The 50,226-nt window shown below is 31.3% G+C and carries 56 protein-coding genes, 1 pseudogene and 1 riboswitch; of the genes and pseudogenes, 47 read left to right on the top strand and 10 right to left on the bottom strand.

From position 1 onward, the window contains the following. Positions 1 to 248 precede the first annotated feature (248 nt). The gene (locus J418_RS0107935; RefSeq protein WP_017895314.1) at positions 249 to 1,283 is read left to right on the top strand and encodes a 3D domain-containing protein; all 1,035 of its coding nucleotides are present in this window, start codon (positions 249 to 251) and stop codon (positions 1,281 to 1,283) included. 131 nt (positions 1,284 to 1,414) lie between these two features. Here the strand turns inward: J418_RS0107935 and J418_RS0107940 are convergent, their stop codons facing one another. Further along, positions 1,415 to 3,424 (bottom strand): PAS domain S-box protein, encoded by a 2,010-nt coding sequence (locus J418_RS0107940; protein WP_412778459.1) that lies wholly within the window; start codon positions 3,422 to 3,424, stop codon positions 1,415 to 1,417. Beyond that, positions 3,417 to 5,111 (bottom strand): bifunctional diguanylate cyclase/phosphodiesterase, encoded by a 1,695-nt coding sequence (locus J418_RS0107945; RefSeq protein ID WP_017895315.1) that lies wholly within the window; start codon positions 5,109 to 5,111, stop codon positions 3,417 to 3,419. The genes J418_RS0107940 and J418_RS0107945 overlap by 8 nt, the downstream gene beginning before the upstream one ends. A 173-nt stretch (positions 5,112 to 5,284) precedes the next feature. On the opposite strand from J418_RS0107945, the gene J418_RS0107950 reads away from it, so the two are divergent. Then, complete coding sequence (locus J418_RS0107950; RefSeq protein WP_017750868.1) at positions 5,285 to 6,034, top strand: prepilin peptidase; 750 nt, start codon at positions 5,285 to 5,287, stop codon at positions 6,032 to 6,034. A gap of 74 nt (positions 6,035 to 6,108) precedes the next feature. Here J418_RS0107950 and J418_RS0107955 read toward each other — a convergent pair. Beyond that, positions 6,109 to 8,157 (bottom strand): annotated as a pseudogene (locus J418_RS0107955) (thioredoxin domain-containing protein). Between the two features lie 249 nt (positions 8,158 to 8,406). Here J418_RS0107955 and J418_RS16790 point away from each other — a divergent pair. The 5 genes from J418_RS16790 to J418_RS0107985 all read left to right on the top strand — a co-directional run bounded on the left by J418_RS16790 (position 8,407) and on the right by J418_RS0107985 (position 13,826). Beyond that, positions 8,407 to 8,592 carry a hypothetical protein gene (locus J418_RS16790; protein ID WP_017895318.1) on the top strand — a complete coding sequence of 62 codons (186 nt, stop codon included), beginning with the start codon at positions 8,407 to 8,409 and terminating at the stop codon, positions 8,590 to 8,592. 568 nt (positions 8,593 to 9,160) lie between these two features. Next, positions 9,161 to 9,988, top strand: coding sequence for a M28 family peptidase (locus tag J418_RS0107970; protein WP_017895319.1), 828 nt, complete (start codon positions 9,161 to 9,163; stop codon positions 9,986 to 9,988). Between the two features lie 143 nt (positions 9,989 to 10,131). Next, positions 10,132 to 10,956 carry a PRD domain-containing protein gene (locus J418_RS0107975; RefSeq protein WP_017750864.1) on the top strand — a complete coding sequence of 275 codons (825 nt, stop codon included), beginning with the start codon at positions 10,132 to 10,134 and terminating at the stop codon, positions 10,954 to 10,956. Between the two features lie 175 nt (positions 10,957 to 11,131). Continuing rightward, on the top strand, positions 11,132 to 13,135 hold the full coding sequence (locus tag J418_RS0107980; protein ID WP_017895320.1) for a glucose PTS transporter subunit IIA: 2,004 nt from the start codon (positions 11,132 to 11,134) through the stop codon (positions 13,133 to 13,135). A 115-nt stretch (positions 13,136 to 13,250) separates the two neighbouring features. Beyond that, a complete protein-coding gene (locus tag J418_RS0107985) occupies positions 13,251 to 13,826 on the top strand; it encodes a DUF3867 domain-containing protein (protein ID WP_017750862.1) in 576 nt (191 codons plus the stop codon). 58 nt (positions 13,827 to 13,884) lie between these two features. On the opposite strand, the gene J418_RS0107990 is transcribed toward J418_RS0107985, so the two are convergent. The 5 genes from J418_RS0107990 to J418_RS0108010 all read right to left on the bottom strand — a co-directional run bounded on the left by J418_RS0107990 (position 13,885) and on the right by J418_RS0108010 (position 18,829). Then, positions 13,885 to 14,580, bottom strand: a complete 696-nt coding sequence (locus J418_RS0107990) for a response regulator transcription factor (RefSeq protein WP_017895321.1) — start codon at positions 14,578 to 14,580, stop codon at positions 13,885 to 13,887. A gap of 11 nt (positions 14,581 to 14,591) precedes the next feature. Further along, positions 14,592 to 16,025 (bottom strand): sensor histidine kinase, encoded by a 1,434-nt coding sequence (locus tag J418_RS0107995; RefSeq protein ID WP_017750860.1) that lies wholly within the window; start codon positions 16,023 to 16,025, stop codon positions 14,592 to 14,594. An 18-nt stretch (positions 16,026 to 16,043) separates the two neighbouring features. Beyond that, positions 16,044 to 16,796: an ABC transporter permease gene (locus J418_RS0108000; RefSeq protein WP_017895322.1), complete on the bottom strand. Its 753-nt coding sequence runs from the start codon at positions 16,794 to 16,796 to the stop codon at positions 16,044 to 16,046. Continuing rightward, a complete protein-coding gene (locus J418_RS0108005) occupies positions 16,783 to 17,508 on the bottom strand; it encodes an ABC transporter ATP-binding protein (RefSeq protein WP_017895323.1) in 726 nt (241 codons plus the stop codon). The genes J418_RS0108000 and J418_RS0108005 overlap by 14 nt, the downstream gene beginning before the upstream one ends. A gap of 67 nt (positions 17,509 to 17,575) precedes the next feature. After that, positions 17,576 to 18,829, bottom strand: coding sequence for a hypothetical protein (locus J418_RS0108010; protein WP_017895324.1), 1,254 nt, complete (start codon positions 18,827 to 18,829; stop codon positions 17,576 to 17,578). A 134-nt stretch (positions 18,830 to 18,963) separates the two neighbouring features. On the opposite strand from J418_RS0108010, the gene J418_RS16945 reads away from it, so the two are divergent. The 4 genes from J418_RS16945 to J418_RS0108030 are packed head-to-tail and all read left to right on the top strand — an operon-like array spanning position 18,964 to position 19,902. Continuing rightward, on the top strand, positions 18,964 to 19,101 hold the full coding sequence (locus tag J418_RS16945) for an HMA2 domain-containing protein (protein ID WP_257725563.1): 138 nt from the start codon (positions 18,964 to 18,966) through the stop codon (positions 19,099 to 19,101). Between the two features lie 10 nt (positions 19,102 to 19,111). Beyond that, on the top strand, positions 19,112 to 19,273 hold the full coding sequence (locus tag J418_RS17070; RefSeq protein ID WP_257779780.1) for an HMA2 domain-containing protein: 162 nt from the start codon (positions 19,112 to 19,114) through the stop codon (positions 19,271 to 19,273). 35 nt (positions 19,274 to 19,308) lie between these two features. Next, positions 19,309 to 19,689, top strand: coding sequence for an HMA2 domain-containing protein (locus J418_RS0108025; protein WP_017750855.1), 381 nt, complete (start codon positions 19,309 to 19,311; stop codon positions 19,687 to 19,689). A gap of 27 nt (positions 19,690 to 19,716) precedes the next feature. After that, entirely contained in the window at positions 19,717 to 19,902 is a 186-nt protein-coding gene (locus tag J418_RS0108030; protein WP_017750854.1) for a hypothetical protein, read from the top strand. 27 nt (positions 19,903 to 19,929) lie between these two features. Here J418_RS0108030 and greA read toward each other — a convergent pair whose 3' ends face one another. Further along, positions 19,930 to 20,391 carry a transcription elongation factor GreA gene (greA, locus tag J418_RS0108035; protein WP_017750853.1) on the bottom strand — a complete coding sequence of 154 codons (462 nt, stop codon included), beginning with the start codon at positions 20,389 to 20,391 and terminating at the stop codon, positions 19,930 to 19,932. A 123-nt stretch (positions 20,392 to 20,514) separates the two neighbouring features. Here greA and J418_RS0108040 point away from each other — a divergent pair, with 123 nt between their 5' ends. From J418_RS0108040 to dut, 6 genes are all read left to right on the top strand, one after another. Next, positions 20,515 to 22,209 carry a methyl-accepting chemotaxis protein gene (locus tag J418_RS0108040; RefSeq protein ID WP_017895325.1) on the top strand — a complete coding sequence of 565 codons (1,695 nt, stop codon included), beginning with the start codon at positions 20,515 to 20,517 and terminating at the stop codon, positions 22,207 to 22,209. A gap of 118 nt (positions 22,210 to 22,327) precedes the next feature. Then, positions 22,328 to 22,468 (top strand): hypothetical protein, encoded by a 141-nt coding sequence (locus tag J418_RS16590; RefSeq protein ID WP_017750851.1) that lies wholly within the window; start codon positions 22,328 to 22,330, stop codon positions 22,466 to 22,468. Next, positions 22,465 to 23,187 carry a LytR/AlgR family response regulator transcription factor gene (locus J418_RS0108050; RefSeq protein WP_017750850.1) on the top strand — a complete coding sequence of 241 codons (723 nt, stop codon included), beginning with the start codon at positions 22,465 to 22,467 and terminating at the stop codon, positions 23,185 to 23,187. Before J418_RS16590 ends, J418_RS0108050 begins: the two co-directional genes overlap by 4 nt. A 103-nt stretch (positions 23,188 to 23,290) precedes the next feature. After that, positions 23,291 to 23,584 (top strand): hypothetical protein, encoded by a 294-nt coding sequence (locus J418_RS0108055; RefSeq protein WP_017895326.1) that lies wholly within the window; start codon positions 23,291 to 23,293, stop codon positions 23,582 to 23,584. Then, positions 23,575 to 24,144 carry an MFS transporter gene (locus tag J418_RS0108060; RefSeq protein ID WP_017895327.1) on the top strand — a complete coding sequence of 190 codons (570 nt, stop codon included), beginning with the start codon at positions 23,575 to 23,577 and terminating at the stop codon, positions 24,142 to 24,144. The genes J418_RS0108055 and J418_RS0108060 overlap by 10 nt, the downstream gene beginning before the upstream one ends. Positions 24,145 to 24,219: 75 nt before the next feature. After that, positions 24,220 to 24,648 (top strand): dUTP diphosphatase, encoded by a 429-nt coding sequence (gene dut / locus J418_RS0108065; RefSeq protein WP_017750847.1) that lies wholly within the window; start codon positions 24,220 to 24,222, stop codon positions 24,646 to 24,648. A gap of 24 nt (positions 24,649 to 24,672) precedes the next feature. Here dut and J418_RS0108070 read toward each other — a convergent pair whose 3' ends face one another. Further along, positions 24,673 to 25,422 (bottom strand): MBL fold metallo-hydrolase, encoded by a 750-nt coding sequence (locus J418_RS0108070; protein WP_017895328.1) that lies wholly within the window; start codon positions 25,420 to 25,422, stop codon positions 24,673 to 24,675. Positions 25,423 to 25,551: 129 nt separating this feature from the next. Here J418_RS0108070 and J418_RS0108075 point away from each other — a divergent pair, with 129 nt between their 5' ends. From J418_RS0108075 to J418_RS0108220, 30 genes are all read left to right on the top strand, one after another. Beyond that, positions 25,552 to 25,923, top strand: a complete 372-nt coding sequence (locus J418_RS0108075; protein ID WP_017750845.1) for a VOC family protein — start codon at positions 25,552 to 25,554, stop codon at positions 25,921 to 25,923. 64 nt (positions 25,924 to 25,987) lie between these two features. Then, positions 25,988 to 26,089, top strand: a riboswitch (TPP riboswitch). Between the two features lie 101 nt (positions 26,090 to 26,190). Beyond that, on the top strand, positions 26,191 to 27,492 hold the full coding sequence (gene thiC, locus J418_RS0108080; RefSeq protein WP_017750844.1) for a phosphomethylpyrimidine synthase ThiC: 1,302 nt from the start codon (positions 26,191 to 26,193) through the stop codon (positions 27,490 to 27,492). Between the two features lie 74 nt (positions 27,493 to 27,566). Further along, entirely contained in the window at positions 27,567 to 27,899 is a 333-nt protein-coding gene (locus J418_RS0108085) for a single-stranded DNA-binding protein (RefSeq protein WP_017895329.1), read from the top strand. Positions 27,900 to 28,047: 148 nt separating this feature from the next. Next, positions 28,048 to 28,386 (top strand): hypothetical protein, encoded by a 339-nt coding sequence (locus J418_RS0108090; protein WP_017895330.1) that lies wholly within the window; start codon positions 28,048 to 28,050, stop codon positions 28,384 to 28,386. 45 nt (positions 28,387 to 28,431) lie between these two features. Next, positions 28,432 to 29,277 (top strand): flagellin, encoded by an 846-nt coding sequence (locus J418_RS0108095; RefSeq protein WP_017895331.1) that lies wholly within the window; start codon positions 28,432 to 28,434, stop codon positions 29,275 to 29,277. Positions 29,278 to 29,564: 287 nt separating this feature from the next. Further along, positions 29,565 to 29,966 carry a flagellar basal body rod protein FlgB gene (flgB, locus tag J418_RS0108100; protein WP_017750840.1) on the top strand — a complete coding sequence of 134 codons (402 nt, stop codon included), beginning with the start codon at positions 29,565 to 29,567 and terminating at the stop codon, positions 29,964 to 29,966. A 12-nt stretch (positions 29,967 to 29,978) separates the two neighbouring features. Continuing rightward, the gene (gene flgC, locus J418_RS0108105; protein WP_017750839.1) at positions 29,979 to 30,410 is read left to right on the top strand and encodes a flagellar basal body rod protein FlgC; all 432 of its coding nucleotides are present in this window, start codon (positions 29,979 to 29,981) and stop codon (positions 30,408 to 30,410) included. Between the two features lie 14 nt (positions 30,411 to 30,424). Then, positions 30,425 to 30,757: a flagellar hook-basal body complex protein FliE gene (gene fliE / locus J418_RS0108110; RefSeq protein ID WP_017895332.1), complete on the top strand. Its 333-nt coding sequence runs from the start codon at positions 30,425 to 30,427 to the stop codon at positions 30,755 to 30,757. Between the two features lie 15 nt (positions 30,758 to 30,772). Continuing rightward, positions 30,773 to 32,386: a flagellar basal-body MS-ring/collar protein FliF gene (gene fliF, locus J418_RS0108115; RefSeq protein ID WP_017895333.1), complete on the top strand. Its 1,614-nt coding sequence runs from the start codon at positions 30,773 to 30,775 to the stop codon at positions 32,384 to 32,386. Positions 32,387 to 32,392: 6 nt separating this feature from the next. Further along, the gene (gene fliG / locus J418_RS0108120; protein WP_017750836.1) at positions 32,393 to 33,409 is read left to right on the top strand and encodes a flagellar motor switch protein FliG; all 1,017 of its coding nucleotides are present in this window, start codon (positions 32,393 to 32,395) and stop codon (positions 33,407 to 33,409) included. Then, complete coding sequence (locus tag J418_RS0108125) at positions 33,393 to 34,169, top strand: FliH/SctL family protein (RefSeq protein ID WP_017895334.1); 777 nt, start codon at positions 33,393 to 33,395, stop codon at positions 34,167 to 34,169. Before fliG ends, J418_RS0108125 begins: the two co-directional genes overlap by 17 nt. Before the next feature lie 23 nt (positions 34,170 to 34,192). Further along, entirely contained in the window at positions 34,193 to 35,500 is a 1,308-nt protein-coding gene (fliI, locus tag J418_RS0108130; RefSeq protein WP_017895335.1) for a flagellar protein export ATPase FliI, read from the top strand. 15 nt (positions 35,501 to 35,515) lie between these two features. Continuing rightward, a complete protein-coding gene (gene fliJ / locus J418_RS0108135) occupies positions 35,516 to 35,965 on the top strand; it encodes a flagellar export protein FliJ (RefSeq protein ID WP_017895336.1) in 450 nt (149 codons plus the stop codon). Between the two features lie 6 nt (positions 35,966 to 35,971). Continuing rightward, positions 35,972 to 37,423: a flagellar hook-length control protein FliK gene (locus J418_RS0108140; protein WP_017895337.1), complete on the top strand. Its 1,452-nt coding sequence runs from the start codon at positions 35,972 to 35,974 to the stop codon at positions 37,421 to 37,423. A 19-nt stretch (positions 37,424 to 37,442) separates the two neighbouring features. Next, a complete protein-coding gene (locus tag J418_RS0108145; RefSeq protein WP_017895338.1) occupies positions 37,443 to 38,189 on the top strand; it encodes a flagellar hook capping FlgD N-terminal domain-containing protein in 747 nt (248 codons plus the stop codon). Positions 38,190 to 38,226: 37 nt separating this feature from the next. After that, the gene (locus tag J418_RS0108150) at positions 38,227 to 39,102 is read left to right on the top strand and encodes a flagellar hook-basal body protein (protein WP_017895339.1); all 876 of its coding nucleotides are present in this window, start codon (positions 38,227 to 38,229) and stop codon (positions 39,100 to 39,102) included. Between the two features lie 130 nt (positions 39,103 to 39,232). After that, the gene (locus J418_RS0108155) at positions 39,233 to 39,427 is read left to right on the top strand and encodes a flagellar FlbD family protein (protein ID WP_017750829.1); all 195 of its coding nucleotides are present in this window, start codon (positions 39,233 to 39,235) and stop codon (positions 39,425 to 39,427) included. A gap of 29 nt (positions 39,428 to 39,456) precedes the next feature. Further along, the gene (locus J418_RS0108160; protein WP_017750828.1) at positions 39,457 to 39,993 is read left to right on the top strand and encodes a flagellar basal body-associated FliL family protein; all 537 of its coding nucleotides are present in this window, start codon (positions 39,457 to 39,459) and stop codon (positions 39,991 to 39,993) included. A gap of 10 nt (positions 39,994 to 40,003) precedes the next feature. Further along, complete coding sequence (locus J418_RS0108165; RefSeq protein WP_017750827.1) at positions 40,004 to 40,420, top strand: flagellar biosynthetic protein FliO; 417 nt, start codon at positions 40,004 to 40,006, stop codon at positions 40,418 to 40,420. Positions 40,421 to 40,442: 22 nt separating this feature from the next. Next, positions 40,443 to 41,219, top strand: coding sequence for a flagellar type III secretion system pore protein FliP (gene fliP / locus J418_RS0108170; RefSeq protein WP_235807018.1), 777 nt, complete (start codon positions 40,443 to 40,445; stop codon positions 41,217 to 41,219). A gap of 10 nt (positions 41,220 to 41,229) precedes the next feature. After that, complete coding sequence (gene fliQ / locus J418_RS0108175) at positions 41,230 to 41,499, top strand: flagellar biosynthesis protein FliQ (RefSeq protein ID WP_017895340.1); 270 nt, start codon at positions 41,230 to 41,232, stop codon at positions 41,497 to 41,499. 25 nt (positions 41,500 to 41,524) lie between these two features. Beyond that, positions 41,525 to 43,345 (top strand): fused FliR family export protein/FlhB family type III secretion system protein, encoded by a 1,821-nt coding sequence (locus J418_RS0108180; protein ID WP_017895341.1) that lies wholly within the window; start codon positions 41,525 to 41,527, stop codon positions 43,343 to 43,345. A 61-nt stretch (positions 43,346 to 43,406) separates the two neighbouring features. Then, the gene (gene flhA, locus J418_RS0108185; protein ID WP_051035647.1) at positions 43,407 to 45,425 is read left to right on the top strand and encodes a flagellar biosynthesis protein FlhA; all 2,019 of its coding nucleotides are present in this window, start codon (positions 43,407 to 43,409) and stop codon (positions 45,423 to 45,425) included. Continuing rightward, positions 45,422 to 46,519 (top strand): flagellar biosynthesis GTPase FlhF, encoded by a 1,098-nt coding sequence (flhF, locus tag J418_RS0108190; protein ID WP_017895342.1) that lies wholly within the window; start codon positions 45,422 to 45,424, stop codon positions 46,517 to 46,519. Before flhA ends, flhF begins: the two co-directional genes overlap by 4 nt. Next, positions 46,513 to 47,385 (top strand): MinD/ParA family protein, encoded by an 873-nt coding sequence (locus J418_RS0108195; RefSeq protein ID WP_017750821.1) that lies wholly within the window; start codon positions 46,513 to 46,515, stop codon positions 47,383 to 47,385. Before flhF ends, J418_RS0108195 begins: the two co-directional genes overlap by 7 nt. Positions 47,386 to 47,398: 13 nt before the next feature. Further along, positions 47,399 to 48,049: a flagellar brake protein gene (locus J418_RS0108200; RefSeq protein ID WP_017895343.1), complete on the top strand. Its 651-nt coding sequence runs from the start codon at positions 47,399 to 47,401 to the stop codon at positions 48,047 to 48,049. Positions 48,050 to 48,051: 2 nt separating this feature from the next. Further along, positions 48,052 to 48,780 carry a FliA/WhiG family RNA polymerase sigma factor gene (locus J418_RS0108205; protein WP_017750819.1) on the top strand — a complete coding sequence of 243 codons (729 nt, stop codon included), beginning with the start codon at positions 48,052 to 48,054 and terminating at the stop codon, positions 48,778 to 48,780. Between the two features lie 15 nt (positions 48,781 to 48,795). Beyond that, positions 48,796 to 49,200: a hypothetical protein gene (locus tag J418_RS0108210; protein WP_017750818.1), complete on the top strand. Its 405-nt coding sequence runs from the start codon at positions 48,796 to 48,798 to the stop codon at positions 49,198 to 49,200. A 23-nt stretch (positions 49,201 to 49,223) separates the two neighbouring features. Continuing rightward, complete coding sequence (locus tag J418_RS0108215) at positions 49,224 to 49,412, top strand: hypothetical protein (protein ID WP_017750817.1); 189 nt, start codon at positions 49,224 to 49,226, stop codon at positions 49,410 to 49,412. Then, positions 49,409 to 50,188, top strand: a complete 780-nt coding sequence (locus J418_RS0108220; RefSeq protein ID WP_017750816.1) for a flagellar hook-basal body complex protein — start codon at positions 49,409 to 49,411, stop codon at positions 50,186 to 50,188. The genes J418_RS0108215 and J418_RS0108220 overlap by 4 nt, the downstream gene beginning before the upstream one ends. Positions 50,189 to 50,226: the final 38 nt, after the last annotated feature.

The following is a 50,226-nucleotide window of genomic DNA, read 5'->3' on the forward strand; positions in this document are numbered from 1 at the left end:
TTAATATGTTCTCCCCCTTAACACGTTGATATTAAAAAACTTGCTTTGTATAGAAAATTTATTTTTTGAGGCTAAAATTTTCATGAAAAATCATAATAGTAACTTTTAATTAATATTAATTATCGGGATTTTGGGGTATATCGGCTTGAAATTTTTCGTAATCTAGTGTTATAATAAAAAACATGTTGACAAAACATAGTGTTTTTAACCAAAGTTTTATTTAACAAAAGGTTGGGGAGGAGAACAATTTGAGTAAAAAAATGTTATCTTCGATTATAACATCCGTTATAATCAGTGTCATGATAAGCGTCAATGTTTTCGCTGCATCAGACACTTTGAAACAAACTCAAGATAATAAAGCAAAATTGCAGGTAAAAGTTCAAAATTTAAATACGCAAATTAGCAGCGTTATAAGTAAAATTGATGAAAATAAAAAGCAGATGAATGCTATTGCTGAAAATATGAAAAATACTCAAGATAAATTAAATCGTATACAAAAGGAAACAGAGGAAAGCAGGCGGCTATTTAACAAGAGGGCAAGGGCCATGTATATGTCAGGTACAGATGGATATATCGGGGTACTGTTTGGTTCTAGTGATATAGGTGATTTTCTGTCTAGGGTGGATACAATATCTAAAATAATGAAATTTGATAATGGTGTTATTAATAAATTGAAGAATGACCAACAGGCCATATCAAATCAAAAACAGAAATTAGTAGCTGAAAATAACAGACTTCAAACTTTAAGGTTGAACAGTCAGAATACTTTGGCAAAATTAAGCTCAGATGTAAAAGAGCAAAAACAGCTTCTTGCTAATGCTTCTGCCAAGGAGAAAGAATTGATTGCAGCAGATATGAGGGCCAAGGAGGCAGCCAAAGCTAAGGCAGATGCAATTGCACAAACTTCAGCCAAGAAAACAGTTGCAAGCAAGGTATTGGTAGCCAGCAATTCTAGCAGCTCTAGAAACTCAGGAAATAGTATTTCTGTATCCCGTGGAACATCAACACCGTCTGTAGAGGCAAGTACAATTACAGTACAAGCTACTGCTTATACTGGAGGCGGATATACAGCTTCAGGTAGACAAGCAGCCGAAGGTGTTATAGCAGTTGATCCTACAGTTATACCATTGGGATCCAGGGTATATGTAGATGGTTATGGATATGCCGTTGCTGCAGATACAGGAGGAGCTATTCAAGGAAACATAATAGATCTGTATTTCTCTTCACAGTCAGCATGTGAAAACTGGGGCAGAAGAACCGTAACAGTTCATATACTTAAATAATATAGACGAGTTATATAAAATATCTTTTCTTAAAAAATGTTTTTTTCTTGAAAAGTCATAATATTATTATGTATATAAAAGCCAATAAATTCAAATGAATTTATTGGCTTTTTAATATATTGGCGAGATAGTTATTTCAGAAATTTGTCTGTTATATTCCTTATTGTACGAATTGAAAATGGTTTTGCAATATAATCATCCATTCCACTTTCAATGCATATTTCCCTGTCACCTGACATACTGTATGCAGTCATTGCTACTATAGGTATATGATTTCCGTTATGGATTTCATTTTTACGTATTATCTTTGTAGTATCAAGACCATTTAATTCAGGCATTTGTACATCCATTAGTATTAAATCTATATTATTGGTTTCCATGAGTTTTAGGGCCTGTTTGCCGTTATATGCACATATATAATTATATCCGAGTTTTTTTAACATATCACAAGTTATTCGCATATTTATATCATTGTCTTCCACTATTAAAATTGTCTTATCTGATTTACTTGGTGAAAATGTACTATTAATATTTAAATTATTAGAAGAGTTATAGCCCGATTCGCTGAAATCAAGTAGAAATTCTGATGTAAAGTAAAAAGTGCTTCCTTTATCTTCGGTACTTTCAAACCATATATCACCATTCATAATTTTTACGAGTTCTTTTGAGATTGAAAGCCCAAGGCCGGTACCGGCATAGTATTTGTTGTAGGATATATCCTGCTGAGTGAATTCTTTAAAAATATTCTTTTCGAATTTATCTTTAATTCCAATACCTGTATCTTTTATACAAAATTCAAGAATTATTTTTTCATTTAGTTGAGACTGTAATTTTACTTTCAACAGTATACTGCCTTTGTCAGTGAATTTAATAGCGTTGTTAAATAAATTTATAAGTACTTGTTTTAGTTTAAGTTCATCTCCAGCTATTTTATGAGGTATAAGAGGATCTATGAAATAAGTAAACTCCAATTGCTTGTTGCTACAGGCAAAAGAAACCTCTTTTATAAGCATATCCATCATATTTTTAAAATCAAATACCTTTATGGAAACATCAATATTTCCTGATTCTATTTTTGATATATCTAAAATATTATTTATTATATTCAATAGATGTTTTGATGAATTTTTTAATATCTTAATATAGGGCTGTTCATCCTTACTTAAATTCATTAAATCCAGAAGCTCTACTGCACCTATGATTCCGTTTAACGGAGTTCTTATTTCATGGCTCATATTTGCTAAAAACTGGCTTTTGGCGGTATTTGCATTTTCGGCCTCAGTTTTGGCTCTGCCAAGTTCTATATAGTTGGTTCTCAATTCTTCTTCTGTGGCTGTGAGTTCTTCATATATAGAGGTAAGTTCTTCGTATTTATTTCTTAGTTCTCGTTCACGAGTTACCTTGTCTGTGATATTCCTGGCTATTGTTGATGCAGCTATAACCTCTTTATTTCTATTATAAATTGGTGAGACACTTATGGATACGAATAGTTTTTTACCACTTTTATTTATTCGTAAAGTTTCATAATGTTTTATCTTTATATTATTTTTTATTTTATCGAGTATTAAAAAAATGTCTTCTTTGCTTTCTTCAGGTATAAGTGTAGATATGCTTTTGCCTATAATTTCCTCTTCAGAATATCCATATAGAAGTTCAGCACCTCTATTCCAGCTTGTAATTGTTCCATCTAAAGTTTTACTTAAAATAGCATCATCTGAATCTTCAACAATTGAAGCAAACCTTAGTAATTCTTCTTTTCTTTTAATTCTGTCAGTAATATCTTTTATTATACTTAGAATTAGTATTTCTGAATTATAATTTACTCTAATACAGCATATTTCAACAGGGAAACTTGAGCCATCTTTTTTATAGTGAAATGTTTGAAATTCTATTCTTTTATCCTCTGTATTTTTAATATGTTCATTTATATCCATGGAATTATTATGTATGCCTCTTAATTTACATATATTCATGGATAAAAACTCATCTTTTGAATATCCATAGTATTCTAAAGATTTTTTATTCACATATACGATTTTTCCATCTAAATTTAATAATATTATTATATCTTGTGAATTCTCCAGTGAACTTTTGTATACTTTAAAGTTGTCATCATTTGTTGAAATATCCAATTTAAGCACCTCCAAGGGTATTTCCTTTTATCAATAATTTTTCTACTTCGCATATAGGCAGTGGTTTACTGAAGTAATATCCCTGTATTATGGTGCATCCAATTTCTGAAAGTAAGTCCAGCTGTTTTTTTGTTTCCACGCCTTCGGCAATTACTTCATAGTTTAGTAATTTTGATAAATTAATTATGCAACTTACTACAGCTTTATTTTTTTTGCTGTAAATATTATCTATGAATGATTTATCTATCTTTATTGTGTTTATAGGAAGATTAGTCAGGTAATTTAATGAAGAATAACCAGTTCCGAAGTCATCTATTGAAACTCTTATTCCATTTTTTAAAAGTATATCTATTGTTTCAAGTTTGGATGTAGACAGGTTTATCAATGTACCTTCTGTTATTTCAACTTCAAGTATAGAAGGTGAAACAGCATATTTTTTATATGTATTGGTAAATTTGTATATAAAATCTGGTTTTCTAAGCTGGATAGGTGAAACATTGATTGACATTTTTTTTAGCTCGATTCCTTTAATATTCATAGCATGTATCACTTTACAGACACAATTTAAAGTCCAGTCACCTATTTCTACTATGAGTCCAGTTTTTTCAGCTATAGGTATAAATTCAGCTGGAGAAATACAACCTAATTTTTGGCTTTCCCATCTTAGTAAGGATTCAAATCCTATTATTTCATTATTTTTAGAGTTAATCTGGGGTTGATACAACATATGGAATTCATTATTTTTAATAGCAGATTTAAGTTCTTGTTCTATAGTGAGCCTCCTATTGTATAAATCAAATATGTTTTTTTGAAAAAAGGTAAAATTGTTTTTACCACTTATTTTTGATTTATATAAAGCAAGATCAGAATATTTGTACAATTCATTTATATCGTTACTGTCTTTAGGAAATATAGAGATTCCCATACTTATAGTTATGTATATTTGTTCATATTTAACTTCAAATGGCTTTTTTAAGTAATTGAGTATATTATCGCATAAATTTGTTACTTCCTTATAGGAATTGAATTTATCTACAATTATCATAAATTCATCTCCAGCCATACGGTAAATTTTCCCAGAATCTTTTATGGCTGAGATCATGAGTTGAGAAAATATTATAAGAAGTAAGTCTCCATAGTCATGTCCAAATGTATCATTAACCAATTTAAGCCCATCAATATCTAAAAATATTAAAGCACCTTTTTTAGAATTTTGCAGCATTATTCTAAGATTGTTTGTAAATAAAAATCTATTTGGAATTCCTGTTAGAGAATCATAATATGCTAAATATTTAATTTGTTCTTCCAATAATTTTTTCTCGGTAATATCCATTAAAGACCCGGATAGGAATTTTTTACCTTCCTTAGAGGTCTTTGTAGTTTTTCCTGTAATAAGAAAGTATTTGATTTTGCCATCTTTAGTTAAGATTCTGAAATCACTTCGATATGTAGTCGTATTTCCATTCATGAAAAAAGTCAAATCATTTTTGGCACTTGTTCTATCGTCACTTACAACAATTTTTTCTATAAAGTCCAATAAATTTATGAATGAATCTGAGTCATAACCTGTTATATCAACTAAATTATTTGAAAAGAATATTTTAGAATTTTCTGTACACCACTCCCAAAGTACTATGTTTGCCCCTCTTAAAGCTCTAATATATGTTTGTTCATTATATGTATAGTTTGTTTGCATATTCCACCTCCTTAAGATATATGCAATGCTAAATTAAAATTTAATTTAAAATGACACTATAAACCTGATTGTACTATTATAGTATAAATTAAAATTTAATTCTAGAGCATAGGAGTATTGTATTAAAAAAAAATTAATGATAAAATAAAAACATAAATTATGGAGAATTTAACATGTATATTTATTTTGGTATAATCGTATTTGTTTTTGGCATTGTAATAGGAAGTTTTCTAAATGTATGTATATATAGAATACCCAAACAACAATCTATAGCATATCCGCCTTCACATTGTACCAGCTGCAGCAGCAAACTCAAGTGGTATGATTTGGTTCCTATATTAAGTTATATTATTCTCAAAGGAAAGTGTAGATACTGTAAACATAACATATCAATAAGATATCCCATTTTAGAGCTTATAACAGGTTTATTGTATTTTTTTATATATGTAAAGTTTGGTATAGGTATAGTTTTTATGAAATATGCAGTATTTATAAGTATTATGATTGTTATAGGAATGATAGATTTTGATACTACTGACGTTTATTTTAAAACTATAATTGTAGGAATAGCTGCTTCAATAATATTTTTATTGCTACATTATTATAGTGGAGAATTTATAATAGATTATATTTATGGTGGAATATTTGGTGCAGGAATTTTATCATTTATAATTGTTATAACAAAAGGTGGTATGGGTTGGGGAGATATGGAAATATGTCTTGTGTGCGGGTTGTTTTTAGGACTTAAACTTACACTTGTAATGCTATTTTTATCCTTTATTATAGGAGCCGTTATAGGAATAATTCTTATTTTGTCAGGTGTGAAATCGAGAAAGGACTATATACCTTTTGGGCCATTTGTTGTAATGGCATCTGTTATTACAGTATTTGTTGGACAAAATATTTTAAATTGGTATTTATAAAATGTTAAAATGTAAGGTTTCTTAAGTAGAGGCTTACTATTAATATAATGAAAAGAGTCTTAAAATGACTCTTCTCAATTAAAAAGTTTTTTTAACTGTAAAGTATCTATAATTGGACTTTTGCATGAAAAATTCTCACATATATATACAGTAGGTTTTCCATTAATACTTTGATAATTTCCTATAAATGAACATATATTTTTTAAATCCTTATCTGAATTTGAATATAGGATGGAAACATTAAATGGACTAAATTGTTCATTTATTATATTCAGTACTTCTTCTGTTTCGACACTGTTATTTCCAGGTACAATTACAATTTGCCTTGTGGAAGTTTTTGAAAACAATAGTGCTATCATTGAAAAGCAATATGCCGTTGGATAACTTTCTATTTCTTTTGAAAAGTTTTTGAGCAATTTTTGTGCTCTGTCATCTAATTTGTAGTTTCCCGTTAAATGGGATAGTCTCATTAAATTTAGTGCACATACTGAGTTACCTGATGGAAGTGCTCCGTCATATATTTCCTTAGGTCTTGAGATAAGCTTTTCACTGTCATTGCCATATAAAAAGAATCCTCCATGTTTTTCATCCCAAAACAGTTTGAATGAGTCTTCAGTTAAGTCCACTGCTCTCTTTAAATATTTTGAACTATATGTTGTTTCATATAATTCTATTAATCCCCATGTCAAAAATGCGTAATCATCTATATATCCAGGAAAGGAAGCTTCACCATCACGATATCTTGCCAGCAGACGGCCGTCTTTTCCAATAAGATTTTTATAAATAAAGTCCAGAGCCCTTTCAGCTGCTTCAGTATATTTTCTGTTTTTCAATATTCTACCGGCCATTGCCATGGCGGTTATCATCAGGCCGTTCCATGAAGTCAAAATTTTATCATCCTTATGAGGAGGTACTCTTTTATTTCTGTAATTGAATAATTTTTTAATATAGTTTTTTATAATATCTCTATCTTCAGTAGAAATATCAGTTCCAATTAAATTAGGTATATTTTTACCATCAAAATTACCATGGGAAGTTATATTGAAGTAGAAACAGAATTTATTTCCATCTTCTTCTCCAAGTATATCTTTTATTTCATCTTTGGACCAAATGTAAAATTTACCTTCAATGCCTTCAGAATCCGCATCTTCAGCAGAATAAAAGCCACCATTGCTTGAAGTCATGTCTCTTAAAATATAAGTTAGTATTTGCTCCGCAATTTCAGAATATATTTTTTTACCTGAGACCTGAAAGGTTTCCAAATATGCAATTGCAATCAATGCATTGTCATATAACATTTTTTCAAAGTGAGGTACAAGCCATTTCTCATCTGTGGAGTAACGGCTGAAACCATAACCTATATGATCGTATATACCTCCACGATACATGGATTCAAGTGTTTTTTCTACAATCTTTAAAGCGTAGTCATCTTTAGTGTTTTTCCAGTATCTCAACAAAAAGAGAAGGTTTTGTGGCGTTGGAAATTTTGGTGAGATTCCAAAACCTCCATAGTGTGGGTCAAAGTTTTCCTCTAGCTTTATAAAAGTTCTATCTAATATATCATCAGAAAATTCAATACTGGAATTTCTATTTGAAGAATCTATTGTATTTAATATGCTTTGACTTGTTTTTAATATTTCATTTCTATTGTTTTTCCAGGAATTGTTTATATATTCTAGAATTTCAATTAATCCAATTCCATGAAGATTTTTATTTTTAGGAAAGTACGTACCTGCAAAAAATGGCTCTTGGTCTGGAGTTATAAAAATTGTAAGAGGCCATCCACCGCTTCCTGTAAGGGATTGACATACACTCATGTAAATACTGTCAATATCAGGTCTTTCCTCTCTATCTACCTTTATGGAAATAAAGTCATCATTTAATATTTTAGCTACTTCTATATCTTCAAAGCTTTCATGTTCCATTACATGGCACCAGTGGCAAGTAGATTTAGTGACCTACTAAGAATACCCAATAGATAAAAAGACAGGTTTATCTTCGAATTTTGCTTTTGCAAATGCTTCATCACACCAAGGAAACCAGTTGACTGGATTGTAGGCGTGTTGAAGTAAATATGGTGATTTTTCATTTATTAATCTATTGGGTGTATTAGTTAGGCTCATAAGACCACCTCCTTTTAAATATTTATAAATATAGTATATCCTAAGATGATTTTTTCAATCAATAGGAATAAAAATATTATAATTGAATTAATATTAAATATAGAATATACATTAATTTAGAAGAGAAGAAAAATTTACAGTGGAAAATATAAACAGTGGTTGAAATAAATTAAATATTCCACTATAATTAAATTACCCTAAGAGGTCGGAAAAATGTTAGATAAATAGGATGTTGAAGTTATAAAGGAATTGCTAAAAAGTGCTATACAGCCGATAAATGACAAACTAGACGAACATTCAGCAAAATTAAATGAATTACAAACAGGACAAAACAAACATTCAATAATACTTGAAGAATTAAAAAGTAATATGAATACAGTAATAGAAGGACAGCAGCACACACTGAACAAATTGACCGCCAGTTTACATCATTAAATAAGGACATAAAAGAGGATAGTACATTGATTAAATCGGCCTTAAAATCAGTGTCAAGTGATGTAAAAAACATAAAACAGAAACTGATACATTAGAAGAAAAATTTGAAGAAATAAAAGATGTCACCACTCAAAATAGCTATGATGTGCAAGGCTTGAGAAATAGTTATAAAAAGAAATTACAAGAGGGATAAAAGTTACAGAGTCTATATAAAGGCTCTTATTTTTTTATGTGAAAATAGATTGTTAAAAAGAGGATCAAAAGGGTAAAGAGTGAAGTCATGTTGCAAGGTATTTAAATGTATATTATTACATATAATAGAAAATAATAAAAGTAAAAGAAAAGAAATGTATATGTTTATATATCTTTAAAAATGTGAGGAGAGATTATTATTAATTCCATATTAAAATTAGGAACTATTGTTGCTATAACTCTAACCTTATCATCATGTTCTTTAACTACGAATACATCTAGTACAAGTAACACTAAAGCTACTCAAAGCAACAGGCAGTCAGTACAGGTTAAGGATTCTGTAAAGATTCTAACAACTAAAGAAATAGTTAATACTTTGGCTTCCAATGAGTTTGAAGGAAGATATGTTGGTTCAAAAGGAAATGAAAAAGCTGGACAGTATATCTCAAAAGTTTTTACAGATATAGGATTAAAACCTTTGCTGGGAAAAAATTATTATGTTGAATATTCACAATTAGTTTATAAACATTATGGTGAAATATATAAAAATGATACAGGTACAAATAAAATGCTTAATAATGTTGTTGGAGTTATAAAAGGAAAGGATAGCAAAAAAGCTGTCGTGGTATCTGCACATTTTGACCATTTAGGATATGTAAATGGAAAACTTATTAGAGGTGCTTTGGACAATGCTTCTGGTGTATCTGCCTTAATAAAAATAGCCAATGGACTACAAGCGAAATCCAAAGAAAAACCTTTTGATGAAGATATAATTTTTTGTGCCTTTAACGGGGAAGAAGAAGGATTAGCAGGAAGTCATGCATTTGTTGAACAGCTTAGATCAAAAAAGCTATATGACAGTATATACAATATAAATATAGACTCTATAGGAGCTAAAGCTGGAGGAAAGCTTGCTTTAAAGAATATGAGCAAGGTATCCAACAAACTGTATGATGCTGTGAAAACTACTTTAAAAAATGATAATGTTGAATTTGCAGATAATAGAGTTATGGGTGCAGGTGACCATCTTAGCTTTGAAAATGCAGGTATATCTAATGTCTTTTTTGTACAAGAGGGGATAGAAAAGTTAGTTCACAAGCCTACAGATACCCCAGACATTTTAGATTATAACCAGATAGATAAAATTGCAAATTCCATAACTGACTTTATACAAACAAATAATGGAGTAATATTTAAAGATTAAGTTGCAAATTGTATGTAATATTGATCTTAATTTATTAGTAAGTATAAAAGAGCAAAATTAAAAATATGAATGAAGAGAAGATATTAGTATGGTATAATTAAAAGTAATTATTACTTTTAATTGATGATGCTGTGGAGGATAATATGGAGAAATATACTGTACAAAAAGTGTTAAACAATAATGTTGTATTAGCACAGAAAAACCATGAAGATCTCATATTGGTTGGTAAAGGTATTGGATTCAATTCAAGAAAAGGACAGACTGTATCCAAAGATAGAATTGAAAGCATTTTCACAAAAAAGAGTTCAATTAGTAATAATTTTGATACTGTATTGAGAAATGTAGATCAACGAATAATAGGAATTTCTGAGGAAATTATTTCTTTGTGTGAGAGGAAACTTGATATAAAACTTAATGAAGTCATGCATATTTCTCTACCAGATCATATAAACTTTGCACTTCGTAGAGTTAAAGAAGGTATAAAAATCGAAAATCCATTTTTACAAGAATTAGTAGTATTGTACCCTAAAGAATACAAATTAGCTGAAAAATCTCTTGATATGATAAACAAAAATTTTGATATTAAACTTCCTGAAGATGAGATAGGATTTATATGTATGCATATTAACGCTGCTGTCAATAAGGAAAAAGTAGGGGATGTAATGAATCATACTAGAAAAATAACCCAGATAATGGACACTATTTCCAAACTGTTAAAAAAGAAATTTGACAAAAATTCATTAGAGTATATAAGAACTGTAACTCACATAAATTTTGTTTTAAATAGAGTGATAAATAAAAAGACTGTAAAGAATTACTTGCTTGACAACATAAAGAAAGAGTTATATAATGAATATGATTTGGCAATTAAGATTACTATAAAAATTGAAAATTTATTTTCTGTTAAAGTTCCTGAAGATGAGATTGGGTATATTGCACTTCATCTTAAAAGACTTGAGGAAATATAGGCAGTGTTACTATTATATTAGGCACGAGCTTTTTAGATAGTTGTTGCGTTGAATTTATTTGACGTATTCTATTTGGAAGTTCGTGTCTTATTTTTTGTTATATTTCATGTTTTTTTAATTGTATTTGGCAATACTAAAATTATTATATATTTATTATATTTAAGGAGGTTATTTTATGAAGAAGAAGATTTTTTCAGTACTTCAGAAGATAGGTAAATCATTGATGCTTCCTGTATCAGTTCTACCTGCAGCTGGAATTCTATTAAGACTTGGGCAGCCGGATTTACTCAATATGCCCTATATAGAAGCAGCTGGAAATGCTATTTTTACTAATCTACCTATGATATTTGCAGTTGGTGTTGCAATTGGGTTTTCAGGTGGAGAAGCAGTTGCTGCACTTGCAGCAGTGGTTGGAGAACTCATACTCGAAAATATTGAAAAATTGGCCAGTTCAAATGCGGCAACTGCACTGGCACAAACTACAGCTGCATCTCATCATATGACATTGAAGGCATTCATGGAAACGCAGGCTTATCAAAGTATTGTAACTAAAACTACCATTAATATGGGGGTATTTGGCGGTATTATAATAGGTATTGTAGCAGCATTATTGTATAATAGATTTCATAGTATAAAATTACCTCAGGTACTTGGATTCTTCGGAGGGAAGAGATTTGTTCCAATTGTAACTTCAGCAGCGGCTCTTATTATTGGAGCAATAGGAGTAAGTATATGGGTTCCAGTACAGGGATGGATAGATACTATGGCAAATCTTGCAAGCAACTCTGCACTTGGTCCTGCATTTTATGCAGCAGGTAAAAGACTTCTTATACCAGTTGGACTCCATCATATTTATTATCCTGTATTTCTTTATCAATTTGGACATTTTATTTCAAATGGCATTACATATATAGGAGATTCACCTAGATATTTTCACGGTGATCCTACTGCGGGTATATTTATGGCATCCGAATTCCCGATTCTTATGTTTGGACTTCCAGGAGCTGCACTTGCAATGATTGCTGCAGCAAAGAAAAGCAAGAGAAAACAGATGGCAGGTATGATGATTTCATCAGCATTTGTAGCTTTTGTAACAGGTATTACAGAGCCCATTGAATTTTCATTCATATTTGTAGCTCCTATATTGTTTGTTTTTCATGTGTTGGTTGCATTTTGTTCAGGACTTGTTACAAGTTTTCTTCACATTAGATTGGGGTATACTTTTTCTGCATCTTTTATTGACTATATATTGGGATTTAGATATGCAGAACATCCATGGCTAATATGGCCTGTAGGAGTTGCCTTTTTCCTACTTTATTTTGTAGTATTCTATTTCTTGATTAGGGCAATGAACTTAAAGACACCTGGGAGAGAAGATGAGGATGGTGAGGAAATAGTTCATATAAATGTAAAGGGAAGTGCAAAAGCAGCCAAAGTACTTGAGGCTATTGGTGGAAAAGACAATATAAAGGTACTTGATGCATGTATAACAAGACTTAGATTGACTTTGAATGATCCTGCTGTAGATGAGAAGACTTTAAGGGCACTTGGTGCAGCAGGGATAATGAAAGCTGGAAATAGTGTTCAGGTAGTGTTTGGAACTGAAGCAGAGAGAATAAAAGATGATATAAAGGCGATTATTGCCAATGGTGGAGTTGTAGAGGAATCTGAAACTCAACAAGGTGAGGATACTTCAGGAGGCAGTGAGAGTAAGGCTGTAAGCGGGGTTCATTTGCTGTTAAGTCCTGCAGATGGTGAAATAGTAACTCTTGAGGAAGTTCCGGATCCAACTTTTTCAGAGAAACTGCTTGGAGATGGTTTTGCGGTTATTCCTTCTGGAGACAATATTTATGCACCGGCAGATGGTGAAATAACTGTGTTATTTCCAACGAAACATGCTTTTGCAATTACTACGGCTCAGGGATTGGAACTTTTAATTCATATTGGAATAGATACTGTAGCTTTAAACGGTGAGGGATTTACAGCACATGTAAAGCAGGGAGATAAAGTTAAAAAAGGTGACTTGATTTTGAATTTGGATTCTAAATTTATCAAGAGCAAAGGTAAGAATATGATAACTCCAGTTATTGTTACAAACATGGATATAGTTGATAACATTGATATAAAAAAGGGCAAGGTAGATCATGCCAAAACTGCAGCAGAAATTTTAATAAAATAGTAAGTGTGAATACAGATAGCTTTGAAATTTTATTTATAGGATTTCAAGGCTATTTAATTGTGTATTTGATAGTGTATTTGGTATAATAAAATAAAGGAAAATAGAGGTGATTGGAATGAGTGATAAAAAAGATGAAAAAATTGTAAATTTTAGTGAACTTAAAAATAAAGCGAGAGAAAAAGATATCCAAAAAATAGAAGATTATGTTTATGGATTGTGCTATGATATGGCACAGGGAAAAATTAGCATGGCTGATTTTTCAAAAAATATCCAGGATTATATGGAAAAGAATAATATATCACAGGAAAAAATGTTTAATATTCAAAAGGAACTTATGAAGAAATATGGTATTGACATGGATGATATAGAAAATCAAATGAAAAGTATGGGATTAAACCTTCCTTCCATAAATAAGGACAATGACTATGAAACCGTTAGAAAAGCAATGAGTTTTCATGAAAAATATAAAAGTGGAATAGGAAATGTGATTTTTACTACATATAGTATAAGTAATTCTTTGAACAATATAAAAATATATATAAATGAAGAAACGGTAATGATAAGAAGCCGCGGCCAGATAGATCTGGAAGATCTAGAGTTAAATGATTTTTTATGTTCATACAAAAAAGTTATGAAGGATAAAAGCCTGAAAATAGTTTTGTGTGAAAAAGCAGGAACTTTTGAATACTAAATCAATGTACAAATTCACAGTTCACAATTCTAATTGTGAATTGTGAACTGATACTTGACTAAGTTCTGAGCCTGTAACCTGCTCCCCAAACAGTTTCTATATATTGAGGATCTGATGGGGAACTTTCTATTTTTTCTCTTATTCTCCTTATATGTACCGTAACTGTGGCATTGTCACCCATAGCATCCAATCCCCATATTTTTTCAAAGAGAAATTCTCTATTAAATACCCTGTTTGGATTTTCTGCCATATATAAAAGAAGCTCAAATTCTTTTTGAGCTAGATTAACTTCGTTTCTATTTATGAATACCTGCCTTGCATCTTTTAATATTTCAAGTCCCCTTATTAATATTTTATCTGTATCTGATTTTGCAGTAAACTTATTCTTTATTTTTTCATAATTTGTAATATGAGATTTTACTCTTGCCACTAGTTCGCTAGGGCTGAATGGTTTTGTCATGTAATCATCTGCACCCAGATTAAAACCTTTGATTTTATCAATTTCCTCTTTTTTTGCAGAAACTAAAAGTACGGGAATATCCTTTTTTTCATGTATGCTTTTTAAAATGCTGTATCCATCTATTTCAGGAAGCATTAAATCAAGAATCAATAAGTCAAATTTTTCTTCATTGAATTTATTTAATCCTTTTATACCATTTTCACATATAGTAACCGAAAACCCATTAATTTCCAGATAATCTTTTTGTAGTTCAGCTATACTTGAATCATCTTCAATTATTAAAATTTTTTTCATCGTACATCCCCCTATATCTTGGAAAGTGAGATTATTATACTTGTACCTTCATTTATGTTGGATACAGCCCATATCTTTCCTTTGTGACTTTCAACAATCTGTTTTGCTATAGCCAATCCAAGGCCACTTCCTTTAGCGTTGCTTCTTGCAGAATCTACCCTATAGAATCTGTTGAATATTTTATTTATATCACCTTTTTTGATCCCAATTCCATTGTCTTTGATTTCGATTATAATGCTTGTAGATGTTTCTCGTAAAATTATATATATTTTGCCGAATTCTTTATTCATGTATTTCCTTGCATTGTCTATTATATTTAATATAACTCTCATAAATCTATTTCTATCAATCATAAAATATTTGGTGTTGTTTAAATTGTTTTTCAAAGTTATTTCTATGTTTGATTTTGCAAGCTCAGGCCTGGTTTCTTCTACACAGCAGCTGAAATATTCCTGAATGTCTGTTTTTTTATAATTAAAAGGCAGCTGTCTTAAATCAAGTTTTGAGTATAGAAGCAAGTCATCAATCATCGCATCCATTTGTTTTGTCTTTGAATTTATGGTATTTAAATAGTGATTTAATTTTTCAGGAGTATTTGCTACTCCATCCAGTATACCCTGTATATAGCCTTCTATGGATGTTATGGGAGTTTTTAAATCATGGGATATACTTGATACCAGCATAGTTCTGTTCTGATCATATTTTATTCTTAGTCTTATAGAATCCTTCAATTGCAGTCTCATTTTTTCAAAGTCAGAGCACAGTTCGCGAATTTCTTCATCACCATCTTCCGCAACTTCAAAATCTAAATCACCATGACTTATTTCTTTTATAGCTTTTTTCAACAGAGTTATTGGATTTAATATTTTCATGGAAAATATATAAGAAGTAATTATACTCATAATTGCAAAGCATATAAAAAATGTAATTAATACAGTTATAATCAAATTCCTAAAAAAATTTGATTCTACTGCTGTTGGGACTAAAAATATTGCTTTACCAGGGGAACCATCTTTAAATATTATAGGAAAAACATCTACTGAGTAGTAGATATTTTGTATTTGTATAGAATTCCACATATTCTCATATGATTGTTCCAAAGTTTTTTCCATATCAATTTTGCCTAAATCCTGGGATGAAAATTCAATATTACTGTTTTTTGTTATTATGATTTTCCCATCTATAGTTACCAGTTTTTCATTAAGATATTTTTGAAATTCCACATTATTTTTAATACTGTCAATGCTTGTCTTAGCTATATCCTTGGATGTGCTTAACAATTCAGATTTCACAAAGGAAGCTTTTTTAAAATCATTATAAGTCATGCTTGCGTTAAAAAACTTTGAGGAAATGAATATAAATATCAAGGCAACTATTATTGTAATTATAAATGGGATTATTATAATTAAATTATTGTATATAATCAAACGCTTTTTTATATCCATTTATACCTCCTGTATAATTTAAAAATCTCTTTTGTCAAATATATAATAACCGGCAGTGAATAATATTATATCATAACTTAATATCATCATAAAATCGCGAAATATTTTAAACAGTGGAATGCCATCCATAATCCACAGATTATACCATCCAAACATAGATGTAAATAAAATACCTGAATAAGAAGGAAAGAAAATTTCAAGTGCTTTAAAAGCAATAAATATGAGTATGGACAAGAAAAATACAGCTATTCCACTCTTGAGTATATTTGTCAGAATTACGATTATAAGGCATAGAATCATCACTGGAAGTATGGTAACTATATAGGAAAGTATTATTTTGGATACATCCAAAAAATTGAAAGAATTCAAGTTAAATATTATACCTGATATTATAGACAAAATCATGCATAAAATTAAAATTGAAAATGCAAATATGAATATGGACAAAATTTTGGACAAATAAAGTTTAAATCTGGATACTGGTCTTGTAAGGGTTATTTTCATTGTGTTCTGGGAAAATTCACCGGAAAAACTGTCTATAGTGATAAGGGCTATAAATAGTGGAAGAAGGGTATTTATAATTATAGACAATATAAGGAGTGGAAATTCACTGCTTGAAACTCCCTGTACACCAAAATTATTTCTTAATACAGATATAAATATTTGACCAAATACGATAAATATCAGAGAAAGTGCTACTGCGACCATAGCCTTTTTCTTTTTGTACAATTTTTCCAGTTCATTTATTAAAGATGTTTTAAAATTTGTCATTTCTTTCTACCTCACTTACAAAATAATTTTCAAGGGAAGCATAGTTATTTAATATATTTTTAGTATTATCTACATTAATAACTTTACCATTGTATAGAATGCCTACTTTATTACATGTCAACTCAATATCATGAATAAGATGACTTGAAATAAAAAATGTAGTTCCTTCATTTTCTGCTAGATTTTTTATGATATTTCTTACATTTATCATTCCTTCTACATCCATTCCATTTAATGGTTCATCAAGAATTACAACTTTGGGTTTGGATAATAGTACAGATGCAATTCCAAGTCTTTGCTTCATCCCCAGGGAAAATCTGGTTGGTTTCTCATCCTTGTATTTCAACAATCCCACAATTTCCAAAACTTCTTCAATTCTGCCAGCATTTATGCCTTCATAGTACCTGGAAAATTGTTTTAGGTTTTCAAATGCTGTTAAATAGGGATAGGTTTCTGCAGTTTCAATGATACATCCAACATCGTACATTGCCTTTTCAAATTCCGTTAAAATGCTGTATCCGAGTATTTTTACATTACCGCGATCAGGTTTTATAAGTCCTGTCATTATTTTCATTGCCGTAGTTTTTCCAGCTCCATTTGGTCCAAGAAAGCCAAAAATATCTCCTTTATATATGTCAAGATTTATATTGTCTATTCCTCTCCCGTTTTTGTATGTTTTACATAGATTGCTTATTTCAATAACTTTTTCCATCTGTGTACCTCCAATATCTATGGATAACTGCTGAAAAATACAGCAGTCATCTTGATAAATTAAATTTTTAGTTAAAAACTTTATTATATTGGGAATTAAAGTTAGAAGAATTAATTCCATCTATGTTAAAGTATATAATTGCCTGATCTGAGTTAATATATAAATCACCTTTTACTTTTGATTTTGAATTGTCAATTCCAGTAATGTCTGCATTAAAGTCATTTCCTCCGCTTTGCTTGTTAAAATTACCATTGAAATCGAATTTTTGATTTCTATCCTCATATCCATTTATATATTTTGATTCATAAGTTCCAGCTACGGAAGTATTGTCTATTTTTTTAATACTTACTATACTTTCACCAATTTTTATGAATTTACCTTTATCTTCAATTACTATATTGTTTGAGTATTTACCGATATATTTTTCAGGGTTTGAAAGTTTACCAGTATTAGAAGAAGTTTGTACTATTGTTTTTTTATCTGAAAGGTCAGGTTTTTTTACTACAGTTGAATTTATATCACCTATCTTTACTAGTACTTCAAAAGTCAAATTGTGATTTTGTCCATTTTTATCTGTACCTGAAAGAATTCCTGATCCAAGTGCACTTTTAATTAATCCATTTTTGTCTGTAGCAACGTTTCCTTTAATATTTTTTACGAATATGTTGCTTTTAAGTTCAGGAATTTGCTGTGTCGTAGTACTTCCATTATCAGAACGTACATTAAATGAATTTTTAAACTGGAAGGATACAAGTGCATTTACAAGTGATGGAATTTGTGTATTATTGAGGGAACCTGAAATTTCCTTTGATCCATCCTGAGTTACATTAACTGCAACAGAGTCCTTTAGATTTCCTACAATGGCATCTGATATTTTTTCAATATCAGAAGCTCTATCTTCATCAAAAGGATTTTTCATTCCCCACATATTATCTGTACCATTTGTAAAATTAGTTACATAATAAGAGGGGGAATCCTGAGATTTAGTTATCATACTGCTCTTGTCGATATAGTAATAACCTTCAGCTTTTTTTATACCATTATAGAGAATATCTTTACTTTCTTTTGATTTATTTGCCATATCATATTTATTTATATCATTTTGAGAGTAAACTATACTTGTACCATCTTTTATGACAAATGACATATCCATAGTATAACTTGAGAGATCCTTGGTGCAGCTTTTTGCCGTATATTTCAATGAATCCTTAAGTTGGTCATAGCCGCTTTTTGAATTTACTTCAGCAAAAGCTGTAGTTGCGAACATCATGATTCCAACAGTAAAACTTATAGCAACAGCAGTTTTTTTCTTTAATTTCATTTTCAATTCTCCTTGCATTCAAATTGGAAGTACTTCCTAATTATATTTTAAAGTATTTATCTCTATTTTATCTAAACTAATTCTAAACAAAAGCTAAACTTTGTCTTTAATAGTTATAATGTTATAGTATTGAAATAAAAAATATAAATACAACTACAGGTACAATACTTTTGAATTTTAAGGAAAAAGATATGAAACCGGTTCTTGTAATAGGAATAATTATAAAATTACTTGGCCTGGAAGAGAAGATAGGCAAAAAAATGAACCTTTAGTAAAAAAGAGATTGATACTCTAAAAGACAGTGTAAATTTGGCTGTATATGATAAAACTAATGGAATTTTTGACTTTAAATCTATATTAACCTTGGTATTAATTGCAGTTGGAATTACTACATATATAAAGAGACCTGAATCACTTCCAAATGGTATAAACTATTTGTGGTAGGCCTATTCCAATACTATATAAATGGGGGAGTTCAAATGATAGATTTAAAAAAGTATGTTTTAAAACATTTTACTAAAATAAAGGTTATAAGAAGTGCACCTGGAAGGATAAGATTAAAACTGGCAAGCTCTGCTAAATTTCCTAAACAGAGTTCTAAATATATGCACTATTTGGAAGAAGCAATAACCATGCTGGATGGTGTTGACAAAGTTACTTTCAATAATGTAATAGGTACTATACTTATAGAGTATAATATAAATATAGTTTATGAAGCTAAAATATTGAAATGGATGGATACTATAATAGAAACTGGGATAGATAATTTTGATCTTATAAAAAATTATGGAGCTAAAAATTTGAGTTATGTTGAAAAAAAATTGAAACAACAGCTTGGAGAGGCTGTTAAATACGTCTAGTATAAATCCCGGGAGGTTGTGATACAAATGATGTTTAAAAGAAGGTCTATACCACTTTTCAAATGCCGTGTAGTGCATAGTATACCAGGACGAATCAGGGTAGGTTGCAGGGCATTAAAGTATTTGAAGGAATTTAACTGCAGAATAGAGAGAAGCTTGATAAATTCAAGTGCTGTAAAAACAGCTCATATAAGTAAGTATAGGATAAAATAAAAATTTCCCGATAAACGTGGGAAATTTTTATTTTATATTTTCAATTTTTACAGAGTATTGACCTTCAGGAGATTTTATAGGCACCCTATCTCCTATAATATGCTTATATATAGCCGAACCAAGAGGAGATTCTATACTGATTTTATTATTCATGGGGTCAGCCTCTATTGTAGTTACTATTTTGAATTTTTCAATTTCATTTTTTTCAGAAAAACTTAAATATACTGTCTTACCAATTCCAACTTGATTTTTTGATGTAGAATCCTTTATTATTTTTGCAGTACGTATCATTCTCTCAAGATAACGTATTCTACTTTCATTGTGAGCCCTGTCTCTTTTGGCGGCAGTGTATTCGTAATTTTCACTTAAATCACCTTGGGCACGCGCCTCTTTAAGAGATGCATTTATCTTCCATCTTGTGACTACCTTGCGGTGTTCTATTTCAGTCCTAATCTTTTCTATAGCTTCTTTTGTAAGATAATTATACATTTGTATATCACATCCTTTTGGAATATTATACAAATATAATATCATTTATCAGAAGATATTTCCATAACGAAGATATTTTTGATATACTATATAATGAAAAATAAGTCGAAGGAGAGATTAATTGTGCGAAACAAGTTGAAATTTAGAGGAAAAATATATTCTGCATTTATAATAGTTTTAATCTTTACACTTGTATTTCTAACTATTATAGGAGTTAAAGTTAGAACATTAAAATATGCCTGGGATACGAGTATAGTTTTAAATAATGTCCAGGACATGAGAAATTCACTTAATTCATGTGGAATAAATGTTAGGGATTTAGAAGTGGTGAAAGGTGGAACCAATATAAGTGATAGAAAACAGTGGATAGACAATTCCATACAAGACTATGAATCGGCTAGAAAAAAGATGAATTCATTAATCAAGCTTGACAATGTCAAAGATTTAATGAAAACTATTGATAATAATTCAGAAGTTTACTTTTCTTATGTAAGCAAAGTTAAAAATTTAGATGATATGTCCAAGATATCCAATTCGGATATGAATAATTTGATTAGCAGTGAAAAGCAGCTTCTCAATAATTTGGACGAGCTAGTTCAAAGTGTAAGTAGTATGAGTAGTACAGCTATATCTCAAGGCGTGGCTATAATAAAATACATAATAACGATGTTTGTTATACTTATTATAGGTATTGTATTAATCACAATAGCCTGTGCGCAAATTCTTAATAAGGATGTTTCAAAGCCAATTGGAATAGTCAGTGCCAATTTAAAAAAATATTCTGAGGGGGATTTTACAGGTAAAATCCCAGAAAAACTGTTGAACCGAACTGATGAAATAGGAGAACTTTTCTTATCCTTGAATCTTATGAAGAAGAACCTATCTGATCTTTTTGAAAATATTGAACTATGTTCTCATGATTTGAATAGTACAAGTTCAAATCTTTCAAATACAGTTAATGATATTACGGATGAATTTAACAGCATAAGCAATTCTACAAATCATATATTGAATGTAGTTCAGGATACTGGAGCATCTTCCGAGGAAATAAGTGCATCTGTTGAAGAAGTTGATTCAAGTATAAATGAGCTTTCAAGCAAGGCGTTGGATGGAAGCAATAATTCTGGCGAGTCAAAGGAAAGAGCACTCAAAGTGCAGGCAAGGGGTAAAAAGGCTATAGATAAAATAGAGTCCATGTATAGACAAAATGAACAGAATATTTTACAAGCAATTGAGGATGGCAAGGTAGTTGAAGATATAAAATCAATGTCTGATACTGTAGCTTCTATTGCAGAACAGACTAATTTATTGGCACTTAATGCAGCCATAGAGGCAGCAAGGGCAGGAGAACAGGGAAAAGGCTTTGCAGTTGTTGCAGAAGAAGTTAGAAAGCTTGCAGAACAATCTAAAGAAGCTGTAGATGGAATACAGAGTACTATTTTAAAAGTTCAGAAGGCATTTAAAAATATGTCTGATACTGGTAATGAAATATTGGTATTTATGCAAAAAGAAGTAAATCCTGAATTCCAAAATTTTAAAAAGGTTGGAGATAGTTATTTAAGAGATTCCAACTTTGTAAATAAGATGTCAGAGGATATAGCAGCTATGTCAGAAGAATTAACGGCTACTGTGGATCAAGTAAGCCAAGCTGTTCAGGGTATGAGTGAAAGTTCGCAGAAGTCTTCTGAAAGTGCAGGTCTTATTGAGGAAAATATAGCCAAAACTTTAAAGAGGATGGAAAGAATTTCAGAATCTGCAGATAATCAACTTCAAATGGCTGAAAAATTAAATAACCTTATAAATAAATTCAAAATTTGAACAGGAGTTTGATGGTGTCCAGTAGAGAGTGCCTCCACTGGACTTTTGAATGGCAAAATTAATGTGTTATAATAATCTTCATAAAAGAATTACGGAATTTAAAGAGGAAAGATGAATTATGGGAGATACTTATGTAATATTGATTAAGCTTATGGAAAGGGCATCTCTCCTTGTAATATGTCTATTCATTATAACTAGAATACAGGGATTTAGAAATGTATTTCTCGAAGATAATTATAATCAGAAGGTGAAAATATGAAAGCTATAATAGCAGAAGATGAATTTTTGGCCCGGGAAGAGTTGAAACATCTTATAAAAAATTACAGCAGCATAGATATTATAGGAGAGTTTGAGGATGGATTGGATGTTCTAAAATTTATTCAGCATAATGAAGTGGACGTAATATTCATGGATATAAACATACCATCCATTGATGGTGTAATGCTTGCTGAAAATATAAGTAAATTCTCAAGAAAACCATACATAGTATTTATTACAGCTTACAGGGAATATGCAGTAGATGCTTTTGAATTGGAGGCATTTGACTATATATTGAAACCATATGACAAATCAAGAATTAAATCCATGCTAAAGAAACTTGAAATTGAATATATGGAAAAGATGCATGGATTACCTGAAAATACCATGATAAATAAAATAAATTTATGGAAAGATGATAAAATAATTGTAGTCAATATGGACAATATTTGTTATTGTGAGGCAAAGGAAAGAATAACAGAGGTATTTACCAAGGCTCAAAAATATATTGTAAATAAAAGTATATCAGAATTTTATAGTACACTTCCCAAAGATAAATTTTTTAAATGTCATAGATCCTACATAGTAAATATAAGCAAAATACAGGAGATAATACCATGGTTTAACAGTACCTATAACCTGAAATTGGATGGTATGGAATTTGAAGTTCCCGTAAGCAGAAGCAATGTGAAAAAATTCAAGCGTATTATGAATATATAAGTGTATTTCATGCAGCCTTTTCAGCAGTTCATTCATAAACTAAAAGGTTTGTTTTCTAACATTATATAATAATGATAAAGAAACAAGCCAAGGGGTGAATTACATGAAAAGCATATCAAAAAATAATCATTGGTTAATAGTAATCGGTTCAGTAATTGCACAGTTAGGATTAGGGACAATCTATACATGGAGTTTATTCAATCAGCCCATTGTAAATAAATTTGGCTGGGATTTGAATAAAGTTGCATTAACATTTTCTACACTTGCTTCGGGAAAGTTGCAAGAAAAGTTTGGAATCAAAAAGCTTATTTCTATATGCGGAATGGTACTGGGAATGGGATTAATTTTACTGTTAAACAAATGCTTAAGACAAAAGAGGCATATTTGTTGTTTATAGCTGTATTTACAGCTTGTATGAGTGGACTATATCTTATAGGAATTGTGAAAGATATAGGGGTAAGATTGGTAGGGCTTGATGTTGGGATAGCTGCAAATGCAGTTGCTTTGGTTGCCATATTCAATACGGCAGGAAGGATAGTTCTTGGAACTATTTCCGATAGATTTGGCAGGACCAAATTACTTTCACTTTCGCTCATAACAACAACGGCAGATACTTTTGTACTGAGTTTTGCTCACCTGAATTTTGCAATTTTCTTCATATGTGTAAGTGTAATAGCATTTTGTTTTGGAGGCAATATTACAATTTTTCCACCTGTTGTAGGAGAATTCTTTGGGCTTCGCAATCAGACTAAAAATTATGGGGTAATATATCAGGGGTTCGGAATAGGAGCCCTGTCAGGATCCATTGTTGCAGGTGCCATGGGAAGTTTTAGAATCACTTTCATAGTAATAGGTGTTATGTGTATCATATCATCTTTAATTTTGGCATTTATAAAACCACCAAGAGTTACTAATAGTGAATCTGTTGAACTTAAATTAAATAAGCATATAGCTTAAAATAGCTGGAGATTTAATCTCTGGCTATTTTTTATTTTTATAGTATAATACATTTGGAAAGGATGGATATAAATTATGAAATTGCTTGTAAAAAAAGTTAATGAAAAGGCAGTTATACCTTTTTATGCACATGTTGGGGATGCGGGACTTGATCTTTTTTCAGTTGAGAAGTCCATATTAAAGCCAATGGAGAGAAAACTCATAGCAACAGGTATAAAGATTGAACTCCCTAAAAATACAGAAGCACAGATTAGGCCGCGAAGTGGTTTGGCCTTAAAATATGGAATAACACTTTTAAATTCACCTGGAACAATAGATGAAGGGTATAGAGGTGAAATAAAAGTGCTCGTAATAAATTTAGGCCAGGAACCTTTTTTAGTGGAAGAAAATATGAAAATCGCCCAAATGGTTATAAAACCTGTAGAACAGGTTTTGGTGAAAGAAGTTTATGAATTGAGTGATACTGAAAGAGGCGAAGGGGGTTTTGGCTCTACGGGAGTTTAGACAATTACAATTGACGGTTCACAATTATAATTGTGAACTGTCAATTAAAAAAGTTTCTCCATTTTTGTGAATGGTCATGATTTTTGTACTGTAATCTTTCATTGCATCTTTAAAGTTATCCGTAGTAGACATTTTATCCCACAGATGCATGGGAAAGAATATTGAAGGATTTATCTCTTTTATAAAATATTTCCCGCCTTTAAGATAGTATTCTTCAAGTCTTGGATCTACAGGAAAAAAGGCTATATCAATTTTTTCACCCTTTAATTTAGATATTTCATATTTAAAATTTGCTTCTGCGTCTTTTTGGTCCTGCAAAGAATCTTCCTTCCAATGCCACCAGTTTAAATCCCCTGCATGAAATAATGTGATATCATCTACTTTTACCAAAAATGAAATTCCTATATCAGTGGAACCAAAAGCTTTTATATATACACTACCTAAATTTATATTTTCATATTTGGAGAGCTTATAATAATTTTGTACTGGACGTTTTAATTTTATATCACTACTCAGTATATATTTTATATTTTTATTGTAAGTACTCCATTTTAGTATTATTGGATTAAAGTGATCTGCATGGCTGTGAGACGAAAATACGAATACATTTTTTTTATTCTTTATAAGATCTTTTGAAATAACTCCATTTTCCAGAGTTCGTTCCTTTCCTTGAAAATTGTCCTTATAGTAATCGAATATTAAAAAATGTTCTTTTGTTTCAACGGCAAATCCGCTGTGATATAAATAATGAACTTTTATTTTATAATTATTCAATGAAATCACCTCGTACTTTTTTATAGTTGATAAATTTTCTAAATATAACCTTATTTTATAATAACTATAGATAAAAAGTAAATATAAATGCTATAATATACTTAATATAAGTATGTAATGGAGGTATGCATGTTGAAATTTAAATTTGACCATAATAATATAAATGTATTAAATTTAGAGAAAACAGTAAAATTTTATGAAGAGGCTTTAGGATTCAGGGAAATAGGAAGAAAAATTCCAGATGACAATAGTTTTATACTTGTGTTTATGGGAGATGGGCAGAGTAACTATAAAATTGAGCTTACATGGCTTAGAGATAGAAAGAAACCTTACAACCTAGGAGACAATGAGATACATATGGCAGTTACAGTAGATGATTTTGATGCTGCATATAAACATCATAAGGAAATGGGATGTATATGTTATGAAAATAAAAAGATGGGACTTTATTTTATAGCTGATCCTGATGGATATTGGACTGAAATATTACCTGCGAGATAATTGTAAATTGCATCAAGTTGTGTTAAACTGATATTGTATTGTTTTATGGATAAAATTAAATAGGATTTGTTACTGGGTGTGCCATATGGCTGAGAGGGATTTATATCTCAAACCTTAGAACCTGATGTAGTTAATTCTACCGTAGGGAAGGTAATATATAATTAAATTCATTGTTATATATTCAGCTTTCCTTTTGGCAAGCTGATTTTTATTTATAGGTCTATACATCATATCCAGTAGCACTAAATAAATGGAGGTGCAAATAATATGAATTATTCAACTCAAATGGATGCTGCTAAAAAGGGAATAGTTACTAGAGAAATGAAGAGAGTAGCTGAAAAAGAAAATATGGAAGTAAAAAAACTTATGGAACTAGTTGCCAAAGGACAGGTCGCAATTCCAGCAAATAAAAATCATAAATCACTTGATCCTGAAGGTGTAGGAAGTGGCCTTAAGACTAAAATAAATGTAAATTTGGGAATATCAAAAGACTGTTATGACATTGATTTAGAGCTTGAAAAAGTAAAAAAAGCCATTGATATGAAAGCGGAAGCTATAATGGATTTGAGTTCTTTTGGAAAAACAGCAGAATTTAGACAAAAGGTTATAAATATAAGCAGTGCAATGATAGGCACTGTTCCAATGTACGATGTAGTTGGCCTTTATGATAAAGAACTCAAGGATCTTACAGAAAAAGAGATTCTTCAAGTCATTGAAAACCAGGCCAAAGAGGGTGTGGACTTTATGACTATCCACGCTGGTATAAACAGGGCTACGGCGGAAGTATTCAAGAGAAATAAAAGGCGTATGAACATAGTTTCAAGAGGAGGATCACTTATATATGCATGGATGCAGTTGAATAACAAGGAAAATCCTTTTTATGAATACTTTGATGAAGTACTTGATATATGCGCCAAATATGATGTTACTATAAGTCTTGGAGATGCCTGCAGACCAGGATGTGTTTCAGATGCCACAGATGCAGTTCAAATAACAGAACTTATAGCTCTCGGAGAACTTACTAAAAGAGCATGGGAAAAAAATGTACAAGTTATGATAGAAGGACCTGGCCATATGGCATTAAATGAAATAAAGGCAAACATGGTATTTGAAAAGAAGTTATGCCATAATGCACCTTTCTATGTACTTGGACCATTGGTTACGGATATTGCACCGGGATATGATCATATTACAAGTGCCATAGGCGGAGCTATTGCAGCCTCATATGGAGCAGATTTTCTATGTTATGTAACTCCAGCTGAACATTTGAGACTTCCTACACTTGATGATATGAAAGAGGGGATTATAGCCGCTAGAATAGCTGCTCATGCGGCAGATATAGCAAAAGGTGTAAAAGGTGCTGTTGAATGGGATAATAAGATGGCAGATGCAAGACAAAAGCTTGATTGGGAAGAAACTTTTAAACTGTCTATTGATCCCGAAAAGGCTATGAGATATAGAAAAGAGTCTACTCCGGAATGTGATGATACTTGTACCATGTGCGGAAAAATGTGTGCCGTTAGAAATATGAACAAGGTTATGGGCGGAGAAGATGTAAATATACTTTAAATTACTCTATTTGTTACGTTTAAAATCCTCCAAGCTGGATATAATTATAAAAAAACAGTTGGGAGGTAAATAAGTTGAATAATGTAACTCTTATAGGTAGATTGACTGGAGATGCAGATCTCATAAAAATAGAAAATAGCAAGAGAAGTATTCTGAGATTTGTATTGGCAGTGGATAAAGGATTTGTGAATAAAGAAGGACAAAGGAGGGCTGATTTTATTTCTGTATCTTATTTTAGTGGAGGAGCAGAAAAACTTCAGCAGTATCTGACAAAGGGAAGACTTTTAGGTGTTACAGGAAAGATAACCACTAAAAGTTATGTAAAGGACAGTGTAAAAAAGTACTACACCAATGTAGAAGCTGATACTATTCAATTTTTGGAATATAAAAAGGAAACTCTGGCTTAAATCAATTTTTAAGTATAAAAAGTCGAACTCTATATGTTCGGCTTTTTTATATACTGTAATTGACAGTGATATATAATTGCTGATAATATTAAGTATATAATAATATATGTTATTAAAGTTTCAAAGTAAGTCGAGGGTGGGGAGAAGTTTGGACCAAAATGAAAAAGTATTAATTAGTAGAGAATGTATAGAAAAGATAAGAACGGAGTTAAAAATTATAAAGGTAAATACCAATAATAGAAATTTTAAAAAAGATGTATCTAAATTATTGGATATGCTTGAAAGTGAATTAAATTATGATAATATATCTCTTAAAGAAAAGATATTTAGTAAGATGAAGGAAACTAAAAATTCGGATCCAAGTATGAATGCAAATTTGTATATATTGTATCGCAATCTGGTAAATGGTCGTATAACTGAAGAAGAAGCACTTGAATTATATAATATGTATATAAAGATAGAACCTTATGATAAAACAATAGAATAAACAATTTATTTATATTTTAAATTATATAAAGAGGAAGTGAATTTTATGAGAATAAGTTATAACATGCCGGCGCTTACAATGCATTTACTCCAAAATCAAGCTCTAAATAGGCAGAGCGGAAATTCACTTAGAATATCAAGTGGATATAAAGTAATAACTGCTAAAGATAATCCTACAGCTCTTGTACAAAGTGAAAATATAAGAATGCAAATTTCAGGACTTCAAGTTGCATCAAGAAATGTTCAAGATGGCGTAAGTATGCTTCAGACTGCAGAAGGTGGACTTCAGGAAATAACAAGTATGGCTCAGAGAATAAGGCAGCTTAGTGTCCAGGCAGGCAGTGGCTCAGTTACAGATAGTGATAAACAGAAAATACAAGGTGAGATAGATCAGATGATAGATGGTATAGATTCCATTGCAAAAGGCACAGAATTCAATGGACTAAAATTACTTAGCCAAAAAAATACATTAACTATGCCAGTAGGTGCCAATGCTGGGGAAAGTGTTGATATACCTCAGATAGATTTGAGTAATAGTGGAGATAGTTCAATTTCAAGTTTATATACTATAAAGTCAGGGGGAGATAATGATATATTAAGCGGAGATATTCAAGATTCCTTAGATACTATAGATGAAACTATAAATACAATAATTTCTACTAGAAGCCAGTATGGTGCATTGGAAAATAGATTTGAAAGCAATTATAATAATATACAGGATTTAAATGAACAGATGACAAGTGCTGATAGTAGTATAAGAGATTCTGATATGGGTGAAGAAATAATGAACTATTCCAAGGAGGACATAATTGTTCAGGCATCCAATGCTATGATTGCACAGGCGAATAAATTGCCGCAAGATATACTGAGTATACTAAATAATATAAAATAGTCATGTTTATGACAATTAAAGATACTTGTCTTATGGTCAGGTATCTTTTTATTTATGAAAAATAACATTTATCTTAAAAATAATAGTATTTTATCAATATTTTAACAAAAAACATGAAATAAACATTTGAAAAATGTCAATAAATTTAAAACATAATAATTTTAGCCATAGAATTTAATTAGTAATTATGATAAAATTAAATATATTTATAACAGATTTGACATAATTTTAATATAAAATTAAATTTGATTTAAGGTTTTTTTTAACTCGAAAGAAGGCGTAATGAATTGAACATATCAAATATTTCAAATGATCAATTAACAGACAATTTACTCGGTGGGGGATTAGATGCGGCATCAGCTAGAAGCAGCGCTATATCAAATAATATAGCCAATATCAATACTAAAGGGTATAAAAGGCAATATGTAACCTTTGAGGAAAACCTTAAGCAAAGTATGGATAATATCCAGTTGAAAAAAGACGATACAAGGCATATCGGTTTGGGTAATGATCAGGGTTCTATAACTACACATACTGATAATTCTACAAGCATGAGAGATGATGGCAACAATGTGGATATTAATGTGGAGACGGTAAATCAGGCTGCAAATGAGCTTATGTATAATTCACTTATTACTTTGGAGAATAACAGATTGAATATGAGAAAATCTGTAATAATGGGAAATTAGGAGAGTGATTTTATGATTCAAGCTTTTAATACTATGAGAATAAGCGCAAGCGGACTTTCGGCAGAGAGTCTTAGAATGGATACAATATCATCCAATATGGCAAATGCTGAGACTACTCATGGAGCAAATGGACAACCATACAGGAGAAAGGTGGCAGTCTTTCAGGAAAATTTAAACAGAGAGTTAAGTAAAGACGGAAAATATGAGAATGTACCTATGGGGGTAAAGGCTGTTGGTGTAGAAAATGACAACTCATCTTTCAGAAGGGTTTATGAACCATCAAATCCTGATGCAGATGCTCAGGGATATGTTTTAATGCCCAATGTAAATATATTGAATGAAATGGCTGACATGATGACTGCAACCAGGTCATATGAAGCTAATGTAAGTGCTATTAATTCTGAAAAGTCTATGTTTTCAAAAGCTCTTGAAATAGGAAAATAGGAGGATATGTACATATGAAAATAAATGGATACACGCCAAATACAGATATATTTAAGAATGTAACTGGAAATACTTCCAGTTTGGATTTATACGATGATAATAATGGAGCAAATAATGTAAATGGAGTATCTGATTTTGGTAATCTGTTAAAGAATAAACTTGATGAAGTGAACAATGATCAGGTAAAGGCAGACAACAGTATACAATCATTTATAAGTGGAGATAAAACGGATATACATAATGTTATGCTTGATTCAGAACAGGCTAAAATGTCACTGGAACTTGCAGTTCAAATGAGAAACAAGCTTGTTGAGGCATATCAGGAGCTTAATAGAACACAGTTATGAAGGAGCGCTTAATGAATGGCTAAGCTATCACAATTCTTTAAAAATTTAAAAGATAAATGGAAACAGTCGAGTAACAATAAAAAGGCAGCTGTTATTATTGTATGTATAGCAATTATAGGAGCACTGGTATTTGCGGGAATATCCTTAGGAAAGACTAAATATGCTGTATTGTTTTCCAATTTGAATTCTACGGATTCAGCATCTATTTATAAACAATTGCAAAGTGACAAAGTAGATGTGAAAGTAGAAGGAAACTCAATACTTGTTCCTAAGGATCAAGTGGATAAGATAAGAATGCAGACTCTTTCTGAAGTCCAACTTACTAACGGAAGCCAAGGGTTTGAATTATTGGATAAAAGTAAATTTGGGGAAACAGATCAGCAGTTTAAAGTTGATTATCAGAGAGCTCTTCAGGGAGAGCTTGAGAGAACCATAAAATCAATGTCTCAAGTTAGTGATGCAAGGGTACATCTTGTACTTCCTGATGATACTGAATTTGTAAAGGATACTACACCGGGAAGTGCCTCGGTAACAATAAAATTAAAAGCTGGGCAGCAGTTAAGTCAGGATCAGGTTAAAGCATTGGTTGAATTGGTATCTGGAAGTGTAAAGAATGTACCCAAGCAAAATGTAGAAATAGTAGACAGCAATATGAACCTTTTATCAAGAAATTTATATCAAAGCAATAATGGAAATAGTAGTGATTCTGATAGTTCTTCCGATTCGGATACTTCAGTTGAAAAACAACAGAAATTGCAGCAGGATTATGAAAATGATCTTCAAAAAAAGCTTCTCTCCATGTTAGAATCTGTATATGGAAAAGATAAAGTTAAAGTTACAGTAAATGCAGATTTGGATTTTGATGCAGTTCAGCAGGATTCTACAACTTATGATAAAAATAACGTAGTAGTAAGTGAGCACACTATAAATTCCACGAATACAGATGGTGGCACAAATAATACTGGAACAAGCCCTGTGGACAATAATATGAGCAATACTACTGCTTCAAACACAAATAATGGCAATTCAACAAGCAATGAAGTTACAAGAAATTATGATGTGCCTAAAGTGGAACAAAAGACCATAAAGGCTCCAGGAAGTGTGAAAAGACTTACAACTTCAGTGGCATTGGATGGAAATGTAGATGATGCAACAAGGACTGCCATAAGAAATCTTGCAGTTTCATCAATAGGATACAATGCAACAAGAGGAGATACTATAAGTGTAGAATCAATTCCTTTTGATACTACAGCACAGGATAATGCTAAAAAGGATTTAAATGCAATGCAGCAGGCAGAGAGTACAGCCAAACGAAACAAGATAATAATGATAGGAGCAATAGCTGGGGCTATATTGATAGCAGCAATAGTAGGTTTTATATTGTGGAGAAGAAAACATGCTGAAGATGATGAAATTTTTGATGAAGATATAAGCCCTCAGGGGATAGATACTGTTATAGGAGATAATGACATGACACAGGAACAGCCTAAACCTAAATTCAAACCAGTGGAGTTTGAAGAAGAAAATGAGGATACTCACGTTGAAAATGAAATAAAGAAATATGCAAAAGAAAAGCCGGATCAGGTTGCTGATATAATCAAATCATGGTTAGCAGAAGATGAGAGGTGATGTAAAATGTCTAAAGATATTCAGCAATTAACTGGTGTACAAAAGGCGGCCATACTCTTTATAACGCTAGGTCCTGAGGCGGCTTCAGGAATAATCAAAAAATTGCCTGAACCAGAGATACAAAAAATAACTTATGAAATAGCAAATATATCTTCTGTAAAGTCAGATCAAAAAAAAGAAATACTTACGGAATTTATTCAGATAAACAAAGCCAAGGACTATCTCATAGAGGGCGGAATTGAATATGCCAAAAGTCTTCTATCAAAAGCACTTGGAAATCAGAGAGCTATGGAGATATTGGATAAGGTAACAGAAGCAACCCAGAAATTCAGACCTTTTGCTATAGCTAGAAAGGCAGATGCCCATCAGCTTTTAAATATAATATCAGATGAGCATCCACAAACTATAGCACTCATACTATGTTATCTTCAACCAGATAAGGCTGGGCAGATATTGTCCGCCCTACCTGAAAATATTCAGGCAGAGGTAGCATATAGAATAGCAACTATGAGAAATACATCGCATATGGTTGTGAAAGAAATAGAAAAAGTTCTGGATGGAAAATTGTCATCTGTAGTTAAATCTGATATGAAGATAATTGGTGGAGTTTCAACAATTGTAGATATACTCAATCAAGTTGATAGAAATACAGAAAAGAATATTACAGAAGGTCTTGAAAAAGAAGATGCAGAATTGGCCGAAAAAGTCAAGGATTCCATGTTTGTATTTGAAGATATCATTACGTTGGATGATGTATCAATACAGAGAGTTTTAAGAGAGGTAGATACAAAAGAACTTGCACTTGCACTTAAAGGTTGTTCAGAAGAAGTTGCAGATTGTATATTCAGGAACCAGTCAAAGAGAGCTTCTGCTGCACTGAAAGAAGATATAGAATTTTTGGGACCTGTTAGACTTATGGATGTAGAAAAGTCACAGCAGAAGATAGTCAATATAATAAGAAGACTGGATGAATCAGGAGAAATAGTATTATCAAGAGGTGGAGAAGATGCAATCGTCGTATAAAGTCATATTAAAAGGTGAAAGCATTGAGAGAACACATACAAAAAAGATACTTACTGACTATACAAGTAAAAAGAAACCTGAAGAAAATGCAGAAATGGAAATGCATCAAGGTGTAAATAGTTATGAAAATCTAGAAAAAACTATTTTAGAAGATGCAAACAGAAAAAAAGAAAGAATATTGAATGATGCTTATGAAAGAGCATCTCAGATAGAAAAACAGGCTAAAGATAATGGATATAATGAAGGTTACAATGTAGGAATGAAAAAGGGCAGGGAAGATGGATATAAGTCTGCTTATGAAGATGGATATAAGAAAAATTTTGATAAAGCTAAAAAACAGGGTGAAGAGATAAGGAAAAATGCTGAAAATGTATTAAATAGTGCAGTACAGGAAAAGGAAAACTATTTAAAAGAAAAAGAAATTCAAATAAAACAGACTATAGTAAATGCAGTGGAAAATATATTGAGGCATGAAATTATGGACAAGGATAGTTTAAATGATGCTGTATTTGATGCATTAAAGCAGATGAGAAATACAAATACCTTTATAGTGAAAAGCAGAAAAAAGTATTCTTCAGAGTTCAAGAAACATGTTGATATATGGAAACAACAGATGCCTTTTAAAGGAGATATATTTGTAATACCCGATGAATCCGTGGAGGAAGGCAGTGCCATTATAGAAAGAGATAATGGAAAAATAGTTTTAGGTATAGATATTGCATGTGATAAATTAAAGGAAATACTTGAAAATGAAGGATAAAGTTTAAAATTGAGGTGAAGTTTTTGATAACCATAAATTTTGATAAAATAAATAAAAAAATATCAGAAGTCAGCTATGATTACCAGGAGGGAATTGTAAAAAAGGTTATTGGGCTAACTGTAGAAGTAGAGGGAATCAAAGCTTCAGTAGGAGAAGTATGTACTATATATAATGAGGAAAACAGTAAAATCACCTGTGAAGTAGTTGGATTTAATGAAAATAATGTAATATTGATGCCGCTTGGAGAACTTAGTGGAATTGCACCGGGCTGCAGAGTAGTACCTGAAAGAACTCCACTAAGCGTAAGGTGCTGCGATGAGTTGCTTGGCAAAGTAGTTGATGGCCTCGGAAACACCATAGATGGAACTACTATATCAGGTGGAGTTCAGTATTCACTGGATTCAGAACCTCCAAACCCGTTAAAGAGAAAGAGGATTAAAGAAGTTATTCCAACTGGGATAAGAGCCATAGATGGATTTCTTACTTGTGGGGAAGGACAGAGAGTAGGAATATTTGCAGGAAGTGGAGTTGGTAAAAGCACTACCCTTGGAATGATTGCAAAATATGCTGAAGCAGATGTAAATGTAATAGCCCTTATAGGCGAAAGGGGCAGGGAAGTAAGGGACTTTATAGAAAAAGACCTTGGAGAAGAAGGTATGAAAAAGTCAATCATAGTATGTGCTACATCTGACAAACCTGCCCTGGTAAGATTGAAGGGGGCATTTACAGCTACAGCAATTGCAGAATACTTTAGAGATAAAGGAAAAAAAGTAATTTTGATGATGGATTCTGTTACAAGATTTGCCATGGCGCAGAGAGAAATAGGACTGGCAATAGGAGAACCTCCGGCAACCAAGGGATATACTCCTTCTGTATTTGCAAAACTTCCAAGACTTATGGAAAGAGCTGGAATGTCTGATGTTGGCTCTATCACGGCTTTTTATACTGTACTGGTAGATGGAGATGATCTAAATGAACCCATTGCAGATTCTGTAAGAAGTATATTGGATGGACATATAGTACTTTCCCGTGCTCTAGCTAATAAAAATCATTATCCTTCTATAGATGTACTTGCAAGTATAAGCAGACTTATGTCTGAAATAGTATCAAAGGAACACAAAGAAAAAGCTTCTCTAGCACGAGATATGCTTTCAACTTATAAAAATTCTGAGGATCTTATAAATATAGGAGCCTATGTCAAGGGAAGCAATAAGAAAATAGATATGGCAATGTTATATTATGATAAGATAATCTCCTATCTTAGGCAGAGAGTAGATGAGAGTTCATCTTTCGATGAAAGTGTGGACAAACTTCAGAAAATTTTTAGTTGAACAGAGGCGTAGTATATGAAGAAATATGAGTTTAAACTTCAAAAACTTTTAGACATAAGAGAAGATCAAGAAGATAAAAGTAAGATGGAATTTCAGAAAGCCAAAGAAGATAGTATGAAGGTAAAAGAAAAATTGGATTCTATGAAGTACAGTTATGACAAGTATAAGGATCTGTCACGTGTTAAAAATCCGATACAACAAAAGATAACGCATATATATTTAAAATCATTGACAGAAAGTATAGATGCTGCCGAAAGAGAATTTCAGAACAAACAAAAAATAGTTGAAGTTAAAAGAGAAGAAATGAAAAAGAGACAGATTGACAGAAAAACTGTAGATATTTTAAAGGAAAAAGATAAAACTGCTTTTATGAGGTTTGAAAATAGAATAGAACAAAATCAAAATGATGAATTTGCTCTATATGGATTTATAAGAAAAAATTTATTATTGAAAGAAGGTGAGTAGTATAATATGGATGTTAATACAGCAAATGTTAAAATTCAAAACTCATATTTAAATTCTTCTAAAAGTGATACTGGAAATACCAATTCAGTGCATGATGACAGTTTTAGTAAAATGGTAAAAAAATCAGTTGATGCTACTAAAGACAATAGTAATAGTAATATTGGTAAAACTAAAGTCGATACAATAAAACAAGATAATATTGATAAAGAAGTTCCAAAAAAAGAAGAATCAAGGCAAGAAGATTCAAAAATTGAAAGTTATCTAAAAAAAGCAGGATTTACAGATGAAGAGATAAAAAATATAAAAGAAAAAATTGACAATAATCAAATAAGTGAGGGCAGCATATATGATATGCTTAGTTTGTTATTTGGGAATAATGCAGACATCGATATTCAATCAAATGATTTTTTGAATATAATATCACAAGAATTAAGCAGTAAAATATTGAATAATTCATTTAGTGGAGATACATCAAGTATTAAAGATATTATAAATACAGTTGTAGATACAAAATTGAATTTTTTAAAAGATGTGTTGGATACTTCCAATCAGGGAAAACAGGTTTTAGAAAAGATATCTGAGAAGGTGTCTGCAAATATAATGGCACATTTGTCCCAATCTCAGGCAGCCGGTAATAAAAATATTATCGGTGAAACTGATTTAAAAACACAGATTTATATGGAATTAATAAATAAACTCAATTTAAAATTACAAAATACTTCTATTAATAATAGTGAAACGCAAAATAGCAATATAGTAGATAATAAATTACTTCAAGCTTCCAATTCAGACACCAGTATATTGAAAAGTGTTAATATGGATTCAAATACACAGGTGAATGATTCCGAAAATCAAAATAACAGTACTTCAAATAATAACAGCAATAAAGATGCAGATGTCCTTAATAAAATATTGAATTCAGGTGATAGTAATAATAAAATTGACAAAACAGTTAATTTTATGACTCAATTCAATAATATTAATAATAAAAATACTATATCAACTGAAAATCCATTGGAAAATTTAAATATCAATAAAAATTCTTTTACTGAAGATATAATAAAATCCATTAAATATATGGAGACCAATAATGTAAAAGATATGACTGTTAAAATTTCTCCTAAAGAATTGGGTAATATAACTATAAATTTGGTTATGGAAGAGGGAAAAATGAAAGCGGTAATTACAGCTTCAAACAAAGATGCTTATAATATTTTAAATTCAAATATTCAGGATTTGTCAAATAAATTTCAGAACAGTGAAATAAAAATACAAAATTTTTCATTGAATCTCTATCATGAAGATACTACATTTTTTAAAGGAGAAGGCAAAAATAGACAGGATCAGGGAAGCAGCAAGCAAAACAAGACATTAAATATAGATAGTATATCTGCTGATGAAGATACAATATTGCAGCATGATGAATACAGTGAAAATAATGTAGATATGCTTGCATAGTTTAGAGAGGAGAATGTAAATGCCTATACAGGTTTCAAATTCAAATAATTATAGTGTTCCAGCGTCTGCAGATAGTACATCAAGTAATGACCAGAAAAGTTATTCAGTAGACTCCACAAGTACAAATACTACTGATAGGGGAACCAGAATAGTAAAACAGGGTCAGGATATAGATGAAAACATGTTCTTGAAAATATTGTCAGCAGAGCTTGCCAATCAAGATCCTACAAATAGTGACAATCAAAGTGGTACTGAGTATGTAAGCCAGCTTGCACAATTTTCATCATTACAACAGATGCTTAATTTAAACACTACAAATAAATTAAATGCTGCCAACTCACTAATAAATAAATATGTTACTTTCAGTGATACTGACTCCAATGGAAATGCTGTCAGTGGTATAGTAACTGGTGTGATAAAAGATGGTGACAGTACATATTTAAATGTTATGGTAGGTCAGAGTACTGATGATAAAGGCAATGTGTCAAATCAATATCAGAAACTGGATATAAATGATGTACAGAGAATTGATGATTTGGGAGATGCTTATAATCAGACAAGCAATAATATGATACTTCTTACAGCAAGTTCACTTATTGGTAAAAAAGTTGATATAGATCAGAAAGATGAAAGTGGAAATAACTACAGTGGAATTGTTCAATCTGTATCCAGAGGTAATGGAACCATAGCTGTAAAAGTACAGCTTGAAGATGGGACAAGTAAAGAATTCAATTTTGATGATGTACTAAATGTAAAAAATTCATAAATCAATTGCAAAAATAAATTAATTTGGAGGGAAAAATATGTTACCATCATTATATTCAGGAATTAGCGGACTTAGAGCCAATCAGCAAAAATTAAATGTAGTTGCAAATAATATAGCAAATTCATCTACTACAGGTTTTAAAACTCAATCTATGAATTTTGAAGACATGATAAGCCAGAATCTTTCAGATCCCAGTGCACCAGTGAACAATGGTATTGGTGGAGTAAATGGAAAACAGAGCGGTCTTGGAGTCAAGGTCGGTGGTATAAGTACTGATTTTACAAATGGAAGTATGCAGAGTACAAATAGAAACCTTGACTTTGCACTGGATGGAACAGGCTATTTTGTGGTGAGTCCTGACGGAGGAACTGACGATTATTATACAAGAGATGGGGCATTTGTACTTGATAAAGATGGAAATCTTTTGACTCAGGAAGGAAATCATGTTATGGGTTATGCTTCAGGAGCTACTGGTACAGGTCAACCAACTACTGCTCTTTCAATTAAACAGTATTATACAAGTGCTACTAATGGAGTTGATACGGGTACTGATGCACAAAAAGTTAGTTCCTTTTCTGTCGGAAAAGATGGAAGTATAACTGTAAAACTTGGAGATGGAACTTCTTATGAAGTTGGACAGATAGGTCTGGCTTCTTTCCAGAATGAAGGCGGACTTGTAAAGATGGGAGGAAATCTCTATAAAACTTCTCCAAATTCAGGTGATGCAACTTATGGAACGTCCGGCAGTGGAAGCTTTGGAGATATAAATCAGGGAATGCTTGAAATGTCAAATGTTGATCTGGCACAGCAGTTCACAGACATGATAATAGCCCAAAGAGCTTTCCAGGCAAATGGAAAGATAATATCCACAGATGATGAAGTCCTACAGGATTTGGTAAATCTCAAAAGATAATATGTTTTAATATTTTATGCCTATCAGTAACTCTATTTAACTGATAGGCTGTAATATAATTTATAAGTCTCTGGTAAATATACATGGTTTGGATTTATAATATAATTATGATTATTTTAGGAGGCTTTTTATGATAAGATTAATGGGACTTGACAATAAGGAATTTATTTTAAATGCAGATAATATAGAGAGATTGGATGCTATACCTGAAAGTGTTATAACGCTTATTAACGGGAAAAAGTTTTTAGTCCAGGAATCCAATGATGAAATAGTAGAGAAAGTGATAATGTACAAGAGAAAAATATACGAAGGCAATTTTAAATAAATGCAAATGAACAAATGGAGGTATGCATCATGGAAAACAAAGTAGAAAAGGCGGGTTCTTCCAAGGGAAAGTTGGTTGTTATATTTATACTGATTCTTGCTGTAATAGGGGCTGGAGCCTATATTGGATACAGCAAATTTTTAAGTAGTTCCAACAAGACAGGACAGACTCAAAATCAAGTGCAAAATCAGGTGCCGCAAGTTCAGAATACTGGACAGACACAAACTGTGAATTCATCAGCATTATCACAGGTGGTATCATCCAAGACATTCCAGGTGTCATCTACTGATGGACTTACAGTTAATCTTGCAGATACAAATGCAAGCAGATATTTGAAAGTATCAGTTTATTTTGGATATGATGAAAAAAAATTAACGGCTGAATTAACTGAAAAACAGCCTATGTTGACAGATGCTGTTATTGGAATTTTGAGGACTAAAAAAGCAGCTGATATAGTTCCAAAGAATATGGATACTATAAAGATGGAAATAATCCAGAAAGTAAATCCTATGCTTAAAAAAGGCCAGATTAATAATGTATATTTTACAGATCTTATAGTGCAGTAGGAGAATATATATGGATTCACAATTTTTATGGATGTTTTTTAAAACTATTATGGCCCTTGCCTTTGTAATTTTTTTAATATATATTTCTCTCAAATATGGTGGTGGGAAATTCCAAAATGTTCAAAAGAATAAATTTGTAAAGATACTACAGAGATCACAAATATCAAAGGAGAATAGTTTACTTTTAGTGAAAATAGGGGAAAGAGCATATGTAATTTCTTCAACGACAGGTAGAATTGAGATATTATATGAACTGGACAAGGATGAAATTTCTACACTGCAAAAGGTCAATGAACTTCCACAGTATAAAAATCTAAAAGATTTCTATGAAAGATCTGGTATTGAAAAGGTAGTGAAAAATACATTAAACAATGAATGGGTAAAAAAACTTAGATATAAAAAGGAAGATAATAAGCATGAAAAATAAACACAGGAAAAATATTATAGCTATGTCTATATCTATTCTGATTTTTATTATAGCTATTATGGTTTCACAGCATGTATATGCAGCACCAGATGCATCACAGACTATGCCAATACCCAATATAAATGTTTCTATGAATAATGGAAGTTCATCTTCGTCTACTCCTCAGCAGTATGTGCAAAACATAAGGCTTCTTGTAATGCTTACAGTTATTACACTGCTTCCTTCATTTATAATGATGATGACAAGTTTTGTGAGGCTTATAGTGGTATTTGGATTTTTAAGAACTGCCATGGGTACACAGCAATCACCTCCTAATCAGGTATTGATAGGGCTTGCACTGTTCTTGACAGTTTTTATAATGTTTCCAGTGTATTCAAGGATAAATTCAAATGCAATTACTCCATATATGGAAAATAAAATAACCCAGGAGCAGGCTATAGATGCTGGAGCAAAGCCATTGAGGCAGTTTATGTTAAAGCAGACAAGGAAAAAGGATTTAAGGTTATTTGTAGATCAGGCAAAATTAAATTACAAGGTTACAGAAAATGGATCAAATGCTCCACTCTATGTTGTAATTCCTGCTTATATGATAAGTGAACTTAAAACTGCATTTGAAATAGGATTTTTGATTTATATACCATTTATGATAATAGATCTGGTAGTTGCAAGTGTTCTCATGTCTATGGGAATGTTCATGCTCCCTCCGGTTATGATATCCCTGCCATTTAAATTACTTCTATTTGTAATGGTTGATGGATGGTATTTAGTTGTAAAATCCTTGATTTCAAGTTTCTCGTGAGGTGAGTTGAATGAGTGAAAACATGGTAATTGGCATTATAAAAGATGCTGTACAGACAGGGCTTATAGTAGGTGCTCCAATTCTGGCAGTTTCAATAATTGTAGGGCTTATAATAAGTATATTTCAGGCTACTACCCAGATACAGGAACAGACTCTTACCTTTGTACCAAAGCTTATAGCTATAGCTGTAGTTGGACTTATAACAGGAAGCTGGATGCTTCATCAACTAGTAAATTTTACTCAAAGAATTTTTACATACATAGCACAGATAACGCAATGAACACATATAATTGGAGTTGGATAATTTGATAAATACATTGTACTTGACAGCTTTAGTGCTTGTATCAATAAGAATATTCTGCTTTTTTGTACTGGTTCCAGTATTTTTTCCGGAAGGGACTCCTAATATAGTTAAAGTTGGAATTACTATAGTTATGGCCTATATATTGATGCCGGGAATAAATTATTCTTCTGTAAGCAGTATAGATAATACCATGTATTTTATGTTTAACTGTTTAAATGAGGCAGCAGCAGGCCTTGCACTTGGATTCCTCACAAGCTTGTGTTTTTCTATGGTAAGGCTTGCAGGAAATCTCATGGATACTCAAGTTGGATTGTCGATGATGAGTATGTTTGATCCATCTTCGAACAGCAATACTACATTAATTGAGCGACTGCTTTATTGGTTTAGCCTGGTAATATTTCTTGTAGTAGATGGCCATCATATGCTTATAAAATCTTTAATTGAAAGTTTTAGCATAATAAAGCTTGGTAATCTATTTTTGAATCAGGCTTCTATTAATGTAATAATTAAAGCTTTTATAGAGTATTTTACTATATCAATCCAAATAGCACTGCCTATAATTTTAATAATATTATTTGCAGATTTGACCATGTCACTTATTGCAAGAACAGTTCCTCAGTTAAACGTAATGATACTTGGGCTTCCGATTAAAATATTGATAGGGCTTGCATCATTTTGTTTTGCTCTTCCTATATTTTTAAAACTAATAGAAGGTGCATTTACTGCCATACCGAATTCCTTTAGAGGATTCTATAATGCCTTGCCTGTACTCCTGGTATTCGCAAAAGATGATAAAACAGAAGAAGCTACTCCGAGAAAAAAGAGTGAGGCAAGGAAAAAGGGCCAGGTGGCAAAGAGTAAAGAAGTATCATTGGCTATGACACTTTTGGTATCTACATTGCTTATTGCAATTTTAGGAGGATATGTAGGTACACAACTTGGTTCAACTATGATAGCTTTTTTAAATAATTATTTGAATACTGCACTTAGCTATGACAGTTTAAATAAAATATTATTTGTAACTATATGGAGACTTGCCGTAGTAATTCTTCCAGTGGTGATTCCCATACTTGTTATTGGTGTTATGGCTAATTTTTTTCAGACCAGGGGTATTATAACCATGGAACCATTGAAAATGGATTTTAAGAAATTGAATCCTATAAATGGGCTAAAGCGTATGTTTTCGGTAAGATCTTTGATGGAGCTTTTAAAAGACACTGTTATAGTAGTTATAGTAGGGTATGTAGGCTACAGTTTTGTAAAGAAAAATTATACATATATAATGACACTGGGAGAATTGAATGTGCAGGCAGTAGCTAAGGCTGTAGGAAGCCTGGCTGTAGGAATATTTTTCAGGATAACACTGATCATGATTATAATTGCAGTTATTGATTATATGTTTCAACTCCGACAGTACAACAATGATCTTAAAATGTCAAAACAGGAAGTTAAAGAGGAATTCAAACAGGATGAAGGGGATCCCCAGATAAAGAATAAAATAAGGCAGAAGCAGAGAGAAATGGCTATGAGGAGAATGATGCAGGAGGTTCCAAAAGCAACTGTAGTAGTTACAAATCCTACACATGTAGCTGTGGCGCTGAAATACAAAGAAGGTGAGGATGCACCTGTTCTTGTAGCAAAAGGATTAGATAATACAGCTCTTAGAATAAAACAGGTAGCTAAGGATAATGATGTTCCAATATTTGAAAACAGATCGCTTGCTAGGCTTATATACAAAAAAGTAGATATAGATATGGAAATACCTGTTGAGATGTATCAAGCAGTAGCAGAAATATTGGCTTTGGTTTACAAGATGGGGTGATATTTTGGAAGATAGCAAAATTAAGGGAAAGTTTAGATTAAAAGCAAATAAAGATGTATTAATGCCATTAGTAGTAATAATGGTAGTTTTCATGATAATAATTCCACTGCCAGCAGCAGTACTGGATGTACTTATAGCATCCAATATAACACTATCCATAGTTATTATACTTTTAACTATGTTTACTACTGAAATACTTGAATTTTCCATATTTCCTACATTGCTTTTAATAACTACATTATTTAGATTGGCACTTAATATTTCATCTACGAGACTTATACTTAGAGATGGATACGCCGGAGAGGTTATAAATGCATTTGGAAGCTTTGTAGTAGGTGGAAATTATATGGTAGGTATAATTATATTTTTAATTATAGTTATTATACAGTTTATTGTAATAACAAATGGTGCAGGAAGAGTTGCCGAGGTTTCGGCAAGATTTACTCTAGATGCAATGCCAGGCAAGCAGATGAGTATAGATGCAGATTTGAACTCAGGATTGATAGATGAAAGGGGAGCTAAAAACAGGAGAGAGAAACTGCAGAGAGAGGCAGATTTTTATGGAGCCATGGATGGTGCCTCAAAATTTGTAAAGGGTGATGCAATAGCATCGCTTATAATTGTAGTTATAAATATAATTGCTGGAATTATAATGGGAATAGTTGTTTTGGGTATGGGTGCTTCAGATGCCGCCCAGACTTATACAAAACTTACTATAGGTGATGGACTTGTATCTCAAATACCGGCGCTTCTCATATCTACAGCTTCAGGTATACTTGTTACACGTTCCGGAGACAATGAAAATTTTGGTACTATAGCTATAAAACAATTAACCGGTTTTCCGAAAGTGATAGCTATTGCAGCTGCAGTTTTACTATTTTTGGCTATAATACCCGGACTTCCACATATAGCATTTATAATACTGTCTGCACTTTGCATGACAGCTGCATATCTTCTATATAAAGATGAAATGCAGCACAATATACAACAGAGTCAGGTAAAGCAGCAGGAAATGACTGAAATAGAGAATAAAGAACCTGAAAATGTAATGAATTTGATATCTGTAGAACCAATGGAAATTGAAATAGGTTACGGGCTTATTCCACTTGCAGATGAGAGCTCAGGAGGAGATTTGCTTCAAAGAATAACTTCAGTCAGAAGACAATGTGCTATAGAGATGGGTATAGTAGTACAACCTATAAGAATAAGGGATAATCTTCAGCTTAAGACCAATGAATATGTTATAAAGATAAGAGGAACTGTGGTTGCCAAGGGGGAACTAATGCCAAATATGTTATTGTGTATGGATCCTACAAATGGAGAAAATAGTATATCAGGGATAAGTACAGTAGAGCCATCTTTTGGATTGCCAGCTACATGGATAAACAAGGATCAGAGGGAAGAGGCTGAGATAAAGGGGCTTACAGTTGTAGATCCTACTACAGTTATGGTTACACACTTAACTGAAACTATTAAAAATCATTCTTATGAAATGATAGGTAGACAGGAAGTAAAAATGATTTTAGATTCTGTTAAAGAAAAGTATCCTACCGTTGTAGAGGAACTTATACCTGATCTTCTTACCATAGGAGAAGTTCAAAAGGTACTGCAAAACCTTTTAAGAGAAAGAGTTTCCATAAAGGATATGGTAACAATTCTAGAATCACTTGCAGATAATTCGAGAAATACAAAAGATATAGAACTTTTGACGGAGTATGTTAGATTTGCTCTTGGAAGGAGTATATGCAATTCTCTAATTGATGAAAACAACTCAATTACTGTAGTTACACTTTCACTTGATTTGGAAGAATTGGTTGCAAATAATATACAAAAGTCCATGCAAGGTTCATTTCCGGCCATAGATCCGGATACTACCAGCAAAATATTGAATTCACTAAAATCAACTTTGGATTCAGTTTATTTTAATGATAATCAACCTGTAATTTTAGTATCTCCTAAAATAAGAGCTGCATTTAGAAAGCTAATTGAAATGGTATTTCCTTCTGTAAATGTACTTTCATTAAACGAAATACCTAATGATGTGGAGATAAAAACCGAAGGGGTTGTTTCAATAAAATGATTGTGAGAAAATATAAAGCTAGAAATATGCATGAAGCCATTTTAAAAATAAGACGTGAACTTGGAAAGGATGCTGTTATAATAAGCCAGAGGAAGATAAGAAAGGGTGGACTTTTAGGACTTTTTTCACAGAAGATATTTGAGGTTACAGTAACAGCAGACAATTCAGATACAAGAGATATAAATGATTATGATACCACCGAAAGTATTGAAGCATTTAAAAAGGCAGTAAAGCATAAAACACATGATCTGGAACGTATAAATAATGAGGATATAATAAAAGAAGTAAAAGATATGAGAAATATGTTAAATAATGTAATGCAAAACTCAATAGGTATAGGAAAAAGCAAACTTCAACTAAAATTGGAAAACAGTGATTTAAATACATCTGTAATTAACAATATAATGCGGGAAATGAGTACAATAACAGGAGATTTGGAGGATAGGGAAAAGCTCAGACTTGTAGTACAAAATATGATTAGAGTAGATCATAGAAAGCTTGATAAAACAGTAGTTTTAGTCGGACCAACAGGTGTTGGAAAGACTACTACTATTGCAAAGCTTGCAGGGAAAATGGCACTTGTTGAAAATAAAAAAGTTGGACTTATAACTATTGATACTTATAGAATAGGTGCTGTTGAACAATTGAGAACTTATGCAGATATAATAAATATACCTTTTAAAGTAGTACTTAATGTTAAAGATATGGAGAAGGCCATTGAGAGCATGGAAGATTGCGATGTTATTTTAGTAGATACAACAGGGAGAAGTAGTAAAAATAAAATGCAGATATCAGAATTGAGAACATTTATTAATAAATTAAATACAGATAATATCCATCTTGTAATAAGTTGTACTACTAAGAACAGTGATATAGATGTAATAGTAAATGGATACAAGCAATTAAATTATAATAATGTAATAATAACTAAACTTGATGAAACCTGTACATATGGTTCCATACTAAATATTGAAAATTCGTCCAGCAAGCCTATTAGTTTTGTTACTACAGGACAAAACGTGCCAGAAGATATTAAGTGTATGGATTCAGATGAACTTACAAAGCTTGTACTAGGAGAGGATATAATATGCTAGATCAGGCTGAGCAATTAAGAAAACTTGTAAAAAAAAGTGAAAAAAATTATGAAACAAATAATCAGAAAAGACCTGTCATACTTACAATTACTTCTGGAAAAGGAGGTGTAGGTAAAAGTAATTTTGTAGTGAATACAGCTATATGCCTCCAGAAGATGAATAAAAAGGTTCTTATATTTGATGCAGATATAGGAATGGGAAATGATGATGTACTTATGGGATTTTTACCTAAATACAGTGTATATGATATAATATTTAAAGGTAAAAATATTGAAGATGTTGTTATAGAAGGACCATTTGGAATAAAATTACTTCCAGGTGGAACGGGAATATCAAAATTAAATGAAATTACAGAGGAGCAAAGAGATAATTTTATTAAAATGTTATCTAAATTGGAGGATATTGATTATATAATAATGGATACTGGTGCTGGAATAAATAAGAGTGTCTTGGGATTCATAACTTGCTGTGACTATCTATTTGTAGTTACAACACCTGAACCTACAGCTATTACAGATGCCTATAGTTTAATAAAAGTTGTAGATTATTTTAAAATTAAAAATTCAGCCAGTATTATTATAAATAAAGTATTCGACAATATAGAGGGAGAGAAAGTTTTCAATAAATTTAATGCTGCAGTAAATAGATTTTTAAGTATAAATTTAAATTATCTTGGATGTATATCAGAAGATAGAAAGTTAGTACAAGCAGTTAAAAATCAAGTACCAGTAGTAATAAATTTTCCTAGTTCAGCAGCATCAGAAGATATAAGAAATATAGTACAAAAATTACTTGGAGTAAAAAGTATAAAAAAAGATAGTGGAATTCAGCAATTATTTAAAAGAATTTTTGATATTTTTTCATAAGGAGAAGATTTATATGCCCTCTAATATTGAGTTTGAAGTAAACAGCAGAATTGAGATAGAAATGGAAGATGAATATTATAAAAGCAATATTCAAGATGTGGGAAATGATTGTATTGGTATAAGTATTCCAGTTAACAATGGAACATATTTGCCACTTCATAAAGGTGACAAGATAAAATGTATATATTTTGATAATAATCAAATGTACACTTTTAATACAGTAGTTGTTTCAAGAAAAATAGATAGAATATTTATAGTAGTAATCAAAAAACCTACCGAGGTAAGGGAATATCAGAGACGAAATTTTGTAAGAGTACCATTTACCAAAGAAATTTTATACTCTGTAATTACTGATGATAATCAAATAAATTTCTTAAATGCTACCTCGCTTAATATAAGTGGTGGAGGAATGAAATTAGCTATTGATGCCAAATTTGGTCATAAAATAACATATGGTTGTGAACTTATAATTATTATACCTGTTGATGATAAGAATATAACTTTAAAGGGGAAAATAGTTAGAATAAGTAATAATAAAGAAAATAAAAAACTTATATGCGGAATATCTTTTGTTGATGTGGATAAAAATACTAGAGAAAAAATAATAGAATTGGTTTTTGAAATTATGAGAGAACAGATAAGAAAAGGAGTAAAGGGGGAGTAGCAATGGCAGTACCAATTAAATCTGATGTAAAAGAAGAGATGGTAAAGAGATATCTTCCTCTTGTAAAATATATTGCTTCTAGAGTTATAATAGGAAAAACCAAATATATTGAATATGAAGATTTGGTTAGCTACGGTATAGTAGGACTTATGGATGCTATAAATAAATTTGATGAAAGCCGTGGTATGAAATTTTCTACCTATGCTTCTATTCGAATAAAGGGATCCATGATAGATGAACTTAGAAAGAATAGTCCTATTCCAAAAGGAGCTATAGATAAGCTTAACAGATATAATAGGGCGATAGAGTTACTTCAGACAGAATTGGGACGAGAGCCTACCAATGATGAAATATGCAAAAAATTAGATATATCTATTAAAAACATAGTTGAAATAGAAAATTATATTAATTATATATCAGTAGTATCCCTTGAAAATTTAATATTTTCAGAAGATGATAATATTCCTATTATAGGTACGATACAGGACAATAAAAGTCCAAGCCCTGAAAGAAGTCTGGAAAAAAAAGAACAGTTGGAATATTTGACCAGGGCACTTGAAATATTAAATGAAAAAGACAATTTGGTTCTTACACTTTATTATTATGAAGGACTTACATTAAAGAAGATAGGAAAGATTTTAAATGTATCTGAATCGAGAGTATGTCAACTGCACAGCAGGGCTATAATACATCTTAGAAAAGCCATGTTAAAGTTAAAATATGAAATCTAGGGGTGGAATCCTGTAATGGAATCAATTATACTATTTATAATAGGAATATTACTTATAGTTTTTAATGCCAAAAGTATATTTAAAGAAAAAAATTCTTTTCAAAACAAACTTAATGAAAGCAGTGGCTCTATTAAAGATTTTGATGTGGAAATAGGCAATCTCAGACATGAATTTGCAGAGACAATTTTTGAACTTCAGAAACAGATAGAGAAAAATGATAATGAAGTTAAAGATAATTATAATATGGAGAAAAGTGAATCAAGTGAGGAAATATCTAAATTCGAAAATTATAATAATGTTAAAATAGATGAAATAAAGGAAATGTTGGATGATAATATGTCAATAGATGAAATATCGGAGAGTACTGGAATAGGCAAGGGGGAATTGCTATTAATAGAGGAACTATACATAAAACAATAAAAAAAATTATAGCAATTCTTGAATTGTTAAGTGATAGAAAAGTCCTTCTGGGAATTGGAATTGGAATCATAATTGCAACTTCTGTAATGCTTGAATCAAAAATCAGATATACAATGAGTAAAAATCAAATAGAGCAAAAAGCAAGGTCTATGGGAATGCAATATCCAGAAGAAATAAAGGTTATTGATAATCAGAATGGAGGAAAAAGATGATTAGAAGTTTTTATTCAGCAGTATCAGGCATGATAACCCAGGAAGCCAAACAGGATGTTATAACAAACAATCTTGCAAATGCAAACACAGTAGGATTTAAACAGGATGATCTTGCAGTAGGTGATTTTGGTGATATGCTCCTGCAAAATTACGATAAGATAGTTAATGGAAAAAATGCAAGAAATGTAATAGGGAGTATAAGCCTTGGAAGTAGAGTAAATGGAGTAAATACTGAATTTAGCCAGGGCAGCATAAAGCAGACCGATATAGCTACAGATTTTGCTATTGAAGGCAGAGGCTTTTTTACAGTATCAAGACAAGAAGGTAATGCAAATAATACATATTATACTAGAGATGGTCATTTTCATATAAATATCAATGGGACTCTTGTAGATGACAGTGGCGATACCGTACTTGCAAGGGATATACAGACAGGGGCTTTAGGAGCTATAAATGTTGGAAATGGAAAATTACAGTGTGACTCGCAGGGAAATATAAGTATAGATGGAATCCCAAGGTATAAATTATATACAGTAGACTTTAATGACTATAATAATTTAACAAAGACGGGGGACAACTTGTATAGAGGAACAACAGGTGCCCGGGAAATTAATGCAAATGTAAAACAAAACTTTCTTGAAAGTTCAAATGTAAATGTAGTTAATACCATGGCAAATATGATTACTACAATGAGAACTTTTGAAACAAACCAAAAGGCCGTTCAATCTATAGATGAGTCTTTGGACAAACTTATAAATCAGGTTGGAAGAGTTTAAATAATTTATTTTAGACCAGCTAGTAAAAGTCAATAGAA

It is taken from the genome of Clostridium tyrobutyricum DSM 2637 = ATCC 25755 = JCM 11008, from assembly GCF_000359585.1.
Classification (GTDB): Bacteria; Bacillota; Clostridia; order Clostridiales; family Clostridiaceae; genus Clostridium_B; species Clostridium_B tyrobutyricum.

Coding starts and splice junctions, on each gene's coding strand:
- J418_RS0108095 (WP_017895331.1), top strand. CDS start 28,432: ATGAGAATAAGTTATAACATGCCGGCGCTTACAATGCATTTACTCCAA.
- fliQ (WP_017895340.1), top strand. CDS start 41,230: ATGAGTGAAAACATGGTAATTGGCATTATAAAAGATGCTGTACAGACA.
- J418_RS0108050 (WP_017750850.1), top strand. CDS start 22,465: ATGAAAGCTATAATAGCAGAAGATGAATTTTTGGCCCGGGAAGAGTTG.
- J418_RS0107980 (WP_017895320.1), top strand. CDS start 11,132: ATGAAGAAGAAGATTTTTTCAGTACTTCAGAAGATAGGTAAATCATTG.
- fliJ (WP_017895336.1), top strand. CDS start 35,516: ATGAAGAAATATGAGTTTAAACTTCAAAAACTTTTAGACATAAGAGAA.
- J418_RS0108195 (WP_017750821.1), top strand. CDS start 46,513: ATGCTAGATCAGGCTGAGCAATTAAGAAAACTTGTAAAAAAAAGTGAA.
- J418_RS0108010 (WP_017895324.1), bottom strand. CDS start 18,829: ATGAAATTAAAGAAAAAAACTGCTGTTGCTATAAGTTTTACTGTTGGA.
- fliP (WP_235807018.1), top strand. CDS start 40,443: ATGTCTATATCTATTCTGATTTTTATTATAGCTATTATGGTTTCACAG.
- J418_RS0108165 (WP_017750827.1), top strand. CDS start 40,004: ATGGATTCACAATTTTTATGGATGTTTTTTAAAACTATTATGGCCCTT.
- J418_RS0107945 (WP_017895315.1), bottom strand. CDS start 5,111: ATGCAAACAAACTATACATATAATGAACAAACATATATTAGAGCTTTA.
- J418_RS16590 (WP_017750851.1), top strand. CDS start 22,328: ATGGGAGATACTTATGTAATATTGATTAAGCTTATGGAAAGGGCATCT.
- J418_RS0107950 (WP_017750868.1), top strand. CDS start 5,285: ATGTATATTTATTTTGGTATAATCGTATTTGTTTTTGGCATTGTAATA.
- fliG (WP_017750836.1), top strand. CDS start 32,393: ATGTCTAAAGATATTCAGCAATTAACTGGTGTACAAAAGGCGGCCATA.
- J418_RS0108145 (WP_017895338.1), top strand. CDS start 37,443: ATGCCTATACAGGTTTCAAATTCAAATAATTATAGTGTTCCAGCGTCT.
- thiC (WP_017750844.1), top strand. CDS start 26,191: ATGAATTATTCAACTCAAATGGATGCTGCTAAAAAGGGAATAGTTACT.
- J418_RS0107985 (WP_017750862.1), top strand. CDS start 13,251: ATGAGTGATAAAAAAGATGAAAAAATTGTAAATTTTAGTGAACTTAAA.
- J418_RS0108005 (WP_017895323.1), bottom strand. CDS start 17,508: ATGGAAAAAGTTATTGAAATAAGCAATCTATGTAAAACATACAAAAAC.
- J418_RS0108155 (WP_017750829.1), top strand. CDS start 39,233: ATGATAAGATTAATGGGACTTGACAATAAGGAATTTATTTTAAATGCA.
- J418_RS0108205 (WP_017750819.1), top strand. CDS start 48,052: ATGGCAGTACCAATTAAATCTGATGTAAAAGAAGAGATGGTAAAGAGA.
- fliF (WP_017895333.1), top strand. CDS start 30,773: ATGGCTAAGCTATCACAATTCTTTAAAAATTTAAAAGATAAATGGAAA.
- J418_RS0108075 (WP_017750845.1), top strand. CDS start 25,552: ATGTTGAAATTTAAATTTGACCATAATAATATAAATGTATTAAATTTA.
- J418_RS0108200 (WP_017895343.1), top strand. CDS start 47,399: ATGCCCTCTAATATTGAGTTTGAAGTAAACAGCAGAATTGAGATAGAA.
- J418_RS0108220 (WP_017750816.1), top strand. CDS start 49,409: ATGATTAGAAGTTTTTATTCAGCAGTATCAGGCATGATAACCCAGGAA.
- fliE (WP_017895332.1), top strand. CDS start 30,425: ATGAAAATAAATGGATACACGCCAAATACAGATATATTTAAGAATGTA.
- J418_RS0108150 (WP_017895339.1), top strand. CDS start 38,227: ATGTTACCATCATTATATTCAGGAATTAGCGGACTTAGAGCCAATCAG.
- dut (WP_017750847.1), top strand. CDS start 24,220: ATGAAATTGCTTGTAAAAAAAGTTAATGAAAAGGCAGTTATACCTTTT.
- J418_RS0108000 (WP_017895322.1), bottom strand. CDS start 16,796: ATGACAAATTTTAAAACATCTTTAATAAATGAACTGGAAAAATTGTAC.
- J418_RS0108210 (WP_017750818.1), top strand. CDS start 48,796: ATGGAATCAATTATACTATTTATAATAGGAATATTACTTATAGTTTTT.
- flhF (WP_017895342.1), top strand. CDS start 45,422: ATGATTGTGAGAAAATATAAAGCTAGAAATATGCATGAAGCCATTTTA.
- J418_RS0107995 (WP_017750860.1), bottom strand. CDS start 16,025: ATGGATATAAAAAAGCGTTTGATTATATACAATAATTTAATTATAATA.
- J418_RS0108160 (WP_017750828.1), top strand. CDS start 39,457: ATGGAAAACAAAGTAGAAAAGGCGGGTTCTTCCAAGGGAAAGTTGGTT.
- greA (WP_017750853.1), bottom strand. CDS start 20,391: ATGTATAATTATCTTACAAAAGAAGCTATAGAAAAGATTAGGACTGAA.
- flhA (WP_051035647.1), top strand. CDS start 43,407: ATGCCATTAGTAGTAATAATGGTAGTTTTCATGATAATAATTCCACTG.
- J418_RS0108125 (WP_017895334.1), top strand. CDS start 33,393: ATGCAATCGTCGTATAAAGTCATATTAAAAGGTGAAAGCATTGAGAGA.
- J418_RS0108025 (WP_017750855.1), top strand. CDS start 19,309: ATGATAGATTTAAAAAAGTATGTTTTAAAACATTTTACTAAAATAAAG.
- J418_RS0108030 (WP_017750854.1), top strand. CDS start 19,717: ATGATGTTTAAAAGAAGGTCTATACCACTTTTCAAATGCCGTGTAGTG.
- flgC (WP_017750839.1), top strand. CDS start 29,979: ATGATTCAAGCTTTTAATACTATGAGAATAAGCGCAAGCGGACTTTCG.
- J418_RS0108055 (WP_017895326.1), top strand. CDS start 23,291: ATGAAAAGCATATCAAAAAATAATCATTGGTTAATAGTAATCGGTTCA.
- J418_RS0108140 (WP_017895337.1), top strand. CDS start 35,972: ATGGATGTTAATACAGCAAATGTTAAAATTCAAAACTCATATTTAAAT.
- J418_RS0107975 (WP_017750864.1), top strand. CDS start 10,132: ATGGAGAAATATACTGTACAAAAAGTGTTAAACAATAATGTTGTATTA.
- J418_RS0107990 (WP_017895321.1), bottom strand. CDS start 14,580: ATGAAAAAAATTTTAATAATTGAAGATGATTCAAGTATAGCTGAACTA.